Annotated in this window: 45 protein-coding genes, 3 tRNA genes and 1 pseudogene (2 of these 49 only partly in view); 9 read left to right on the top strand and 40 right to left on the bottom strand. The window is 68.7% G+C overall.

Annotated elements, in window-relative coordinates:
- Nucleotides 1-18: the end of a hypothetical protein gene (locus tag C0012_RS11685; protein WP_111466952.1), read on the top strand. Its footprint begins 567 nt before the window's first position; only the last 18 of its 585 coding nucleotides appear in the window; its start codon lies beyond the left edge, outside the window; its stop codon occupies nucleotides 16-18.
- Between the two features lie 18 nt (nucleotides 19-36).
- Here the strand turns inward: C0012_RS11685 and C0012_RS11690 are convergent, their stop codons facing one another.
- Genes C0012_RS11690 through C0012_RS11710 form a run of 5 tightly spaced genes read right to left on the bottom strand, consistent with a single transcriptional unit; the run spans nucleotide 37 to nucleotide 7170 of the window.
- Nucleotides 37-480 (bottom strand): GlcG/HbpS family heme-binding protein, encoded by a 444-nt coding sequence (locus C0012_RS11690; protein WP_110587999.1) that lies wholly within the window; start codon nucleotides 478-480, stop codon nucleotides 37-39.
- A complete protein-coding gene (locus tag C0012_RS11695; RefSeq protein ID WP_110587998.1) occupies nucleotides 477-2639 on the bottom strand; it encodes a malate synthase G in 2163 nt (720 codons plus the stop codon). The genes C0012_RS11690 and C0012_RS11695 overlap by 4 nt, the downstream gene beginning before the upstream one ends.
- 24 nt (nucleotides 2640-2663) lie before the next feature.
- A complete protein-coding gene (locus C0012_RS11700; protein WP_110587997.1) occupies nucleotides 2664-4058 on the bottom strand; it encodes an FAD-binding oxidoreductase in 1395 nt (464 codons plus the stop codon).
- 50 nt (nucleotides 4059-4108) lie between these two features.
- Complete coding sequence (locus C0012_RS11705; RefSeq protein ID WP_110587996.1) at nucleotides 4109-6196, bottom strand: beta-galactosidase; 2088 nt, start codon at nucleotides 6194-6196, stop codon at nucleotides 4109-4111.
- Nucleotides 6193-7170 carry an NAD(P)-dependent oxidoreductase gene (locus tag C0012_RS11710; RefSeq protein WP_110587995.1) on the bottom strand — a complete coding sequence of 326 codons (978 nt, stop codon included), beginning with the start codon at nucleotides 7168-7170 and terminating at the stop codon, nucleotides 6193-6195. Before C0012_RS11710 ends, C0012_RS11705 begins: the two co-directional genes overlap by 4 nt.
- A gap of 186 nt (nucleotides 7171-7356) precedes the next feature.
- Here C0012_RS11710 and C0012_RS11715 point away from each other — a divergent pair, with 186 nt between their 5' ends.
- The 3 genes from C0012_RS11715 to C0012_RS11725 are packed head-to-tail and all read left to right on the top strand — an operon-like array spanning nucleotide 7357 to nucleotide 10662.
- Nucleotides 7357-8361: a D-2-hydroxyacid dehydrogenase gene (locus C0012_RS11715; protein WP_110587994.1), complete on the top strand. Its 1005-nt coding sequence runs from the start codon at nucleotides 7357-7359 to the stop codon at nucleotides 8359-8361.
- Nucleotides 8362-8398: 37 nt separating this feature from the next.
- Nucleotides 8399-9925 (top strand): ABC transporter substrate-binding protein, encoded by a 1527-nt coding sequence (locus C0012_RS11720; RefSeq protein ID WP_110587993.1) that lies wholly within the window; start codon nucleotides 8399-8401, stop codon nucleotides 9923-9925.
- Nucleotides 9922-10662, top strand: coding sequence for an alpha/beta fold hydrolase (locus tag C0012_RS11725; RefSeq protein ID WP_162621756.1), 741 nt, complete (start codon nucleotides 9922-9924; stop codon nucleotides 10660-10662). The genes C0012_RS11720 and C0012_RS11725 overlap by 4 nt, the downstream gene beginning before the upstream one ends.
- A 72-nt stretch (nucleotides 10663-10734) precedes the next feature.
- On the opposite strand, the gene manD is transcribed toward C0012_RS11725, so the two are convergent.
- Both manD and C0012_RS15740 read right to left on the bottom strand, forming a co-directional pair.
- A complete protein-coding gene (gene manD / locus C0012_RS11730; protein ID WP_110587991.1) occupies nucleotides 10735-11970 on the bottom strand; it encodes a D-mannonate dehydratase ManD in 1236 nt (411 codons plus the stop codon).
- A 241-nt stretch (nucleotides 11971-12211) separates the two neighbouring features.
- Nucleotides 12212-12358 (bottom strand): hypothetical protein, encoded by a 147-nt coding sequence (locus C0012_RS15740; protein WP_232527906.1) that lies wholly within the window; start codon nucleotides 12356-12358, stop codon nucleotides 12212-12214.
- Here C0012_RS15740 and C0012_RS11735 point away from each other — a divergent pair.
- On the top strand, nucleotides 12357-12590 hold the full coding sequence (locus tag C0012_RS11735) for an SDR family oxidoreductase (protein WP_232527907.1): 234 nt from the start codon (nucleotides 12357-12359) through the stop codon (nucleotides 12588-12590). The two genes, C0012_RS15740 and C0012_RS11735, sit on opposite strands and share 2 nt — an antisense overlap.
- A 51-nt stretch (nucleotides 12591-12641) precedes the next feature.
- Here C0012_RS11735 and C0012_RS11740 read toward each other — a convergent pair whose 3' ends face one another.
- The 13 genes from C0012_RS11740 to C0012_RS11800 form a co-directional block, all read right to left on the bottom strand.
- Complete coding sequence (locus tag C0012_RS11740; protein ID WP_110587989.1) at nucleotides 12642-15062, bottom strand: glycoside hydrolase family 3 N-terminal domain-containing protein; 2421 nt, start codon at nucleotides 15060-15062, stop codon at nucleotides 12642-12644.
- Nucleotides 15062-18070: a glycoside hydrolase family 2 TIM barrel-domain containing protein gene (locus C0012_RS11745; protein ID WP_198411130.1), complete on the bottom strand. Its 3009-nt coding sequence runs from the start codon at nucleotides 18068-18070 to the stop codon at nucleotides 15062-15064. Before C0012_RS11745 ends, C0012_RS11740 begins: the two co-directional genes overlap by 1 nt.
- Nucleotides 18067-19056, bottom strand: a complete 990-nt coding sequence (locus tag C0012_RS11750; protein ID WP_110587988.1) for a Gfo/Idh/MocA family protein — start codon at nucleotides 19054-19056, stop codon at nucleotides 18067-18069. Before C0012_RS11750 ends, C0012_RS11745 begins: the two co-directional genes overlap by 4 nt.
- On the bottom strand, nucleotides 19056-20843 hold the full coding sequence (gene uidA, locus C0012_RS11755; RefSeq protein ID WP_110587987.1) for a beta-glucuronidase: 1788 nt from the start codon (nucleotides 20841-20843) through the stop codon (nucleotides 19056-19058). The genes C0012_RS11750 and uidA overlap by 1 nt, the downstream gene beginning before the upstream one ends.
- 85 nt (nucleotides 20844-20928) lie before the next feature.
- Nucleotides 20929-22188, bottom strand: a complete 1260-nt coding sequence (locus tag C0012_RS11760) for an MFS transporter (protein ID WP_162621755.1) — start codon at nucleotides 22186-22188, stop codon at nucleotides 20929-20931.
- Nucleotides 22189-22192: 4 nt separating this feature from the next.
- Nucleotides 22193-23419, bottom strand: a complete 1227-nt coding sequence (locus C0012_RS11765) for a glycoside hydrolase family 1 protein (protein ID WP_110587985.1) — start codon at nucleotides 23417-23419, stop codon at nucleotides 22193-22195.
- Nucleotides 23420-23443: 24 nt separating this feature from the next.
- Complete coding sequence (locus C0012_RS11770; RefSeq protein ID WP_110587984.1) at nucleotides 23444-24271, bottom strand: ATP-binding cassette domain-containing protein; 828 nt, start codon at nucleotides 24269-24271, stop codon at nucleotides 23444-23446.
- Nucleotides 24268-26088, bottom strand: coding sequence for a dipeptide/oligopeptide/nickel ABC transporter permease/ATP-binding protein (locus tag C0012_RS11775; protein WP_232527908.1), 1821 nt, complete (start codon nucleotides 26086-26088; stop codon nucleotides 24268-24270). The genes C0012_RS11770 and C0012_RS11775 overlap by 4 nt, the downstream gene beginning before the upstream one ends.
- Entirely contained in the window at nucleotides 26085-27026 is a 942-nt protein-coding gene (locus C0012_RS11780; RefSeq protein WP_110587983.1) for an ABC transporter permease, read from the bottom strand. Before C0012_RS11780 ends, C0012_RS11775 begins: the two co-directional genes overlap by 4 nt.
- 50 nt (nucleotides 27027-27076) lie before the next feature.
- On the bottom strand, nucleotides 27077-28633 hold the full coding sequence (locus C0012_RS11785) for an ABC transporter substrate-binding protein (protein WP_110587982.1): 1557 nt from the start codon (nucleotides 28631-28633) through the stop codon (nucleotides 27077-27079).
- 75 nt (nucleotides 28634-28708) lie between these two features.
- The gene (locus tag C0012_RS11790) at nucleotides 28709-30031 is read right to left on the bottom strand and encodes a mannitol dehydrogenase family protein (RefSeq protein ID WP_110587981.1); all 1323 of its coding nucleotides are present in this window, start codon (nucleotides 30029-30031) and stop codon (nucleotides 28709-28711) included.
- Nucleotides 30028-31422, bottom strand: a complete 1395-nt coding sequence (gene uxaC, locus C0012_RS11795) for a glucuronate isomerase (RefSeq protein ID WP_110587980.1) — start codon at nucleotides 31420-31422, stop codon at nucleotides 30028-30030. Before uxaC ends, C0012_RS11790 begins: the two co-directional genes overlap by 4 nt.
- Before the next feature lie 32 nt (nucleotides 31423-31454).
- Nucleotides 31455-34091, bottom strand: coding sequence for a family 78 glycoside hydrolase catalytic domain (locus C0012_RS11800; RefSeq protein WP_110587979.1), 2637 nt, complete (start codon nucleotides 34089-34091; stop codon nucleotides 31455-31457).
- An 87-nt stretch (nucleotides 34092-34178) separates the two neighbouring features.
- Between C0012_RS11800 and C0012_RS11805 the strand changes: the two genes are divergently transcribed.
- The gene (locus tag C0012_RS11805; protein ID WP_162621754.1) at nucleotides 34179-35198 is read left to right on the top strand and encodes a LacI family DNA-binding transcriptional regulator; all 1020 of its coding nucleotides are present in this window, start codon (nucleotides 34179-34181) and stop codon (nucleotides 35196-35198) included.
- Between the two features lie 212 nt (nucleotides 35199-35410).
- The gene (locus tag C0012_RS11810; protein WP_110587978.1) at nucleotides 35411-37909 is read left to right on the top strand and encodes an AAA family ATPase; all 2499 of its coding nucleotides are present in this window, start codon (nucleotides 35411-35413) and stop codon (nucleotides 37907-37909) included.
- 57 nt (nucleotides 37910-37966) lie between these two features.
- On the opposite strand, the gene C0012_RS11815 is transcribed toward C0012_RS11810, so the two are convergent.
- From C0012_RS11815 to C0012_RS11855, 10 genes are all read right to left on the bottom strand, one after another.
- Nucleotides 37967-38758 carry an ABC transporter ATP-binding protein gene (locus tag C0012_RS11815; protein WP_110588159.1) on the bottom strand — a complete coding sequence of 264 codons (792 nt, stop codon included), beginning with the start codon at nucleotides 38756-38758 and terminating at the stop codon, nucleotides 37967-37969.
- A gap of 2 nt (nucleotides 38759-38760) precedes the next feature.
- Complete coding sequence (locus tag C0012_RS11820; protein ID WP_110587977.1) at nucleotides 38761-39684, bottom strand: ABC transporter permease; 924 nt, start codon at nucleotides 39682-39684, stop codon at nucleotides 38761-38763.
- A gap of 6 nt (nucleotides 39685-39690) precedes the next feature.
- Nucleotides 39691-40701 carry an ABC transporter substrate-binding protein gene (locus C0012_RS11825; RefSeq protein WP_110587976.1) on the bottom strand — a complete coding sequence of 337 codons (1011 nt, stop codon included), beginning with the start codon at nucleotides 40699-40701 and terminating at the stop codon, nucleotides 39691-39693.
- 67 nt (nucleotides 40702-40768) lie between these two features.
- Nucleotides 40769-41242, bottom strand: a complete 474-nt coding sequence (locus C0012_RS11830; RefSeq protein ID WP_110587975.1) for a DUF6328 family protein — start codon at nucleotides 41240-41242, stop codon at nucleotides 40769-40771.
- 86 nt (nucleotides 41243-41328) lie between these two features.
- Nucleotides 41329-42441, bottom strand: a complete 1113-nt coding sequence (locus C0012_RS11835; protein ID WP_110587974.1) for a DUF1611 domain-containing protein — start codon at nucleotides 42439-42441, stop codon at nucleotides 41329-41331.
- A gap of 207 nt (nucleotides 42442-42648) precedes the next feature.
- Nucleotides 42649-44355, bottom strand: coding sequence for an alpha-amylase family glycosyl hydrolase (locus tag C0012_RS11840; protein ID WP_110587973.1), 1707 nt, complete (start codon nucleotides 44353-44355; stop codon nucleotides 42649-42651).
- Complete coding sequence (locus tag C0012_RS15475) at nucleotides 44352-44492, bottom strand: hypothetical protein (protein WP_162621753.1); 141 nt, start codon at nucleotides 44490-44492, stop codon at nucleotides 44352-44354. Before C0012_RS15475 ends, C0012_RS11840 begins: the two co-directional genes overlap by 4 nt.
- Nucleotides 44493-44544: 52 nt before the next feature.
- Complete coding sequence (locus C0012_RS11845; RefSeq protein ID WP_198411131.1) at nucleotides 44545-45453, bottom strand: carbohydrate ABC transporter permease; 909 nt, start codon at nucleotides 45451-45453, stop codon at nucleotides 44545-44547.
- On the bottom strand, nucleotides 45450-46439 hold the full coding sequence (locus C0012_RS11850) for a carbohydrate ABC transporter permease (protein ID WP_110587972.1): 990 nt from the start codon (nucleotides 46437-46439) through the stop codon (nucleotides 45450-45452). Before C0012_RS11850 ends, C0012_RS11845 begins: the two co-directional genes overlap by 4 nt.
- Complete coding sequence (locus tag C0012_RS11855; RefSeq protein WP_232527909.1) at nucleotides 46436-47824, bottom strand: ABC transporter substrate-binding protein; 1389 nt, start codon at nucleotides 47822-47824, stop codon at nucleotides 46436-46438. Before C0012_RS11855 ends, C0012_RS11850 begins: the two co-directional genes overlap by 4 nt.
- A gap of 131 nt (nucleotides 47825-47955) precedes the next feature.
- On the opposite strand from C0012_RS11855, the gene C0012_RS11860 reads away from it, so the two are divergent.
- Nucleotides 47956-49107 (top strand): ROK family transcriptional regulator, encoded by a 1152-nt coding sequence (locus tag C0012_RS11860; protein WP_110587970.1) that lies wholly within the window; start codon nucleotides 47956-47958, stop codon nucleotides 49105-49107.
- Nucleotides 49108-49243: 136 nt separating this feature from the next.
- Nucleotides 49244-49488: pseudogene (locus C0012_RS15745) on the top strand (hypothetical protein); the annotation flags it as partial.
- A 28-nt stretch (nucleotides 49489-49516) separates the two neighbouring features.
- On the opposite strand, the gene C0012_RS11870 reads toward C0012_RS15745, so the two are convergent.
- From C0012_RS11870 to gyrA, 10 genes are all read right to left on the bottom strand, one after another.
- Nucleotides 49517-50347, bottom strand: a complete 831-nt coding sequence (locus tag C0012_RS11870) for an alpha/beta fold hydrolase (protein WP_110587969.1) — start codon at nucleotides 50345-50347, stop codon at nucleotides 49517-49519.
- A gap of 191 nt (nucleotides 50348-50538) precedes the next feature.
- Nucleotides 50539-50611: transfer RNA gene (locus tag C0012_RS11875), tRNA-Ala, on the bottom strand.
- Between the two features lie 129 nt (nucleotides 50612-50740).
- Nucleotides 50741-51877: a hypothetical protein gene (locus C0012_RS11880; protein WP_110587968.1), complete on the bottom strand. Its 1137-nt coding sequence runs from the start codon at nucleotides 51875-51877 to the stop codon at nucleotides 50741-50743.
- Nucleotides 51878-52298: 421 nt separating this feature from the next.
- Nucleotides 52299-53018 carry a hypothetical protein gene (locus C0012_RS11885; RefSeq protein WP_198411132.1) on the bottom strand — a complete coding sequence of 240 codons (720 nt, stop codon included), beginning with the start codon at nucleotides 53016-53018 and terminating at the stop codon, nucleotides 52299-52301.
- Nucleotides 53019-53350: 332 nt separating this feature from the next.
- Entirely contained in the window at nucleotides 53351-53671 is a 321-nt protein-coding gene (locus C0012_RS11890; protein WP_110587967.1) for a hypothetical protein, read from the bottom strand.
- On the bottom strand, nucleotides 53671-54072 hold the full coding sequence (locus tag C0012_RS15875) for a transposase (protein WP_110587966.1): 402 nt from the start codon (nucleotides 54070-54072) through the stop codon (nucleotides 53671-53673). Before C0012_RS15875 ends, C0012_RS11890 begins: the two co-directional genes overlap by 1 nt.
- Before the next feature lie 346 nt (nucleotides 54073-54418).
- Nucleotides 54419-54491: transfer RNA gene (locus C0012_RS11900), tRNA-Ala, on the bottom strand.
- Between the two features lie 11 nt (nucleotides 54492-54502).
- Nucleotides 54503-54579 (bottom strand) — tRNA-Ile (locus C0012_RS11905).
- A gap of 260 nt (nucleotides 54580-54839) precedes the next feature.
- Nucleotides 54840-55244: a DUF3566 domain-containing protein gene (locus C0012_RS11910; protein WP_110587965.1), complete on the bottom strand. Its 405-nt coding sequence runs from the start codon at nucleotides 55242-55244 to the stop codon at nucleotides 54840-54842.
- A protein-coding gene (gene gyrA / locus C0012_RS11915; protein ID WP_110587964.1) for a DNA gyrase subunit A crosses the window boundary here: on the bottom strand, nucleotides 55241-57671 show its 3' portion. Its footprint extends 131 nt past the window's final position; 2431 of the gene's 2562 nt are visible here — the last part of the coding sequence; its start codon lies beyond the right edge, outside the window; the stop codon is at nucleotides 55241-55243. The genes C0012_RS11910 and gyrA overlap by 4 nt, the downstream gene beginning before the upstream one ends.

Below are 57671 nucleotides of genomic sequence, written 5' to 3' on the forward strand. Positions count from 1 at the left end.
GCGGTCGTCGCGTCATAGGACGCGACGACCGCCGCGTCAGGCGTCGAGCCCGAGCTCGGCGAGCACCGCGGCGGCGATCTCGGCGTCCTCGTCGGGAGTGCCGCCTGCGATGCCCAGTCCGCCCAGGTGACGTCCGTCGGCTGCGAGCGGCACGCCTCCGCGGATGTTGGTCACCAGGTGACCCGTCGCCATCGGCAGCGCGACGGCGAACTCGCCCTGCATCCATCCGCTCGGGCGCCGACTCGAAGCCGACGTGTTCGCCTTCCGTCGACTCGTCTCGGTGCTGTGCGCCATCGTGCCGTCGGCGCGGGCGAACGCCACGAGCGCGAGGCTCGGATCGACGACGGTCGCGGCGACGCGCACGCCGCGGCGCGCCCCGATCTCGAGCGCGAGGTCGATCGCGCGGAGCGCGGTCTCGTGGCTGACGACGGCGGTCTCGACGTAATGTCCCATGTTCTCTCCCTGTTCGTTCTCGGTCACCGGGTGCTCGCCGCCTTGTGCTCGCGGCGACGCCGGTGGAGGATCGGCTCGGTGTAGCCGTTCGGCTGCCGTGCGCCGTCGAAGACGAGATCGCAGGCCGCTTGGAAGGCGATGCTCGCGTCGGGGTCCTCGGACATCGGGCGGTACTCGGGATCCGCCGCGTTCTGGCCGTCGACGACCGCGGCCATGCGGCGCAGGCTCTCCCGCACCTCCTCCTCCGACACGACCCCGTGACGAAGCCAGTTCGCGACGTGCTGGCTCGAGATGCGCAGCGTCGCTCGATCCTCCATCAGGCCGATGTCGTGGATGTCGGGCACCTTGGAGCACCCGACGCCGTCGTCGATCCAGCGCACCACGTAGCCGAGCAGCGACTGCAGGTTGTTGTCGAGCTCTTCGCGACGTTCCGCGTCGCTCCACTCGGGCGTCGCGACGACGGCGACCGTGAGGAGATCATCGAGCGTGCCCCGACGCGCTCCGCGCAGCGCCTCCTGCCGCTCGCGTACATCGACACGGTGATAATGGATCGCGTGCAGCGTCGCGGCCGTCGGCGAGGGGACCCAGGCCGTCGTCGCGCCCGACCGCGGGTGGGCGATCTTCTTCTCGAGCATGTCGGCCATGAGGTCGGGCATCGCCCACATGCCCTTGCCGATCTGACCACGCCCGGCGAGCCCCGCCTCGAGGCCGATGTCGACGTTCTGGTCCTCATAGGCCGAGATCCAGGGCTGGTCGCGCATAGCGGCCTTGCGCACGAAGGGGCCCGCCTCGAAGGAGGTGTGGATCTCGTCGCCGGATCGGTCGAGGAAGCCGGTGTTGATGAAGACGATGCGATCCGAGGCCGCACCGATCGACGCCTTCAGATTGACCGTCGTCCGCCGCTCCTCGTCCATGAGCCCCAGCTTGAGAGTGCGCGGCGGGAGCCCCAGCAGATCCTCAACGCGGGAGAACAGCTCGACGGCGAAGGCGACCTCGTCGGGGCCGTGCATCTTCGGCTTCACGATGTAGATGGATCCCTCGCGACCGTTGCGCCTCGGGTTCGCTCCGTCGATCCCGGGCAGGGCCGTGAGCGCGGTGAGCGCGGCGTCCATGATGCCCTCGCCGATCTCCGCCCCGTCGGCATCGAGGATCGCATCGGTCGTCATCAGGTGGCCGACGTTGCGGACGAACAGGAGCGAGCGGCCCGGCAGCACGACCTCATCTCCCGTGGGCGCCATGTATCGGCGGTCGTCCGCGAGCTCTCGCTCGACGGTGCGTCCGTTCTTCGTGAATGTGTCGCGCAGCTCGCCCCGATTGAGCCCGAGCCAATTGCGATACGCGGCGACCTTGTCCGCCGCGTCGACCGCCGCGACGGAGTCCTCGAAGTCGACGATCGTCGTCGTCGCGGCCTCGAGGATGACGTCGGACACGCCGGCCGCGTCCGCGGCTCCGATCGGGGAGGATCGATCGATGCGAATGTCGATGTGAAGTCCGTTGTGCACGAGGAGGATCGCGGAGGGAGCGCTCGGCCCCCCCGCCCACCCGACGAGCTGCGCGGGATCCGCGAGGCCGGTCGGCCCGCCGGACAGACGCACCTCGAGCGCGTCGCCGACGATCGAGTAGGCCGTCGCGTCCGCGTGCGATCCGACCTCGAGCGGAGCCACCTCGTCGAGAAGCGATCGCACGGCCGCGACGACCTGCGCGCCGCGCGCCGCGTCGTACCCGGGCCCGACCGGGGAGCCAGGCAGCGCGTCCGTGCCGTAGAGCGCATCATAGAGGGATCCCCACCGCGCGTTAGCGGCGTTCAGCGCGTATCGCGCGTTAGAGACCGGCACCACGAGCTGGGGGCCGGGCACCCGCGCGATCTCGTCGTCGACACCGCTCGTCGTCACCGCGATGTCGTCGGGCTCGGGACGCAGGTAGCCGATGTCCTCGAGCATCGTGCGATAGGCGTCCGCATCGATCGGGAGCGGATTCTCGCGGTGCCAGCGGTCGATCTCGGCCTGCAGCCGATCGCGTTCCTCGAGCAGCGCGCGATTCCGGGGCGCGAGGTCGGCCACGATTCGCGCGAGCCCTTCCCAGAAGGCCTGCGCGTCGATTCCGGTGCCGTCCAGCGCCTCCCGCTCAACGAACGCGTGCAGTTCCTCGTCAATGAGCAGGCCAGCGGCCTTCACTCGTTCAGCCATCGGTGTTCCTCCGTGGTCGGCCGCTCACGCGGCGAAGATGGTGCCGGGGTTCAGGATCCCCGCGGGATCGAGCGCACGCTTGACACGATGCGAGACGTCGAGGAGATCGTCGCCGATCTGGTCGACGAGCCACGGGCGCTTGAGCCGACCGACGCCGTGCTCTCCCGTGATCGTGCCGCCCAGGTCGATCGCGAGATCCATGATCTGTCCATAGGAGCGCTCGGCCCGCCGGACCATGTCCCGATCCTCGAGATCGACGACCACCAGTGGGTGCGTGTTGCCGTCACCCGCGTGCGCGATGAAGGCGATCGTCACGTCGTTCTCGGCCGCGATCCGCTCGACTCCACTGATGAGACGCGGGAGCTCGGGGATCGCGACGCCGACGTCCTCGAGAAGGAGCGAACCGAGTCGCTCCACGGCGGGGATCGCGATTCGCCGCGCGTGCGCGTATCGCTCGCCGTCCTCGACATCGGCCGTCTCGAAGCACTCGGTCGCGCCGTGGCGTTCGAACGCGTCGAGCATGATGGCGACCTCCTCACCCGTGGGACTCCGATCGTCCGAGCGCGCCACCACGAGCGCCGCGGCGTCTCGGCGCAGGCCCATCGCCAGTTCGTCCTCCACCGCGCCGATACTCACGCCGTCCATGTACTCGAGCATTGAGGGACGGATGCGGCGCGCGATCTCGGCCACGGCGGCGCCTGCCGCCGCGGAGCTGTCGAACCAGCCGACGACGGTGCGCGGCGCCATCGGTGCAGGGAGGAGCCGGAGCGTGATCTCCGTGATGATCCCGAGCGTGCCCTCGCTGCCGACGAACAGCTTCAGCATCGAGAGCCCGGCCACATCCTTGAGACGCGGACCGCCGATGCGGACGGCACGCCCGTCTGCGAGGACGACCTCGATGCCCAGCACATAGTCCGTCGTGACGCCGTACTTCACACAGCACAGACCGCCCGCATTCGTCGCGACGTTCCCGCCGATCGAGCAGAACTCTGCGGATGCGGGATCCGGCGGGTACCAGAGGCCGACCTCTGCGGCCGCCGCCTTCACCTCCGCGTTCATGAGGCCGGGCTGCACCACTGCTGTGCGCGTCGTCTCGTCGATGGAGAGACCACGCATGCGCTCCGTCGAGAGCACGATGCCGCCCTGGACCGCGGAGGCACCACCCGAGAGCCCCGAGCCGGCACCGCGGGGGACGACGGGGATACCGTTCGCCGTCGCCCATCGCATCACGGCCTGGACGTGTTCGGTGCGCTCCGCGAGCACAACGGCGAGCGGGACCGCCACGTTGCGATCGTTCGCGCGGTCGCGGCGATACGGCTCCGTCGACTCGGGATCCGTGAGCACCTCGACATCGGGAAGCGCGTCGATGAGTTCGACCAGGGGTGGCTTCGCGGCTCCGGTCGCGGTTTGATCGACCATCTTTCTCCCTCAGCTCTGAGTCGGATGACGGGTCTCGAGCAGCCCGTCGGTCAGGAGTCGGACACGGTGACGGCCTCGAAGAGGCCGAGCCGCGGCAGCGGGATCACGAGATCGTCGCCCTCGACAAACGCCTCGAGCCGGACGTCGGCATGAAGCGCATGGGCGACGACCTGTTCGCCTGCGCGACCCCGCAGCCGCAGCCGGGCGCGATCGATCGGTACGTGCGGACCGTAGGATCGACGCCGCAGCCCGGAGTGGTTGATGAGGTGCGCGACGAGGTCGTCGCCGCTGCGTCCGATCACGATCTCGACGGCCTCGTGCGCCTCGAGCTCGATCGTGGGCCGCACGAGCGCGCGCACGATGTCGACGAACAGGTCGCGCGCGTCAGTCTTCGCGAACTCGCGATATGTGCGCCCGATGGTCCACGGGATGATCGCGCTTGATCCGGCGCCGACGCGACGCCGCGCCCAGACCGGGTCGCCGCCGACGACGTGCCCGAAGGCGTACTCGGGCGGACCGAAGGGCGCCTGCGGCAGGATGCCCCCGAACCGCTCGGTGTTTTCCGCCCAGCGCAGCCGTTCGAGCCGCCCCGCCACGGGCACGATCGGCCCTTCGTAGGCGAGGCGGTCGGCGCGGGGCTGCGCGTTCGTCGAAGCGTAGGACGAGCGCAGATCGGTTCCGGTGACGGGCGGTGAGACCCTTCCGCTCGCGGGGCTCGTGCGCAGTTCGACACCGTCGTCACCGATGCCGGAGCTGCCCGTGGTGAGAAGGGATCCGCCCCGTTCGACGTACGTGTCGAGCTCGGATCCGGCACCGCGCAGACCGCCGAGATCCGGCAGCACGACGAGCGCGTACCGGTCGAGGCCTCCCGCACTTGCGACAGCGCCCACACGGTCGATCGGTACGACGTCGAACGACAGGTGGCGTTCGGTCAGCGCCTGATGGACGCCGCGGTACTCCTCGACGAGATCCCAATACCCGCCCGGAGGCGCCGATCCGAAGTCGGGGCGCACGACAGCGATCTCGGCCGCGGTGCGCAGGCCGTCGTACAGTGCGCGGTGTGCCGCGCGGAAACGCATCACCTCTCGACCGACCGCGATCGATGCGCTCATCGGCAGGCGCCCGGGAGCACCGAAGTAGTAGGCCGAGGGGTTCCCGCCGCGCGCGATCGCCTGGACCAGGTGCTGTGCGAAATGCTCGGCCTCCTCGGGCGCCATCCGGTAGGTCGAATCGACGAAGGCGACGCAGTTGACGAGCACGGCGGCTTCGGGATCCGTCGCCGTCGCGGCGCTGACGGCCTCGCCCGTGGCGTAGGGCCAGAGCTCTTTGCCCGGCATCGCTCGGAACGCGTTGTTCCCCTCGAGATACTCGACCGGAGCGCCGCGTCTCAGAACGACCGCGATGTCGCGGTCGAACGATTCCACGTGATCGACGATCCGCGCCGTGAGGTCGGCGAGCACCCACGCCGTATACTGGCGCCACCTTCCGAAGGTCGGCGATCGCATGCCCTCGGGGTGCGCCGCACCGCCGGAGAACGCCGCGAAGCCGGCGAGGCACGCGGCGCAGTGGCAGGGCCCGTGCATCACCTCGCTGTAGTCGCGCTCGTTGAAGTTGAACCAGTTGAAGAAGACGCCGTCTACGTCGTACCGCTCGAGCACTTCGTCGACGACGTCGAACGTGCGCTCCTGGTAGTACGCAGCAGACGGGCACGCACTCGCCAGGCCGTTATACATCTGCGGTGCGCCGTCGACGTCGCGATAGAGCCACTCGGGATTCTCATCGGCGATGCGCGCTGGCAGCTTCGACATGTCGAATCGCGCGATCACCTTCACGCCCTTCGCGTGCGCCGCCGCGACGGCATCGCCGAACAGATCGCCCGACGGCCGCTCTCGAAGCAGGGGCTCGCGCGTCTGGAACGGAAGATCGCTGGGGTGGAACGAGAGGATCCCACCCGCGTTGAGAAGCCAGGTGTCCGCACCGCAGTCGATCGCCGCATCGACGGCGGCGCCCGCGTCCATGAGGGCGTCGACCGGCTGCAGATTCGTCTGCAGAACCTGGAACGGCGCGCGCCAGCGGCTGTCAGCGGAGAGACGACGCACCGTGTCGGGTTGCGTCCAATCGATCGAGGCCGAGGTCATCGCGAACCGTTCATCTCTTCAGCCAGCTTGAGCAGGGCCGAGTGATCCAGGCCCCCGTCGCCGCGCGCGACGAGCGCCCGCACGAGCTGGGTGACCGCCGCCGTGAGGGGGAGCGAGAGTCCGTCGGACCCGGCGGTGCGTTCCACGATCCCCAGATCCTTCGCGTGGAGCGCGAGCCGGAAACCGGGATCGAACTGATGATCCAGCATGGCGTCGCGTTTCCGCTCGAGCACCGTGCTGCCGGCGAGGCCGCCCCCGATCACCTCGAGAGCAGCCGTGAGCTGCGCCCCCTGAGATTGCAGGAGCACAATCGCCTCAGCGACGAGCTGGATGTTGCCGGCGACGATGAGCTGATTGGCCGCTTTGACGACCTGGCCGGCGCCGACCGGCCCGACGTGGACGATCGTTCGCCCCATGTCTTCGAGGAGCGACCGCACATCGGCGACGTCGTCGTCCGAGCCGCCGACCATGATCGACAGAACCGCATCGACCGCGCCCGCCTCTCCTCCGCTGACCGGCGCGTCAAGGTATCGACCACCGGCTGCGGAGACCCTCGATGCCAGCGCGCGCGTCGCCTCCGCATCGATCGTGCTCATGTCGATGACGACAGCGCCGGGCTTCAGGGCGGGAACGACCTGGTCGACGACGGACTCGACGTCGAGAGTGTCCGGGAGCATCGTGATGACGACGTCCGCGTCCGCGGTCGCCGCCGCGACGTCCCGGACGACGGCGAGCCCCGCCTGCGCGGCGCGCTCCGCGGCGGCATCCGATCGGACGATTCCGGTGACGGCGTGACCGGCCCGGGCGAGGTTGCGGGCCATGGGCAGACCCATGATACCCAGACCGATGAAGGCGATCTTCGCCATTCGACACTCCTCTCGTCGGTGAGAAATCCACTGTCGGACCACCGATCGGCAACCGATTGACGACCACCGTAACGCATCCGAAGATCCGTCGCGACCCCAGAAGCTCATCGCCTTCCTTCTTACGATGACGTCAGGGTCTTCGACAATGCAGGGCAGCCCCTGACCACGCTACGCGGAGCAGCGCCGGAACGGAATCACATTTTCGTCAACCGATTGACGCACTGCGCCATCCGTAGCACGATGAGGTCCACCGGACTGCGACGTCGACGTCGCCGAGGAGAGGACCCGCCCGTCATGACCGAACCGGACCAGCACACGATCGGCACCGTGCTGTCGACGCTCCTGTGGAGCGACGAGGAGATCGGCCGACTCCGTGACGCGATCGGCGCCGAGGAGTTCATTCACGTCCATCCCCGCGAGTTCGACCGTGTCGCCGAGGCTCTCGAGCGTGCCGAGGTGGCGATCCTCCCGATCGACCTCGACGACCGATTCCTCGAAGCCCCGAATCTGCGCTGGGTCCACTGCGACCACTCGGGGCTGACGAAGTCCGCCCGGCCCGAGGTGTTCGCGCGCGGCCTGATCGTGACCGGGTCGGCAGGCCGCTCGGCGCCGGCGCTCGCCCAGCACGCCTTTTACTTCGCCCTGGGTCTCGCGTTCGATGCACGCGGGCTGCACCGCATGCAGGAGGAGCACGTCTGGCAGGGTCTCCCCGACTACCAGAATCGCCTCGCCCTATCGGGCCAGACGCTGGGCGTCATCGGGCTGGGCCACACGGGCACGGCGATGGCCGCTCTCGGAAAGGCATTCGGCATGCGCGTGCTCGGCTACCGCCGTTCGAAGGGGGAAACCCCGCCGAGCGTCGACAGAATGTTCTCCGCCGACCACGGCGACAGTGTCGACGAACTGCTCGCCGAGTCCGATGTCGTCATGCTCGCGGTGCCCCTCAGCGACGAGACGCACCACCTGATCAGCGCGTCCCAGCTCGCCCAAATGCGCCCGAACGCCACTCTCATCAACATGGCTCGGGGGCCGGTCGTCGACCAGGACGCCCTCATCGACGCGCTGCGCAGAGGCGAGATCGCCGGCGCGGGGCTCGACGTCACGACGCCGGAGCCCCTCCCCGATGAGTCGCCGCTCTGGGATATGCCGAACGTGCTCATCACGCCGCACATCACCCCGAAGCTGGCCGATCGCACGCAGCGATCGATCGACATCATCGCCGAGAACGCCCGGCGCTACCGCCGTGGCGAGCCGATGCTCAACGCCATGACGCCGCGCGACCTCTACACCCAGGGCTGACGCCCGCACGACCGGAACACTCGTCGAAGGAGACAAGATGCTTCACCCCACCCGCGCCGCGGCGATCGCCGCCGCCACGACCATCGCCGTGACGCTCACCGCGTGCGGCTCCGGCGACACATCGGGGACGGAGGGCGAGTCGAACGGCTCCGACGCCAAGATGACCATGACCGTCCAGGCGCCCCCGAACTCGTTCGATCCCGCGCAGCTGCACGACGGGCAGCAGCGGTACCTCTGGGGCGCCCTCTACGACACCCTCCTGTACAGCGACACGACGGGCAAGGTGACGCCGAACGCGGCGGAGACCTGGGAATACTCCGACGACAGAAAGACCCTCACGCTCACCCTCCGCGAAGGGATGACCTACTCGACCGGCGACCCCGTCACGGCCGCGGACGTCGCCGGTGTGCTCGAGCGCACGCGCACCACCCCCGGCCCCCAGCAGAGCAACCTCGCGGCGGTCTCGTCCGTGAGCGCCCCCGACGAGCGCACGGTCGTCCTCGCGCTCAGCGAGCCGGATCCAAACCTGCTCGTCGCGCTGTCCTACGGCGCCGGGGCGATCGCCGAGCCCGACGCGATCGAGGCCGACGCCGACACGCTCGACCCCGTCGGATCGGGCCCCTACGCGCTCGACGAGGAGCGCACGGCCGACGGAACGACCTACGTTCTCGAGCGTCGCAACGACCACTGGAACGCCGAGACCTATCCGTTCGAGACGATCACCGTGCGGGTAATGCAGGACCGGACGGCCCAGTTCAACGCGCTCATCGCGGGTGAGATCGACGCGGGCACCATCGAGGCCCAGCTCGCCGGACAGGCCGAGTCGAACGGTCTGGAGCTCACGACCGTCGAAGGCGCGTCGCTGGGGTCGATCGTCATCGCCGACCGAGGCGGCGAGGTCGCCGAGCCGCTCGCGGATGTGCGCGTCCGCCAGGCGATCAATTATGCGCTCGACAAGCAGGGCATGATCGACGGCCTCCTCGGCGGCGCCGGGACGCCGGCGTCGCAGCTGTTCAACAGCTCATCGCCGGCGTACGTCAAAGAGCTCACGGATCGCTACGAGTACGATCCCGACGAGGCGCGGCGCCTGCTGGCCGAGGCCGGCTACGAGGACGGCTTCACCCTCGCGATGCCCGAGAGTCTCTTCGTGACCCACTTCCAGGCCAGCATCACGCAGGGGCTCAAGGACGTCGGGATCACGGTGGACTGGGAGCCCGTGCCCGCGTCCCAGTCGGGGCAGACCACGGACTGGGGCATGTACTTCAACTTCGGAGGCATGGCGGCCCCGTCGCGCATTAGCTCCCTCTACTTCGCGCCCGACGGCTCGCAGAATCCCTTCCACCATCGAGACAACGTCATGGACGGCCTGCTCGCGGACTTGCAGACCGAGGGCGATCCCGAGAAGGCGAACGAGATCTACCGCGAGATGAACGAGCACGTCGTCGAACAGGGGTGGTACGTACCGATGTTCCTGCAGTCGTCGACCTGGGCCATGAGCGATGCCGTCGCATACGTCGGCGGATCCACATCCCTCCAGGACATCCGCGAGTTCGGGGCACCGTGATCCCCGCCGGAGACGAACGCACGAGTATCGTGCTGCTCAACTCGCTCGCGACGCGCGCGGCCTTGTGGGACGGGGTGCGCCACTCGCTCCCCGACGACGTCGACGCCGTAACGTTCGACCAGCGCGATCAGCGTCACAGCGACGATGCGGCGCCATTCGCACTCGACGACATGGTGGACGACGCGGTCGCCGCGCTCGACGAACGCGGGATCGCTCGCGCGCACGTCGCCGGCGTGTCGCTCGGGGGGATCGTGGCCCTGCACGCCGCGGCCACGCGGCCCGACCGATTCGTCACCGTCACGGCGATGTGCTGCGCTGCCCGCTTCCCGCGCGACGTCTGGATCGAACGCGCGGCGGCGGTTCGGGAGGTGGGCCTCGCTCCGCTCGTCCCCGCCGTACTCAATCGATGGTTCACCCCTGTGTTCCAGGACGCGCACCCCGCCCTCGTCGGCCGCTTCGCGTCGATGCTGGCGGCGACACCCGATGACGGCTACGCGCGGGCGTGCGATCTTCTCGCCGAGGCCGACGTGTCGGGCGAGCTCTCCCGCATCGAGCAGCCGGCGCTCATCGTCTCCGGGGAGCTCGACAACGCGAATCCCGTCGAGCACCAGCGCCGCATCGTCGACGGGATCCCGCATGCCTCCCACACAATCGTTCCGGACGCGGGGCACCTCGTCCCGGCGTCCCACCCGGAGACCGTCGCCCGCCTGCTGATCGAGCAGCTGCGCGCGTCGTGATCGGTCGCCTCCGAGCGAGGCGCATGACGAGGGGGCACCGGCGTCGCCGGTGCCCCCTCGTCACGATCGCGCCTACCAGTCGTGCACGGTACCGTCGGCGAGGCGGTTGTACGGCAGGTACGCTCTCTCGTACGGGTACTTCCCCGCCTCGTCGACGTCGAGCTCGACGCCGAGCCCTGGCTTCGTGCCCGGGTGCAGCAGACCGTTCCGCCACGTGTACGACTGCTGGAATACCTCGTTGGTTTTGTCGCCGTGCTGCATGTACTCCTGGATCCCGAAGTTGTGGATCGCGAGCCCCAGGTGCGCCTGCGCCGCCATCCCGACGGGCGAGATGTCGGTGGGCCCGTGGAACCCGGACCTGATCTGATACATCGCCGCGTAGTCCATCGTCTTCTTCAGCGGCGTGATGCCGCCCATGTGCGTGACCGCACCGCGCACGTAGTCGATAAGCTGCTCGCTGATCAGGTCCTGAAAGTCCCAGATCGTGTTGAAGATCTCGCCGATCGCCAGCGGCGTCGTCGTATGCTGCCGCACCAGGCGCAGCGCCTCTTGATTCTCGGCCGGGGTGCAGTCCTCCAGCCAGAACAGGTCATACGGCTCGAGCGATCTCCCGAGTTTCGCCGCCTGGATCGGCGTCATCCGGTGGTGCCCGTCATGCAGCAGCGGGATCTCCGGACCGAATTCGTTCCGCACCGCTTCGAAGACGCCGGGCAGGTGCCGCAGATACGCGCGGGTATCCCAGTCCTCCTGCACCGGCAGCGCACCGCGGCGGGCGGGCTCGTGATCGTAGCGCGCCCCGCCGCCTGTGTCGGCCGACTGCGAAGCGATCCCATAGATCGCCTTCAGCCCGGGAATCCCCGACTGGACCCGGATCGCGCGATATCCCTCATCGAGGTGCTCACGCACTGAGTCGAAGAGCTCGGGCAGTTCCTTGCCCGACGCGTGCCCGTAGGCGAGCAGACCGTCGCGCGAGGCGCCGCCAAGCAGCTCATGCACGGGCATCCCGGCGATCTTGCCCTTGATGTCCCACAGCGCCATGTCGACGGCGGCGATCGACGCCATCGTCACGGGACCCCGACGCCAGTACGCGCCGCGATACAGAAACTGCCACGTGTCCTCGATGCGCGACGAATCCCGACCGATCAGCAGTGGGACGACATGCTCCTGCAGATAGGCCACGACGGCGAGCTCGCGGCCGTTGAGGGTCGCGTCGCCAAGCCCTGTGACGCCGTCGGACGTCGTGAGCTTCAGCGTCACGAAATTCCGGTCCGGACTCGTGACGATGACCTCTGCCCTGTCGATGATCATGGCATCTCCTTCGATTGCGTGACGCCTCCATTGAAGCGTGCGGCGACCCATGTTGTCAATCGGTTGCCACATGCATCGCAACGTGAGGGAGGCGAAGACGAACGAATCACGACAGAAAGGCGCACCATGCCCCCCCATCGCTACCTCCACGATCGGCGAATGGCTCGACAGTCCCGAGGGTGACCCCCTCATCTGGGAGCTGCTCGAAGCCGCCGACGTCTCCGCCGAGCCCCTCGACCCCTTACGTGGCGTCCATCACCGGCGACATCACGCAGTAGGAGTCGATCGACGAGATCCTCACCGCCTCTGGCGACCGCTTCGACGGCCCCGCGAACATCGCGAGCATCAACGACGATTTCTCGCCGCTCCACGACACGAGCAACGCCATGCAGAACCACCGCGTCAACGCAATGGCGGCGGGCGGCGTCGCCACCTGGATTCCTCTTCCCCCGAGCGTGTCGGAGGCGGGCTCGGTGCATCTGAATCCGTTCCAGAGCCAGATCCCGACGGTCGCCACGGCCGAGGAGCTCGCCGCGTCGATCATCTTCCTGCTGTCCGACGACGCCGTCAACCTCAACGGCGTCGTCTTGCCCTCCGACTGCGGCTGGTCAGTGCAGTAGCGCCCCCTCAACGAGCGCCCCCGGCCGTCGGCCGGGGGCGCTCGTCGTCGATCAGGAGACCGTTACCCGCGGCAACGACGCGTGAGGCTCGGCGACGAGAGTGCGCTCCCCCGCCACTGAGAACGCCCCCTCGAGCGGGAGGTCCTCGGAGGACGACCCGCACCGCACCCCGTACTCGCCGGGATCGACGACGAACCGCCCGTCTTCGCAGGTGTAGCCGAGCTGGGCCAGATCGATCTCGATCGTGACGCGGCGCGACTCGCCGGGCGCGAGCGGCACGCGCGCAAATCCAGCGAGCTGGCGCTCGGGGCGCGTGATCGCGTACGCCGGCGCCGAGACGTACACCTGCACGACCTGGGCGCCGTCGCGATGGCCGTCGTTGGTCACGGTGACCGCGATCGACGCGGTGCCCGCGGTGTCGGTGGGGTCGGTGATCGCCAGCTCGGACAGCGAGAACGTCGTATAGCCGAGGCCGTGACCGAAGGGGTACAGAGGCGTGTTCTCGAGGTCGATGTATCCCGTGAACTGATCGGCCACCGTGCGGCGCTGCCCGCTACCGGTCTTCTGCGCGTGATGGATCGGCGCCTGACCGACGTGGCGCGGGATCGTGAACGGCAGCTTCCCCGATGGCGCGACGGATCCCGTGAGGACCGCGGCGAGCGCCGCGCCGCCCTCCGGGCCCGGGACATACCCCGTGAGGATCGCGTCGACGAGCCCCTCGATGCGCGAGAGGTCGTACGGCTTGCCCATGTACAGCACGGCGACGACGGGCTTTCCAAGCGCGGCGAGCGCCTCGACGAGCTCGACCTGCCTGGCGGGGATCTCGATCGTCGCCGAATCGGATCCCTCACCCTCGGTCGCGCGTCCGGCGAACGCGGCCGATCGACCGCCGATCGCCGCGACGATGACGTCGGCGTCGCGCGCGGCGTCGACGGCCGCCGCGATGTCGGCGGGTTCGTCGTCGAGCACGCCCGTCCCGGGTGCCGTGACGACGCTCGCCCCGGGGAGCTCGACGCGGAGCGCCTCGGCGAGGGTCGGCGTCCCGTGCGTCTCGCGGGCCCGGCGCTCGGGGTCGAGCCCCGCCATCGCCGCGGCCTTCGCCTTCTTCTTCTCGGCGGCGGCCGGATCCTCATCCGACAGCGCTGCCTCCATCCCGGCCATGCGCGACTTCCCCAGGAGCATTCCACGCAGTGTCTCGAGGAAGGCCGGGTGGGTGTAGTTCGCGAAGCCCGACATCAGCGTGTCGGCGTGGGGGCCGATGACGGCGACGGACGACACGTCAGGCGCGATCGGCAGCGCGCCGTCGTTCTTGAGCAGCGTGACCGACTCGTCGGTGATGCGCCGGGACAGGTCCTTCCCACTCGTGGCGAGGGCTGTCAGGCGTGCGGCGTCGTCGTCGACAAAGGGATCGTCGAACAGGCCGAGCGCGAACTTGTGGGTCAGCGTGCGGTGCACGGCGGCGTCGACGTCGGCTCCGCTCGCCTCCCCGCGCTCGAGGCGCGCGACGAGCTCGGGGCCGTACGCGTACGGCGACGGCAACTCGACGTCGAGCCCAGCCGATAGACCCGCGTCGGCGATGCGGTCGCGGTCGCCGACGCCCTGGCGCTCGACGACGTAGAACAGGCTGCGGTAGTCGGACACGACGGTGCCGTCGAAGCCGAGCTCCCCGCGCAGGAGATCGGTGAGGATCTCGCGCGAGGTGGCGACGGGAGCGCCGTCGATCTCGGAGTAGCTGTTCATGACGCTCTGCAGGCCGGCGATGCGGATCGCGGCCTCGAACGGCGCGGCGTGCACGTCGCGCAACTCGCGCGCACCGAGGTGCGTCGCGGCCATGTTCTGACCGCCCTCGCTCCACGCGTAGCCGAGGAAGTGCTTCGCGGTCGCGATGACGCCCTCGCGCAAGTCGTCGCCCTGCAGACCGTCGACGTAGGCGACGCCGAAGGCCGAGGCGAGCAGCACGTCCTCGCCGTACGTCTCGTGCACGCGGCCCCAGCGGGCGTCGCGCGCCACGTCGAGCACAGGCGCGAGCGCCTGGCGCACGCCGGTCGCGCGCATCTGGCGGCGGATGAGGTCGGCCATCTCCCGGATCGCAGACGGGTCCCAGGTCGCGGCGAGGCCAATCGCCGTGGGGAAGGACGTGAACGCCTCGCCCTGCACGCCATTGAGCGCCTCATTATGGAGGAGCGCGGGGATCCCGAGACGCGTGCGGTCGCGCAGGTGCGCCTGCAGCTCGTTGTTGAGGCGGGCGAACTCGGCGGCGCCTCCGACGGCTGTGCCCACGCCGCAGATGTGGCCGATGCCGTGGGAGAGGTGCGCCTGGAGGACCTCGGGCGTCATATTGTCGGGCGCGCCGAGCGTGTGCGGCAGGACGCCGGTGAGCTGCGCGACCTTCTCGGCCGGCTCCATGCGCGCGAGCAGCTGCGACGCGCGCTCGGCGGGCGAGAGCAGTCGGTCGGGTGAGGTGTCGGTCATCATGATCCTTCGAGCGAGAGCCGCCAGCTCCACGCGTAGTGGGTGCCGACGAGGCGATGGGGTGGACGTGTGTCGGGGCCGAGCAACCCCGTTCCGACGCCGCGGTGGGCGACGTCGAGGTGGATCCGCGTCACGGCGCGCGCGGGAAGCTCCCACCAGTGGTCGGCGGCCTCGAGCTCGTCGGCGCTGTGCCGCGAGACGGTGGCGTGCAGACCATGCGGGGCCTCCACGCGGATCCTGCCGGCGGAGCCCGAGACGTCGAGGCATGTGACCCCGCCGCGCGTACCGTTGGCCTGAGGCCTCACGTAGGGGACGGCCCAGTCGTCGACGCGCTGCGTCCAGCGGCCGAGCAGCGCGGCGGCGCGGCGATCGGGGTAGTTCTCCCAGGGTCCGAGCCCGACCCAGGAGGTGTCGTCGAATCCATCGCGCAGCACGAACTCGACGCCGACGCGGAGGCCGTCACGGGTACCCTCGGGCAGGATCACCTCCTCGTCGAAGACGAGGTCACGCGACTCGACTTCCCCGACGCGGCGCCGGTGGACAACGCGGTCGCCGAACGCAGTCCGATACGCGATCTCGACCGTCGCCGCGTCCTCGGCCTGCGCGACGCGGACGTCCTCGGGGGTGAGCTGGAAGAAGCCCGATCGGACGAAACGCTGGTCGAGCGCGAAGGCCATGTCGTTGTCGGTCAGCGCACGCCACAGCGACAGCCGCGGTGGACTCGCGAGCAGCTCGTCGACGACGTCGCCGCCGCTATCGAGCGCGGGCGCGCGTGTCGGAACGGGAAGGGGCGCTGCGGCGACGAGCAGCCGCACCTGGTCCGCGACCAGTTCGGTGCCGGCGGGCGCCCAGGGCGCGTCGGCCGCGGTGCGCCCGACGAGAGTCAACGCGATCGCACCCGGCGCGCGCACGGCCCGCACGATGTCCGGCGGCAGCTCGACGACGGCCGTCGCACCGGCGACGACGCGCGGGAGCGCGAGATCAGCGGTCGCGATCGGACCGTCCGCCGACTCCACGCGCGCCTCGAACCGCAGCCACGACAGATCAGCGAACGCCTGACGGCTGCGGATCGCGACGCGACCCGCCGCGGCGAGGACGGCGTCCGAGACGATCCGCGCGGGCGCGAAGACGCCGCGAACCTCGAGGAGGGCGGGCTGAGGGCGCAGATCGGAGAACACGATGCCGTTGAGCATCGTGGCGACAGGTTGCGGGTGGTCTCCGAAGTCGCCCCCATACCGGAAGCTCCCGTCGCGGTCGGGGTCGAGGGCGTGATCGGCGAACTGCCAGATGAACCCGCCCTGCAACCTCGGAAAGGTCTCGAACATCCGCCAGTACTCGGCGAGCCCTCCCGTCGAGTTCCCTTGCGAGTACGCGTACTCGCACGCGATGAGGGGACGGTCGGATCGGGAGTCCCGCGCGTACGACTCGAGGGCCGCGAACGACGGGTACATGGGACACACGACATCCGACGCCGCGCGCCCGCCGTGCCAGTCATCGGCGATCGCGCCCTCGTAGTGGACCGGGCGCGTGGGGTCGGCGCGGCGGATCCACGCGGCCGCCGCGTCGTGCGCGGCCCCGTGGCCCGTCTCGTTCCCGAGCGACCACAGGATGACCGACGGATGGTTGCGGTCGCGGCGCACCATCCGCGCGACCCGATCGACGATCTCGGTCAGGTAGCGCGGGTCGTCCGCGATCGTCGACGCGAACGCGTGCCCCTCGACGTCCGCCTCGTCGACGACGTAGAGGCCGTACTGGTCGCACAGATCGAGGAGCACGGGGTCGTTCGGATAGTGCGCCGTACGGATGGCGTTGACGTTGTGGCGCTTGAGGAGCGACAGCTCGGCGGCCATCCGCTCGCGGCTCATCACACGACCCGTCGTGGGGTCGACGTCGTGGCGCGCGACGCCCTGGACGAGGATCCTCTCGCCGTTGACGAGCAGATCGGGTCCAACGATCTGCACCCGACGGAAGCCGACGCGCAGGGAGGTGCGATCGACGACCGCCCCGTCGCGATCGCGGAGCTCGACGGCGAGGTCGTAGAGCACCGGCGTCTCGGCCGACCACGGCGCGACGTCGAGGCCCTCGAGGTCGATGCGCGCGGTTCCGGCCGGCGAGGTGGCGCGGTGGGCGACGATACCGCCCGCGTCGGGGATGGCCCGCAGCTCGGGTGGGACGGCGCCGCCGGCCGCGTTGACGGACAGCATGTCCATCGCGTCCTCGGGGATCCGCGGCGCGGGGCGCACCGAACGGTCCCGCGACGGGGGCGGCATCGTGGGCGCCAACACGCGGCCCGCGACGGGCGCCGCGTGCTCCGCGCCGAGGATCGTCGCGACGATCTCATGCCCCGGATCCGTGTCGGCGGCCAGCGCGTCGACCCACGCCGTGAGCGTGAGCCGGCCCACCCCCGCGTCCGGGTCGAAATCGGCATCGACGTGCAGGTCGCTCAGGTGCACGGCGGGGACGACGATCAGTCCGACGGACCGCGAAAGGCCCGACTGCCACCACTGGTCCTGATCCTCGAGGTAGGAGGCGGCCGACCACTTCGCGACGTGCAGTTCGATGTCATTGTCGCCAGGACGGATCCGATCTGTCACGTCGAACTCGGCGGCGAGGTGCGCGTCGCCGCTCGTGCCCACGAGTTCGCCGTTGACGTACGCCCGGAGGTGGCCCTCAGCCGCGCCGACGTGGAGCAGCACGCGGTCGTCTCCGGCCTCGACCCGCGCCGTGCGGCGGTACACGCCGATCGGATTGCGCGACGGGACGGTGGGCGGCACGTCGTCGAACGGCATGGGGACGTTGGTATAGATCGGGCGGGCCTCCTCCGACGACATCGTCCAAAGGCCAGGCACCTGCGCCGACCCCCACGCGGCGCCGTCGAGCGCGTCGGTCGATGCGACGAGAGCGAACTCCCATTCGCCGTCGAGGTCGACGTCGAACCCTCGACGCACCGTCGTCATCGGCAGGCGCCCGAGGTGGACGAGCCCCGTCGTGTCGACCGCGGCGGTCACACCGACGCTCCGTTCCCGTGGATCCGAGCCCGGATGGCGTCCAGCGTGCGGTGGATCTCGATCGTCTCGTCGTGTGCATGCCAGGGGTGCTCGCGCACCCCGTCGGCGACGGCGCGCGCGACCTCGCCGATCATCGGGACGTATCCGTTGCCGTCCGTCGGCCGGGAGATCTCGTCAGGGGTGTGGAACACGGCCTCGCGGGAACCGGCGTGCACGAGGGCGCGGTCGCCGGCCCAGAACATCGCTGGGATCTCGATCCACCCCTCGGTGCCACTGATCGACGCCGAGGGGTCGACGAACTCCGTCATGGCGCAGGACGAGTGCGAGAGGCCGCCCGAGGCGTGGCGCAACGTGACGTCGGCGCGGGTGTCGACGCCGTCGGAGACGCCGCCCGACGCCGAGACATCGGCCACCGCCCCGAGCGCCCAGCTCGCGAGCGTGACCGGGTAGATCCCCTGGTCGAGCACGGTGCTGCCGCCGAGCTCGGCGCGCCACCGCGATCCGGAGCGAGGGAAGGGCATCCCGAATCCGCCGCGCACGTAGTGCGGATCGCCGATCAGGCCTTCGCCGATGCGGCGCATCACCTCGCGATGGAGCGGATTGAACTTCATCCACATCGCCTCCATCGCGAACAGGCCGCGCTCGGCGGCCCGCGCGAGGATCCTATCGGCGTCGCCGGCCGCGGTTGCGAGCGGCTTCTCGACGAGCACATGCTTGCCGGAGTCGAGAGCGCGGAGGGAGATCTCGAGGTGCGTGGCGGGCGGGGTCGCCACGTAGACCACGTCTACGTCGTCGCGCGCGAGGATCCGATCGAGGTCGACATCGTGCACGTCGATCGCGTGCCGCGCCGCGACGTCGCGCGCGGCGTCCGACCGGCGGCCCCAGACGGCGGCGACGCGCTCGCCGGCGGTGTGGATGTCGGGAACGAATCGCTCGACGATCCCGCCCGTGCCGATGACGGCCCAGCCGAGCCCCGGAGCGTTCATCAGTCCGTGCCGGGCTTGCGGTCGCCGAACGACGTCCAGCGGCGCCGGAGCGCGTGAGCGCCTGCCTTCGGTTTGCGGTCGCGCGTGAAGGCGCCCTTCTTGTTTCCTTCGACGCGGTGCGTGCCGTTCGACGTCTGGAAGTCGGCGAAGTTCCACACCTGCTCCCCGACGAAGTACGGCACCTCGTCGAACACTCGGTGATACATGTCGAGCAAACTCGCCTGATACTCCTCGGTCCACGGGCCGTCCCAGATGGAGTGCGCTCCCGGCTGCGTGTCGGCGCCGTACTCGGTCATCATCACCGGCTTGCCGAACGCCTCCCAGCTCGCGAGATCCATCCGGAGGTAACTCTCGGCGGTGCGCAGGTCCCCCGGCGTGACGTACCAGCCGTAGTACCGATTCAGGCTGATCACGTCGAACAGGTCGACGATCTGATCGTTCTTCGCGTTCGCGAACATCACGAGGGAGAAGGTGATCGGGCGGGAGGGGTCGAGCTCGCGCGCCAGACGCACGATCGGCTCGAAGTACTCGCGCGAGCCGTCCTCGTTCGAGGCCGGCTCGTTGATAAGCGACCACATGACGACACTCGGGTGATTCTTGTCGCGCGCGATGAGCTCGCGCACGTGCTGCGCCAGGGCCGCTTGCGATTCGTCGCCGATGACCTCGGGGCCGAAGGTGCGCTTCTCCCCACCCTTCGAGATCCCGGCATCGATCAGCATGTTGAGCCCCACCGCCGCCGTCTCGTCGATGATCACCATGCCGTGACGGTCGGCGAAGTCGAGCACGTCCTCGGCATACGGGTAGTGCGAAGTGCGGAATGAGTTCGCGCCGATCCACTCGAGCAGCTGGAAGTCGTGCACGAGGAATGCGTCGTCGTGGCCCTTGCCGCGAATCGGAGTATCCTCGTGCTTGCCGAAGCCCTTGAAGTAGAACGGCTCGCCGTTGATGAGGAACTCGGTGCCGCGCACCTCCACCGTGCGCACTCCGACGGTCTGCGTGTACTGATCGACGAGCTCCCCGCCAGCGCGCAGCTCGACGACGAGGTCGTACAGATACGCCGCGCCCGGCTGCCACAGCCGCACGTCGGCGACCTCCAGCTCGCCGACCGGCCCCGTACCGCACGCCACGTCGGCGCCCGATTCGTCGCGCAGCGTCACCGCGATGTCGCCGGCTCCCTCGACGTCGACGGCGTATCCGACGCGCCCGGTCGTCCCGGAATAGCCGGTCGTCACGGCGATGTCGGTCACGTGGGCCCGCGGCACGCTGTGCAGCCGAACCGAGCGGGCGAGCCCGGCGTAGTTGTAGAAGTCGTGCAGATATCTCTGCGACAGGGATCCGTCAGACGTCGTCGTCACCGTGCCGGGAGGAATCGTCTCCCTGGTGAGCCGGTTGTCGACGGCCACGGTGAGGCGGAACGACCCGCTCGCCTCGACGTGATCGGTGATATCGACATCGAAGGGCGTGTACCCGCCGACGTGTTCGCCGACGAGCGCGTCGCCGGCGTACACCCGTGCGGCGTGCGTCGCGGCGTCGAAGCGGATCAGGATCCGCTCACCCGCCCAGCCCCGCGGCACGCGCACGTCGCGTTGGTAATACACCCACCCGACGTGGTCGCGGATCTCGGGGTCGGCAAACTGGTCGTTGTAGCTCGCGGGGACCGCGACCTCGAGAGGCGTGTCGAGGCGTGCCGCCCACGGTTCGTCGCCGACCCGCGAGTCGATCGCGAATCGCCAGACGCCGTCGAGAATGACCTGCTCGCGGGTCGGAGTGGGGACGGGCTTCAGCATGGCGGGGCCTCCTGTGCGTCGTTGCCGATAGGACGAGTGAACCAGATTCCGTATCGAATGGCAACCGATTGCCTAAATGTCGAGCCTACCGTGTCCCGCGGACGCCCGCGCAGACGACAACGCCGCCCGCGACGGCGCAGCACGCGGCGACGGCATACAGCAGCGCGAAGTTCGACGCCCCCGCCGCGGCGCCAACCCCGAGGATCATGGGCGCGACGAGTGGCGCGATCGCGCCCGGTATCTTCTGCGAGAACATCGTGATCGCCATGTAGCGACCGGCCTCCGTCTCGCGGTTCGGCAGCACGTCGAGCGTCAGCGCCTGCGCGGGGGCGGAGAACAGGGCGACGCCGAGCGAGGTCACGAGTGTTCCCGTGATCAGCGACGGCACGTCGTGCGCGAACGCGAGCAGCGCCGACCCCGTCGCGAAGACGAGCGCCCCCGCGAGCACGACCGGGCGCCGCCGCCCGACGCGATCGCTGAGCCACCCGCCGCCGAGGGATCCGATCGACGCCGTGACGATGCTGAGTCCCGACGATAGGGCGAGCAGTCCGGCGACCGCCGACACGGCGAGCTCGAGACGCTGCGCGTAGAAGACGACGGTGAAGCTCGAGGTGAGCATGACTCCCATGAAGAAGAGGAAGCGTCCGCACCAGTTCCAGGTGAAGTCCGGGAAGGCGCGCGGAGAGAAGGCGTAGCTGCGCAGCACACGTCCCACGGTCAGCCGTTCCTCCCGCGGATGCGCCCTCGTGTCGGAATCGTCGACGACGACCGCGAACGGTGCGAGGCAGAGCAGACCGCCGATCGCGGGAATGCCGAACACGAATAGCGCGCTGTGCGGCACGATGCCGACGAGTGCGATACCGACCACCGGGGCGACCTGCATGACGAGGCCCGTGATCCCAGCGACCCTGCCGCGCTGTCGCGGGGCGAGATGATCGGCCTGCCAGTTCGCGACCGAGCCCGCGGCGGTGTTCCAGGCCGCGGTGCCGAGCATCCACGCCATCGCGAGCACCGCAACGTTCGGCGCGAGGGCGAGGAGGGGCACGGAAGCGACCCCGACGAGCGCACCCCCCACCGTGTAAGGGCGGCGGCGGCCCCAGCGCGAGCGTGTGCGGTCGCTGAGGAGGCCGGTCACGGGGGCGACGACCAGCGTCGCCGCGGCCCCGAGCCCGAGCGTCACGCCGAGCAGATCGGGGCGCCCCGGCGCGAGCTGCTCGATGCGCACGGCAAGGGAGTACGACATCGGCACGATGGCCGCCATCGCCGTCCCGAACGTCGCGACGACGAGTAGCAGGATCACCCGCGGCGGTACGGGCTCCGATGAAGGAGACGCCGGCGGCGTCACGCGTTTACGCGAGCCCGTTCCGCCGGGCGACATCGCCTAGCCACGCGAGGCTGGGCTTTGGGTCGCGCGCAAAGGTCTCCCGATCGACCGCGACGAGCCCGAACGTCGGCTCCCAATGCCCCCACTCGAAGTTGTCGAGGAGGGACCAGTGCAGGTACCCGCGCACATCCACCCCGTCGTCCATCGCCGCGCGGAGCCCAGCGAGCGCCTCGCGCGTGTATCGGATCCGCTGAGGATCGTCGCCCGTCGCAATCCCGTTCTCCGTGACGAGGATCGGGACGCCGCCCGTGACCTCCGCCGCGTGGCGCACGGCCATCCCAAGCGAGTCCGGACGGTATGCGGTGCCGACGAGTGTGTTCTCGGGGTGCGGGGGGTGGGGCACCGGACCGTGCTCGTCGACCTCCTGGCTCGAGTACGCCTGCACGCCGACCCAGTCGTCGCCGCGGCTACCCTCCCAGAACACGTCCTCCTTGCCGTAGCGCACCTCGCGGAGTTTCTCCTCGCCGCCCGGCGCGGCCGTGAGCGCACCCGCCGCGACGGTCCAGCCAACCTTGGCGTCAGTTCGCTCGCGTAGGACCTCGCGCGCCGCGTGGTGGATTCCCGCGAACATGCGCCCGATCTCGGGATCCGCGTACGCGAGCATGTTGCGCGCCGCGCGCTGGCGATCCTCGCCGGACTGCTCCCGCTCGACGGTTGGGCTCGTCCACTCTCCGTCGGCGGCGGCCGACACGCGCTGCATCGCCGTCATGATCGCCGCCTGCATGTTGGGCTCGTTCATCGTCGCGACCCACTCGACGCCCTCGAGGATCCGAGTCGTCTCGGCTACGTAGCGGACGAAGCGGTCGGATGCGTCAGGCGACGTCCATCCGCCCGCCTCCGCGAACCACTGCGGCGTCGTGAAGTGCTGCAGGGTGACGACGGGAGTCACGCCGCGCGCGAGGCACGCATCGACGACCCGCCGGTAGTGGTCGAGAGCCGCGCGCGAGAAGTGGCCGGGGATCGGCTCGATGCGCGACCACTCGAAGCTAAATCGATAGCTGTCGAGACCCGCCTCGGCGAGGAGCGCGATGTCCTCGTCGAAGCGGTGATAGCTGTCGCAGGCGTCGAGTGACAGCTCCATCCCTGGTGTCGACTGCTCGCGCGCCCACCAGTCGCTGTTGACGTTGCCGCCCTCGATCTGGTGACCGGCAGTCGAGGCGCCCCAGAGGAACTTGTCCGGGAATGCGTTCATGCGTCAATCTCCTTCATTAGTAGGTCAGGGTTTCGCCGCCAGGAGCCGCCGGCGCTTCTCACGCTTCTCGCGCTGGGCTGAGGGATCGGCGACCGGCGCTGCGAGCAGGAGGCGCTCGGTGTACGGATGCTCGGGCGTCGACGTCACGGTCGCGGCGTCGCCCGTCTCGACGAGGTCGCCGCGGTAGAGCACGGCGACCCGGTGGCTGATGTGCCGCACGACGGCCAGATCGTGCGAAATAAAGAGGTAGGCGACCCCGGTCTCGCGCTGGATGTCGACGAGGAGATCCATAACCAGGGCCTGCGTCGAGAGGTCGAGCGCCGAAACCGGCTCGTCGCAGACGATGAGCTTCGGCCCCGGAGCGAGCGCGCGCGCGATGGCGACGCGCTGGCGCTGCCCTCCGGAAAACTCACGGGGAAGGCGATCGATCGCGTCGGCCGGCAGGCCGACCTGGTCGAGCAGGGACCGTACCCGGGAGCGCGCGTCCCGCCCGGAGGCGCCGTGGATGATGAGGGGTTCAGCAAGGATGTCGCCAATCGTCATCGACGGATTGAGCGAGGTGTACGGGTCCTGGAACACGACCTGGATCTCACTGGCGAGCCCGCGCCGCGCGCGGCCCTGCAGACCGCCGATCTCCTGATTCGCGTACCGGATGGATCCGTCCGACGGGCGAACAAGGCCGAGCACCGCGCGACCGATCGTCGTCTTGCCCGACCCGGATTCACCGACGAGACCGACGGTCTCGCCGTGGCCGACGTCGAGCGAGACCCCGTGCAGGATCTCCACCGGCTTCGCGCGGAAGCCACGTCCGGGATAGCTCACGCGGAGCTCGTCGATCTCGAGAAGACTCATGACGCGCCCTCCTCGGCCGTCGCGGGGGGATCGGTGCGCACGGTGTCCTCGTCGAGGATCGAGCCGAGCAGCATGCGGGTGTAGTCGTGCCGGGGGTCGCCGAAGATGGCCTCGGCGGATCCCTTCTCGACGATCTCGCCGGTCTTCATGACCGCGATGCGATCGCAGATGTCGGCGACGACGCCGAAGTCGTGCGTGACGAGGAGGATGGCCATACCGAGCTCGTCCTGCAGGTCGCGCAGCAGGTCGAGGATCTCGGCCTGCACCGTCACGTCGAGGGCGGTCGTCGGCTCGTCGGCGATGAGCAGCCGGGGTCGGCTTGCGACGGCGCCCGCGATGAGCACGCGCTGCGCCATGCCGCCGGAGATCTCGTGCGGGTACGAGGAGAAGGTGCGCTGGGGATCCGGGATGCCGCACCGATCGAGCAACGCGATGACCCTGCTTTTCGCCTCCTTCCGCGACACGTTCGTCGCGGCCCGCACGCCCTCGACGAGCTGCGCGCCGACGCGGAACGTCGGGTCGAGGTTCGACATCGGCTCCTGCGGGATGTAGGCGATGTCGCTGCCGCGGAGCGCCGACATCTGCCGGTCGTCCAGGCCGAGGAGCTCGCGCCCGTCGAAGCGGATGGACCCGCTCGTGATGACCGCCTCGGGCGGCAACACTCCGAGCGTCGAGAAGGCCGTCTGGGATTTACCCGAGCCGGACTCGCCGACGAGACCCAGCACGTCTCCGGGCTTGAGGGTCAGATCCACGCCGCGGACGACCTCATTGAGCTCGCCGTCGACCCCGGGGTAGGCGATGCCGAGATCGCTGATCGCCAGGATCACGTCCTCCTCCGCGGCCGTGTCAGCCGTCGCCGCCGGTTCGGCGACCACCCGCTGTCCGACTCCGCCCTTCGCGGCCTTCGGCTTGGATCCCTCAAGCGTGTCGCGCAGCGCGTTCCCGAGCAGCACGAACGAGGCGGTGATGACGCCGAGCAGCAGGCTCGGCCACAGGAACTGCGTCGGCGCGATGTAGAGGTTCCGGAAGCCCGAGGAGATCATCGCGCCGAAGCTCGGGATCTCCTTCGACCCGACGCCGAGGAACGCGAGGCCCGACTGCACGTTGATCGCGGTGCCGGCCATGAAGGCAGTCGCGATGATGATCGGGCCGCGGACGATCGAAAGGACGTGCCGCGCGAGGATCCGCACGTTACCCAGACCCGAGACGCGGGCGGCGTCGACGTACAGCTCGTTCTTCACGCCGAGCACAAGATTGCGGACGATGCGGTAGATGCCGGGCGCGAGGAGCACGCCGAAGATCAGCATCGTCCAGCGATAGTCGCCCCCCGTGATCGGCATGAGGATGATGAGCAGCAGCACGCCGGGGAGCGTCATGATCAGCGCGAAGAGCCACTCGGTGATCGACTGCGTCGCCCGGCCGAAGTATCCGCCGACGAGGCCGGCGGCGACGCCGACGATGAGCGCGACGGTCGTGCCGAGGAGGGCCGAGATTCCGGCCGTGTTGATCGAGTGCAGCATCCGGCTGAGGATGTCGCGGCCCGATTCGTCGGCGCCGAGCAGATATCCCGGTGTGCCGACGGGCGCGTTGACCATGCCGAGATCGGCCTCGTTCGGCCCGTGCGGGGCGATCAGCGGCGTGAGCGCACCGAGGATGAAGATTGCCGCGAGGATGGAGAGGGTGATCGCCGCCTGCGGGTCACGCAGGATCTTCTTCCACATCGGTGTGCGCGTCGATGCTGTGCCCTTCGCCGTGACGATCGTCTCGGTGCTGGGCGTCCTGATGGTCTTCGTCGTGTGGTCGTCGGAGCCGCTCATCGGATCCTCGCTTTCGGGTTCAGCCAGCCGTTGGCGATGTCCGTGACGAGGTTCACGATCGTGACGAGAACCACGCCGAATGCGGAGATGCCGAGGATGACGGGGATGTCGCCCTGCAGGGACGCATTGAATGCGTAGCTGCCGAAGCCGGGGAGGGCGAACACGTTCTCGATGATGAGCGCCGCGCCGAACATCTGGATGAACTCGAGCGACATCACCGTCAGGGCGGGGCTCCCCGCGTTGCGGAGGGCGTGCTTCATCACGATCCGGCGGTAGGGGATGCCGCGCGTGCGCAGGGTGCGCACGTAGTCGCGGCGGAGCTCGTCGATCATCCGCCCGCGCACCTGTGCCGACATATTCGCGACCCCTGCCGTCACGAGCACGATCACCGGGATCGTGATGCTGCGCACCCATCCGGCGGGATCGTCGCCGAACGGGACGTAGCCGGTCGCGGGCAGCCACCCGAGCTGCACGCCGAAGATGACCACGAGGCCGATCGCGAGGAGCAGGCCCGGCAGGATGAACCCGAGGATCGCGATGATCTGCGCGAAGCGGTCGACGAAGCCCCCGCGCGACGCGGCCCACACGCCGAGGAGCACCGAGAGGATCGACGTGATCAGCAGCGCCGGCACGATGACCGACAGCGTCACGGCGAGCCGCTGGATCACGGACGCCAGCACCGGCAGCGACGTGAACACCGACTGTCCGAAGTCGCCCCGCACGGCGCCGCCGAGCCAGTCGACGTACTGCACGATCACCGGACGCGTCCAGCCCCGCGCCTCCATAAGGGCCGCCGTCGCCTCGTCCGTCGCTCCCTGTCCGAGGATCGTGCGCGCCACGTCCTCGAACGATGTGCTGAGAAGGAGGTAGACGAGCAGGGTGATGATCAGCGCGAGCACCGCTCCGGCGGCGAGTCGTCTGACGATGTAGAAAGCCATCTCAATGCTCCTGTCGCGCGGCGCGCCGCGTCGGACGCGCCGCGCGTCGGTCAGCCCTCGAAGTCGAAGGCGCGGATCGTCGTCGGGAGGCCGCCGACGGTCGAGTAGGTGATGCCGTCACGACCCGCCCACGTCGATCCGATGTAGGCGATGGGCACCTCGAGCGCTTGCTCGACCGCGTGCTCGTTGACGGCACGGTAGGCGTCGAGTGCGCCGTCGAACTCGACCGTCGAGTTGATCGTCGCGAACTGCTCCTCGAGCACGTCATCGGAGTAGTTCGCCGGGTTGCCGAAACCGCCAAGCGCATAGTGGTAGAAGGCGTCCGCGGGGTCGGAGTTGAATCCAACAATCTGGAACGAGATGCCGTAGTCACCCGATAGGTGCGCGGACTGCGCCTGCTGCGGCGGCACGGACACCCATTCGACCTTCAGCCCCGCGTCCTCGAACGCCTGCGAGATCGCGGGCTCGAAGCTCGTCGAGAGGAAGGTGCTGGGGATTTCGAAGGTCTCGCCGACGTAGCCGGCGTCCTCGACCAGCTCACGCGCGCGCTCCGGGTCATACTCGTAGGCGCCCTCGAGCGCCGGGTCGTACACCTCGCCCTGCGGGTTGAAGACCTGCTCCGTCGCCTGCCCCTGCCCGCCGAGGAGCCCCGTGACGAAGTCGTCGCGGTTCACCGCGAGATTGAGGGCCTGGCGCACGCGCTCGTCGCCGAGAGCTGGCCACGTCTCACCCGCGCGGTCGAGGATGTCCAGCACGACCACGGCCGTGGCCTCGATCTCGCTGAACGTGAACTGGCTCTCGTCGAGCTGCGCGAGCATCTCGGCCCGCACGCCGGCGGCGTCGATCTCGCCCGCCTGCAGCGCATTGAACGCCGCCGTCGGGTCGGGCAGCACGCGCACCGTGAAGGTGTCGACCTCGATCGCGTCGGCGTTCCAGTGATCGTCCCGCTTCTCGAGCACGTACGTCGTACCCGCCACGGTGTTCTCGACATCGAGCGTGTACGGACCGGAGCCGATCGGATCGGTCTCGGTACGTTGATCGTCGAGCGTGTCGGGATGGCCGATCGCCCCTGCGCCGAGAGCGAGGTTGTAGATGAACTGCGGGTCGTGCGCATCGAAGCGCACCTCGACGATGAGGTCGTCGACCGCGACAACCTCGGACACCTTCTCGAACTTCGACTGCACCGCCCCCGGCGTCTTGCGCGTGCGCTCCATCGTGGCGGCGACGGCGGCCGCATCTACCGACGACTCGTCGCTGAAGGTCATGCCCTCGCGGAGCTGGAGCGTGAGCACGGTGCCGTCCTCGTTGTACTCCCAACTCTCGGCGGCGTGCGGGATCAGCTCGCCCGTCTCGCTATCTCGCGCCAGGAGCGTGTCGAGCACGGACGTCCAGACGAACATCTGCTGGCCGTCGACCACCTGCGCGGGATCGAGTGAGTTCGGGCCGGACTGCACGGCGATCGCGAGGTCGCGTTCCGTCTCCCCCGCACCCCCCTCGGCCTCCGGTTCGGCACCGGCGCTGCAGCCCGCGAACACGAGCGCTGAAGTTGCGGCGACGGCCGCGACGGCCGACGCACGCCGGCCCTTCGGTCGGATGGTCCAAGACATGTCATTCCCCTTCGAATGGTTCGGGTACGGGCAGCCGCGGGTTTCACGGGTGATGCGTCTGCTCGATGTGAGAAGTCAATCAGCGGTCGGATTGATTGTCAATCGATTGCCATTACTCTCCGATCCCGTATCCGGATCGTGATCAGCGAGTCGCTCACGGGCGGCCGCGACGAAGCCGCCATCCGCCGCCAGCTCGGGCGACACGCGCGAGATCGCAGCGATCGCGTCGTCTGGCGCGACGCCCTCGACCGCCAGCCAGGCGGCGAACGCCAACGCGCACGCGGCGGCGGAGCGCCCCTCCTCGAGCTCGCGGAGCGCGACAGGCGCGACGCGCACCCCGAGCTTGAGGGGGGTGTCGCGCGCGATCTGCCGCAGCTCGTGGACGATGCGCGGGTTGGCGAACCTCCGCAGCAGGGACGCGCGGTAGTTCGCGATGTCGAGGTCCGGTGAGAGGTTGCGCTCCGCCTCGTCCCACAGGGCGTCGACGGCCTCCCGGCACACCGGATCCGCGATCGCCTCGGCAACGGTCTCGTGTCCGCGCAGCGACCCAAGATTCGCGAGAAGGGTATGCGCGCCGTTCAGGAGCCAGAGCTTCCGTGCCTCCCAGGGCGCGAGATCGTCGACGATTCGCGCTCCCGCCGACTCCCACCGGGGCCTGCCCGCGGGGAACTCTCCGCTGATCACCCAGTCGCGGAAGGGCTCCGCCACGACGGGGACGCGGTCGTCGTACCGACTCGAGAGGGCGGACAGCTCTTCCTCGCCGATGCTCGGCGTGATCCGATCGACGGAGCTCGAGGCGAAGGCGATGTTCTCGGCGATCCATTCCGCGAGACCGTCCGGCAGCTCGCGTGCCCAGCCGATCAGGGTGCCCTCGAGGCGGTGCCCGTTGTCGGGCAGATTGTCGCATGAGAGGAGCGTCAGCGGTCCGGATCCCGCGCGGCGGCGGGCTTCGAGGCCCGCCAGGAGGCGGCCCGGGCCGGTCACCGGCGCACCGGGGCCGCCCGCGAGCGCCGCCATGTCGGCAGCGCGGCGCGGATCGTCGAGGTCGAGGTCGTACGCCGCCTCGGTCATTGTCAGCGTCACGACGGCGGTCTCGGGCGCCGCGATGTCGTCCAACATCGCCTCGACGTCGCCGCCGGCGTGCGCGCGCACGACGCTCTCGATGAGCTCGGCTCGGTCGCCGTCGGCGTCGCGCTCGACGAGGGTATAGACGCCATCCTGCGCGGCGAGCGCGCGCGGAAGTCGGGTGCTCGACCCGGTGTACGCGGCAATTCCCCAGTCGTCGGCATCGTCGGCCGCGTGGGTGTACCAGGCGGTGTGCGACCGGCTGAAGGCGCCGAGCCCGAGGTGGACGATGCGGACGGGCGGCGCGGGTCGGGTGCGGTCGAGGCCGGTCACAGCTTGAACACTCGCTTCGGCTGGGGCCCAACGATGTCGCGGATGATCCGCTCGGCCACGGACTCGGTCATCCGGCCCTCGACGACGTACCGCGCGAGGAAGGCCGCGTCGGAGCGTCGCGCCATGTCGTGTCGTGCGGGGATGGAAAGGAACGCACGGGTGTCATCGATGAACCCGGATCCCCGCGAGAAGCCGGCCGTCTCGGTCACCGCCGACCGGAACCGGCCAACCGCATCGGGTGCGTCGAGGAACCACCAGGGCGCGCCTATGAACACTGACGGATAAAAGCCCGCCAGCGGCGCGATCTCGCGAGAGTACGCGGTCTCGTCGACCGTGAAGAGGACGAGGTGGAAGTCCTTCGCGAGCCCGAACCTCTCGAGCAGCGGCCGCAGGTTGCGCACGTAGTCGGTGGGGACGGGGATGTCGTGGCCGGAGTCCGGCCCGTGCGAATCGAACGTCGCGGTGCTGTGGTTGCGCAGCACGCCCGCATGGAGGGTCATCACGAGCCCGTCATCCACGCTCATGCGCGCCATCTGCAGCAGCATGTGCCCGCGGAAGGCGCGCCGTTCGGAGGCCGAGGCCCTTCCGTTGCGCACGGTCTGGAACAGCCGCTCGGCGTCCCCCTCGTCGAGGTCCACCGTGTACGGATCCTCGACCCCGTGATCGGCCGACACCGCACCGTGGGCGATGAAATGCGCGCGACGCTGCTCGAGGGCCGACAGGTATCCGCGGAAGGTCGCGGGTGACGCGGTTGCCGCCAGGAGGCGCTCGACGCGCTCGGCGAACCCGCGCGCGTCGGGATCGAGATAGGCGTCCGGCCGGAACGTCGGGGCCACACGTCCCGGCAGTCGGCCGGCGATCTCGTCGTGCCACGCGAGGTCGTCGAGCGGGTCGTCGGTCGTCGCGAGGAACTCGATCCCGAACCGCTCGAAGAGGGCGCGCGGACGGAAGTCCGGCTCGGCGATTCGGCGGGCGATCGCGTCGTAGATCCGATCGGCGGTCGCGGCCGACAGCTCCTCATCGATGCCGAAAACTCCGGCGAGCTCCTCGTCGAGCCAGTAGCCCGACGCCGTCCCGGCGAAGAGGCTCCAGTTCTCGGCGAGTCGCCGCCACGCGGCGCGCGGCTCGACCTCGGCGCCCCCGACGCCCAGCGCCGCGAGATCGACGCCCGCCGCGTGCAGGAGTCGGGTCACGTAGTGGTCGTGCGAGACGAGCAGCGATGTGGGGTCGGAGAAGGGCGCGTCGTCGGCGAGCCAGTCGACGGGCACGTGTCCGTGCGGCGAAATGATCGGCGCGTCGGCGACTGCGCCGTAGAGAGCGCGTGCGATGCCCCGGGCCCGCGGATCTGCGGGGAGGAGGCGATCGGGGTCACGTCGTCGTGGTGCGAACATGCGTTCCAGTCTGCGTGACCTGATTCGGATTGTCAATCGATTGCCAGAATGGATTCCTCGGCGTAGAACACACCCGCTTCGACACGGCGCTCCGTACCTCCGGGCAGAACGATCCACGCCGTCGCCCCGGGTGGGACCTCGCCGCGCACGCGGAGCACGCCGCCCTCGATGCACCACGCGGCCTCGACGCGTCCGAGCGGCGTCTCGTGCGCGGCGTGCGCCGTCGAGAGGCCTCCTCCTGGCGTCGGCGCGATGACGATCTCGCGCCACCCGGCGGAACCCGGCGCCTGGCGGATTCCGACGACATGGGTGTGGAGGAAGAGGGCGACATTGCCCTTGCTGTAGTGGTTCAGGGACTCGTGCGCGACGCCGTGCTCGTCGATACCCTCCCAGTCCTCCCACACGGTCGTCGCGCCGCGATCTATCATGGCGAGCCACGAGGGCGCGGACCGCTGCAAGAGCACGTCGAAGGCAACGTCGGCCCGACCGGCCTCGGCGAGCACGGGCAGGAGGTCGCCCGTCGAGAGGAAGCCGGTCGCGAGGTGGTTGCCCGCCGCGCGGATGAGCGCGACGAGGCGATCAACCGCCGCCGTCCGCAGCTCGTCGGGCATCAGCCCGAAGGCGAGGGCGCGCACGTATGCGGCCTGCGTGTCCGTCGCCGTCCGCCCGCCCGCACCGAGATAGGCCAATCGCCAGGCGTCACGGATGCGATCCGCCAGAGCGGCGTACCGCTCGCCGTCTCGCGACCGTCCCAGGATCCGCGCAATGCGGGCGAGGGTGCCGACAGAGCGGAAGAGGTACGCGGTGCCCACCTCGCCCTTGTCGGACATGAACCACCCCCGCGGGTCGTCCTTCACCGGGTCGACGGTGCAGCCCTGCGCGTCGCGGACGCGCGGCTCGAGCCACTCGCCCCAGTGGAACGTCCCGTCCCAGAGGAAGCGCTCGAACGGCTCCGGCTCGGGGGAACGCGCCTCGCGCTCGTGGTGACGGCGGGTCGCGGCCATCTCGAGCGCCCACTCGACCCAGCGGACCATGGCTTCCCAGTTCTCGTCGAGCACGCGTGCGTCGCCGTACTCCGTGTACAGCTCCCACGGCACGGCGACGATCGCGTCGCCCCAGCCTGCGGATCCAGTCATCTGCGCGAACTGCGCGTCGGGATTCCTTCGGATCCGGCGCCCGTCCGGCGAGAAGTTGGCGATCCGGCCGTCATCCAGCTGGTCGTCCCGCACGGACGCGAGCCACTTCCGACTGAAGCCGAGCACATCGAACAGCCGCGTCGCCGTCGAAACGAAGCACTGGTAGTCGCCCGTCCAAGCGAGCCGCTCGCGCGTCGGACAGTCCGTCGGCACGTCGACGGCGTTGCCGCGGAAGCTCCACGCCGCGATGTCGTGCAGGCGCTCCAGGTCGGCGTCGCCGCAGGCGAACTCCCCCGTCTCGCGCATGTCCGTCTGGACGATCCGCATCTCGGTCGATGACGGATCGAACGGCGCCCCGGAGCGCGTGACGCGCGCGTACCGGAAACCGTGGACGGTGTGCCGTGGCTCGAAGACGTCCGCGCCTCCCCCGGCGATGACCTCGTCGCGCTGGACGAACGCCCGCGGCTGCTCGCCCGGCCGCTCCGCGTCGAGGTGGACGGTCGTCAGGTCGCCGTCCGGCCCGACGTGCTCGCCGTACTCGATGACTGTGCGCGCACCGCGGGGACCGAGGTCGCGCATCCGAATCCATCCGGACGCGTTCTGCCCGAAGTCGAGGATCCACTTCCCTGAGCGGGGACGCAGCACCCGGACCGGATCGAGCGCCTCCACGACACGCACGGGCGGCGCCGGCGACCAGCTGATAGGCGGCGCCACGACGACGCCGACCCTCACCGGGCGCGGGGGTCCGGCCGTCGCCGTGAGGTCGGTCGTTTGGCCGTCCATGAGGTCGGCCCGCACGACCGGCGACCGCGACGACGTCCACGACGCATCGGTCGGGACGACGACCGTGCGACCGTCGACAAGATCGACGTGCAGCTCCGCGCGGACGGCCGTCGTGTCTCCCCATTGGGCGGGCTCGCGGAATGCCCCCACCTGTCCGCGATGCCAACCGTCAGACAGCTCCATCTCGTGGCGGTTCTCGCCGGCGCGCACCAGATCCGTCACGTCGTAGGCCTGTGCGTGCAAGGTTCGGTGGTAGGAGGTCGAACCCGGCGCGAGCTCCGTCGTACCGACGCGATGGCCGTTGATCGTTGCCACGTAGACGCCGAGCGCGGTCGCGTACAGCCGCGCGGAGCGCGCCGCCGCGGGCAGTTCGACGTTCGCCGCCAACAGGAATGCGGGACGGGCGCCGTAGCCGGGGTCGTCATCCTCGACGGGCGAGATCCATTCGGCACGCCAATCGGGGTCGAACAGCCCAGCCTCGAACTCGGCCATCGATGACCACGTCGCCCCCGGGTCCGTGTCCCGAACCCTCCACGACACGCGCTCGCGCCCCGAGAGCGGCGGCCACGGCCACGTCAGCGAGGTTCCGCTCGTCGTCGCGTGACGCGGACGGTCGCCGTCGATGCTCACCTCCACCTCGCACTCAGTCGCGGCGATGCGGGAGGGCTTCCACGTCATCGTCGGAGACGGTCCGCTGACGGGGAACGAATCGCCCCCAGCGTCGATGCGGAGATCATGCGGCGCGTCCATCGGATTCCTCTCTCGTGTGCTCGGGATTCGACAACCGGTGGCAATGTGTCACGATGGTTGCCATGCGGACGACGACTGTGGGCGAAGATGACTGATCAGCGGCGCAACGGCGCGAACGGCAATCGAAGGCCATCGGCGACCATCTACGACATCGCCCGCGCGCTCGATCTCAGCCCGTCCACGGTCTCGCGTGCTCTCAACAAGCCCGGGCGCATCAGCGCGAAGACCGAGAAGCGAATCCGCGAGACGGCGGCCGAGCTGGGCTACCGCAGCAACCCCATGGCGCGTGCGCTTCCGACCGGGCGCACGCGGATGATCGGCCTCGTCGTCTCCGATGTGACGAACCCCGTATTCTTCCGCCTCGTGCGCGGCGCGGAACAAGTCTGCGGCGAGCTCGGCTACACGCTCGTGTTCGCGGAGTCGCAGGAGTCCGGAGAGATCGAGTCGGGCACGCTCGACCGACTCCTGCCCGCCGTCGACGGGGTCGTGCTCGCCGCCGCGCGCCTCGACGACGAGCAGATCGCATCGATCGCCGCCGGCAAGGACGTCGTCCTCGTCAATCGCCGCGTCGGCGACCTCACGGCCGTCGTCCCTGACATCGACTCGGGCGTCACTCAGGCGATCGATCACCTCGCGAGCCTCGGGCATCGATCGGTCGCATACGTCGCGGGGCCATCCTCGTCGTGGATGTCGCGCGAGCGCGGCGAGCGACTCTTCGACCAGGCCGTCTCGCGCGGGATGACCTTCGTCGAGATCGGACCGAACCAGCCGAGCGTCGAGGGTGGCGAGGCGGCCCTCCGCCGCGTCCGCGCCTCCGGCGCCACGGCCGTGCTCGCGTACAACGACCTCATGGCGATCGGCCTGCTGCGCGCGTGCCGCCGCGACGGGGTCGACGTGCCCCGCGACCTGAGCGTCGTTGGCTTCGACGACATCTTCGGAGCCGACCTCACGACGCCATCCGTCACGACGGTACGCAGCCCCCTCGACCGCGCGGGCGCCGCCGCCGTCCGGGAGCTGGTCTCGACGCTCGAATCGCGCGACCAGGAGGCGACGGATCCCCTCGTCACGGAGCTCGTTGTCCGAGAGTCCACCGCCGCGCCCGCCTGACCCGCGGGGCGGAGGGCTGATCTGAGGCACGTGTCGAACTCCCGTGGTCGTTTCGCCGGCCGTCCGGCTCCGCCCATTGAATCCGGCCGAGTTCCAACCGTCAACCGGTTGCATCAATGCGACCCCGTTGAACACCTCGGGTCGCCACAAGATCGCGCGGATAGGGCAACCTGAGGCATTCGAAGCGCCGGAGAGGCGATACTGTGGCGAGGATGGATCCGAAGCGCTCTGCCACCGAGATCTCCGTCGTCGGGGCGCGCGAACACAACCTCGACGGCATCTACGTCTCGATTCCCCACGGCCACCTCGTCGCGATCTGCGGCGTCTCCGGATCCGGCAAGTCGTCGCTCGCGTTCGACACGATCTACGCCGAGGCGCAGCGCCGCTATCTCGAATCGGTATCGCCGTTCACGCGCCACCTGCTCGGATCCATCGCCACACCGCAGGTCGACCGGATCACGGGCCTGCCGGCCGCGATCGCCGTCAAGCAGCTCGTCTCGACCCCGCCTGACAGTTCAAGCGTCGGCACGCTGTCGCAGGTGTCCGATCTGCTGCGCGTGCTGTTCTCGCGCATGGGTGAGTACCCCGCAGGGCAGGAGCGCCTGCTCGCGTCGGCCTTCTCGCCCAACACCGTCGAGGGCGCGTGCCCCAGCTGTGCCGCGACGGGCCGGATCCACGAGATCGATCTGCGCGTCGCCGTGGCCGACGACGCCCTCACGATCCGCGACGGCGCGATCGCGGCGTGGCCCGGCGGCTGGCTGGGCCGCAACTTCACGCACATCACCGAGACGCTGGGCATCGATGTCGACGTGCCGTGGCGCGAGCTTCCCGCCGACACCCGCGAATGGTTGCTCACGACCGACGAGACGCCCGAGGTGACGGTCGACCCCGACACGCTGCGCGAGCGGATCCCCCGCGGGTACAAGGGAAAGTTCCGCAGCGCCCGCCGCTACCTGCTCGACACGCTCGTCACCACGAACAGCGCCACGGTGCGCGAGCGGACCGAGAGCTTCCTCACCGACGAGCCGTGCCCCGAGTGCGGCGGATCCCGCATCGCCCGCGCGGCGCTCGACGTGCGGATCGGCGGCGAGAACATCGCCCAGGCGCAGGCGCGCAGCCTCTCCGATCTCGCGCGCTTCCTGCGTGACGCCCTGACGCAGCGGGGAGGCGAGGATCCGGGATCCGCCGCCGACGAGGCCGCGCACGTCCTGCTCGACGAGCTCGACAAGCGCACCTCGGTCATCGACGCCCTCGGCGTCGGATATCTCGCCCCGCGCCGATCCGCGGCGACACTGTCCCCCGGTGAGCTGCAGCGCCTGCGCCTCGCCGCCCACCTGCACAGCGGCCTGCACGGCATGGTCTACGTTTTCGACGAGCTCTCGACCGGTCTGCACCCCGACGACACCGATCACCTGTTCGAGTTCATCGTGCAGCTGCGCGACGCGGGCAACACCGTGGTCCTCGTCGAGCACGACATGGAGCTCGTGCGCCGGTGCGACTGGGTCATCGAGCTCGGGCCCGGAGGCGGGGCCGACGGCGGCCAGGTCATGTACGTCGGCCCCGTCGACGCCGCCCTCTCGGGCGACGGATCCACGGGGGCGCGGCTGCGCAACGAGCCCAGCGGATCCCCGTGGCGGGAGCCGCGCGCGTTCGATGCGTGGGCGCGCTGCGCCGGCCTGACCGCGAACACGCTCGATGACGTGACGGCCGCGTTCCCCGTGGGCGCCCTGACGACCGTGACGGGCGTCTCGGGGTCCGGAAAGAGCTCGCTGCTGCGATCGGTCGCCTCGCTCGTGCGCGGATCCGGCGCGTCCACCCTGCTCGACGACGACGCGCCGCACGCCCTCGCGAGCGGAGACGAACGAGAGGGCCTCGCGCATGCCGCGACGAGCGGCCTCGACGCGTTCGCGCGCGTCGTGAGCTTCGATCAGAGCATGATCGGGCGGTCGCCACGATCCGTGATCGGCACGTATCTCGGCATCTTCGATCGCGTCCGCGCCCTCTTCGCGAAGACGCCCGAGGCTCGCGAGCGCGGATACACCGCATCGCGGTTCTCGTTCAACACCGCCGCGGGGCGCTGCCCGCGATGCGAGGGCCTCGGCGTCATCACGATCGACCTCGTGCACCTGCCCGCCTCGCACGGCACGTGCCCCGAATGCGACGGCCGCCGCTTCACCGCCGACACCCTCGAGATCACGGTCGACGGGCTGACGATCGCCGATGTGCTCGATCTGTCGATCGACGCCGCCGCCGAGAGGTTCGCCGAGCCTCTCCGGGCCGCCGGCCACTTCGAGGCGCTGCAGCGAGTCGGCCTCGGCGGCCTGCTGCTGGGTCAGTCGTCGTCCACGCTCTCGGGCGGCGAGGCCCAGCGGCTCCGGCTCGCCGCCGCCCTCAAGGCGCGGAAGCGACACGAACGTTCGCTCTTCGTGCTCGACGAGCCCGCGAACGGCCTCCACCCGACCGATGCCCGCGTTCTCGGCGCCCTCTTCCGGCAGATCGTCGACGAGGGCGACACGATCCTCATGGCCGACCACAACATGGAGCTCGCCGCGGCGTCCGACTGGCTCATCGACCTCGGCCCGGGCGCAGGACCCGACGGAGGCCGCATCGTGGCGGAAGGGCGCCCGCGTGACGTTGCCGCCGCAGGCGAGGGCGCGACGGCCCGCGTGCTCGCGGAGCGGTTCGAGGCGGATCCCACCCCGACCGCATGACCGATACCGACCGCTCCATCCGAGGGAGCGGTCGGTCCGGGGACAGGAACGGGCCCCTCAGCCGAGCATGGCCCGGTCGTCGAAGCTCGCGCCCTTGATCTTCCCGAACTCTGCCAGGAGCGCCTCGACTGAAAGCTTCTTCTTCGTCTCGGCATCGGCGGAGAACACGATCCGCCCCTCGTGCATCATGATGAGCCGGTTGCCGAGCGCGAGCGCCTGCTCCATGTTGTGCGTGACCATGAGCGTCGTGAGACCGCCCTGCTCGACGATGCGGCCCGTGAGCGAGGTCACGAGCGCCGCGCGTTGCGGATCCAGCGCCGCCGTGTGCTCGTCGAGGAGCAGGATCCGCGGATGCGTGAAGCCCGCCATGAGCAGCGACAGCGCCTGCCGCTGACCACCCGAGAGCAGCCCGACCTTCGCCTTCAGCCGGTTCTCGAGCCCGAGCTCGAGCGACTTCAGTTCCTCGACGAAACGCTCGCGGCGGGCCTTCGTCACGCCGCGCCGCAGCCCGCGCGGCTTGCCGCGCAGCAGCGCGAGCGAGAGGTTCTGCTCGATCGTGAGATCGGGCGCGGTGCCGGCCATCGGATCCTGGAAGACGCGCCCCACGAACCGCGCGCGGCGGTGCTCCTTCAGCTTGTTGACGGTCGTGCCGTCAATGTCGACGCGGCCCGCGTCCACCGGGATCCGGCCCGCGACCGCGTTGAGCAGCGTCGACTTCCCGGCGCCGTTCGAACCGATCACCGTCACGAAGTCGCCCTCGTCGAGGCGCAGATCCACGCCGGTGAGCGCTCGGCGCTCGTTCACGGATCCGGGGAAGAACGTCTTGCTGACGCCATCGATCGTGAGCATCGTCACGTTCCCTTCGTCTCGGCCGCCGCGCGGGCGGGCGCCCGCCCTCCCCGAAGATCGCGCCACGACGGGGTCCGTTTCAGCACACCCCAGCGCGGCAGCAGCAGCGCGACGACGACGAGCGCCGCCGTGATCGCCTTCATATCGTTCGGGTTCAGCCCCACCTGCAGGGCCGCGAAGATGATCACCCGGTAGATGACCGCGCCGACGACGACGGCGAGGCTCGCGAGGAAGATGAATCGCTGGCCGAGCACCGCCTGACCGAGGATGACCGACGCGAGCCCGACGAGGATCAGGCCGATGCCCATGCTGATGTCGGCGAATCCCTGGTACTGCGCGACGAGCGCGCCGCACAGGCCGACGAAACCATTCGACAGCGCGAGCGTGAGGATCGTCGTGCGATCGGTATCGGCGCCGAGGCTGCCGATCATCTGCTTGTTGTTGCCCGTCGCCTGGATCGCGAGGCCCAGATCGGTCGAGAGGAACCAATCGACGAGGAGCTTGAGCACGAAGACGCCCGCGAGGAACACGAGCACGCCGATCCAGGTGCGACCGAGCAGCTGCGCGTCGCGCAGCGGGGTCATGAGCGTCTCCTCGCGCAGCAGGGGCACGTTCGCACCGCCCATGATGCGCAGATTCACCGACCAGAGGGCGATCATCGTGAGGATGCCCGCGAGCAGCCCGTCGATCTTCCCCTTCGTGTGCAGGAGTCCCGTCACGATTCCGGCGATGAGCCCCGCGCCACCGCCCGCGAGGGTCGCCAGCACCGGGTTCTGGCCGGCCGTGATCATCGCGGCGGCGACCGCTGCGCCCGTCGTGAAGCTGCCGTCGACCGTGAGATCGGGGAACTTCAGCACGCGGAAGGTCAGGTAGACGCCCAGCGCCATGACCCCGTAGAGGAGGCCCAGCTCGATCGCGCCGATCATGCGCCGCTACTCGATGACGCGGTCGGCGCGATCCGTCACCGACGCAGGAAGCTCCACGCCCATGCGATCGGCCGCCGCCGGGTTGATGATGAGTTCGACGTCGTTCGACGTCTCGACCGGCATCTCTGCGGGGTCCGCACCATCCTGCAGAATCGCCGCCGCCATCTCGCCGGTCTGGTAACCGAGCTTGCCGTAGTCGATGCCGACCGTCGCGATCGCACCGTTCTCGACGGGACCGGCGTCGCCGGTGACGACGGGGATCCCGTTCTGCTCGGCGACCTGGATCAGGGCCGCGATCCCCGAGACGACGGTGTTGTCGGTCGGCACGTAGATCGCGTCGACGTCGCCCAGCGACTGGGTCGCCTGCTGCACCTCGGCCGAGTTCGAGACCGTGGCCTCCTCGATCGTGAGGCCGAGCTCGGCCGCGGCCTCCTTCGCCAGATCGACCTGCACCTCGGAGTTGACCTCGCCCGAGCTGTAGACGATGCCGACCGACTCGGCGTCGGGCGCGATCTCGGCGAGCAGAGCCAGCTGATCCGCGACGGGGTTGAGGTCGCTCGTACCCGTCACATTCGCGCCGGGCGCGTCGTTCGAGTCGACGAGCCCCGCCGCCTCGGCATCGGTGACGGCGGTGAACAGGACGGGGGTGTCGACGATTGCCTGGGCCGCGGCCTGCGCGGCGGGCGTCGCGACCGTGAGCACGAGGTCGAGGTCTTCGTTCGAGAACGTCGTCGCGATCGTGTTCGTGTTGGGCACCTCGCCCTGTGCGTTCTGGTCGTCGTACTCGGCCTCGATGCCTGCGTCGGCGAGCGCCTCCTTGAAGCCCTCGGTCGCCGCGTCGAGCGCGGGGTGCTGCACGAACTGAAGCACGCCGATCTGCACGGTGTCGGCGGCGGCGCCGTCGGATCCTCCGCCCTCGGATCCGCCGTCATCGGAGGCCGAGCAGGCAGAGACGGCGAACAGCGCGGCGGCGGCAAGACCAGCGGCGGCGAGACGGCGGAAACGGGGCTGTGACATGAGACGTCCTTGTGGCATGAGACGAGCGGGAATGATCTGTCGAATGGTACCCGCTCCCGCCCGTTCTTCACCGCCTCCTGGCGCGGATCATCAACGGCGCGACCACCCATCCCGCCGCTGCCGCGAGCGCGAGCGATCCGCCGGCGATCCATCCCGCCGTCGTCCCGATGACGACGTCGAACACGAACCCGACGACGCCCGCGAGCAGGAACGAGACGATGGCGAGAGCCGCAAGCAGGCACACGTGCCCGGCCGAGACGACCGCGGCCTTCGCCCCGGCACGGAAGAGCATGCGGTGCGCGGCGACGGGGGCGAGGGCGAGAACCGCGCTCAGAGCGCTCAGCGCGATGAGCACCAGGTACAGGCCCTTCTGGCCGGGCGCGAGATCGGCGAACGCGGGCTGGAAGGCGAGAGCGAGGAGGAAGCCGGTGAGGATCTGCGTGCCCGTCTGCAGCACGCGGAGCTCCTGCAGCACCTCGATCCAGTTGCGATCGGCGCGCTCATCCGGGGTCTCACGCCGGCGCGGGACCTGATCCGTCATGATCCGACGGTACTGCGGCCGTTCGTCGTCTGTCTCGGCCGCGGCTCACGCCTCTGCGATCCGCGGCCTTCGGTCGACGCGCCCGCCTACCGCACCGGGGAGGGGCGCAGCGCGGCACGATCCGCGAGGGCCGGGAACGCCTGCAGCACCATATCGACGAGTCGCTCTGCCGGACGCGTCAGCGGATCGGTCGCCGGCACGCCGTGAGCGAGCTCGATGTCGTCGATCGCGTCGTCGATCTCGACGTCCGTCATGCCCTCATGGTTGACGGTGACGCCGATGACCCGAGTGGTCGCGAACGCCTCGATGAGAGCGATTTCGCTCTCCAACGTCGGCATCGGCACCATCGGGAAGTCGCCGAGGACCCGCCGCCGCGGCGCGTGCTGCACGATGACACCGGCCGGTTGGCTGCCACGCAGGATGTGCGCCGACGTCAGATACGCCGGATGGCTCAGAGCGCCCTGCCCCTCCACGATGATGATGTCGGGATCCTCGCCCTCGAACGCCGCGACGACCTGGTTCTCGACCTCGCCCGAGCAGAACTGGGGAACCAGCGCGTCGAGGGCGACACCGTACCGCCCGCCCTGAATGATCGTCGTCTGTCCCGTGCCGACCATGACGGCGCGGATCCCACGATCGACGAGCGCCCGCACGACGAGCGTCGCCGTCGTGCGCTTTCCGATCGCGCCGTCCGTGCCGAGGACCGCGATGCGCGGGCAGGTGACGCCCGCGATCCGCCCCGAGAAGAGGTGCAGATCCTTCTTCTCGCGCGGGCGCCGGATGTCGGTGATCGTGACGCCGGCGACGAGGCTCGCGGCGGCGAACTCGACGTCGTCCGCGAGGAACTCGTGCAGGCCGTTGATGATGTGCATGCCGCGGGCGATGCCGTCGAGCAGCACGACGCGCTGGGCCGGCGACAGCAGCCCGTCTGCGGGCGCCACCCCGCAGATCAGGTAGTCGGGAACGCGCCCCGCGTGTGCGATCGCTTCCGCGAGATCGGCGAGCACGGGGATCCCATTTCGCACGCCGTCGAGGAACTCGCCGGCGTCGACGCCCGCGCGGCTGCCATCGATCACGCTGAGGATCTCGTACTTCTCGGAGTGCCGGACGAGGCCGTTGGCGGTCTTGCCGTCCTGTGCGCCGAACTGGCCCTCACAGTAGACGATGGCCGTGGATCGGGTCAGAAGATGGGCGTTCATCGAACTCCTTGCGGTCACACAGAGGAGGCGACGGATCGCGGAGAGCCCGAGGGGCGGATCGACAGACAAGAAGTCTTCTCTGAACGCCGGCAAGATGCCGACCAACTCAACGTATCAGGGGGAGATGTGCGGGGGCCGGGCGGGGTGAGCAGTCCTCCCCGCCCACGGACCACCGAGAGTCGCGCCAATCTGAGCATGCTCAGCCCTTCAGGATGCGAGTCGCCGCAGCCACACGTACTCGTAGGGCCCGAGTGCCAGCACGTCGTGCCGTCGGCCCGCGAGCACATCGATTCCCGACAGGCTCGGCGCCTCCACGCGGTCGCCGCTGACGTTGATCACGGCGACGATCTCGTCCGGCGTCCCACCGGCTCGACGGATGACGACGAGGCGCTCGTCGTGACGCTCGATCTCCTGGTCCGCGAAGGGCGAGAAGCCCGGCAGGCCGCGACGTGTCTCGAAGAGCCTCCGGAGTCCCTCGAAAACGCCCCTGCGTCTCGGCGACGTCTCCAGTTCCTCGGCCAGCACGTCGGCGTCGAGGCGCTCACGGTTGATCCGGCGCGCGATCCCCGACTCCTGTACGCCCTCAAGGTCCTGCGCAGAGCCGAGCAACGAGTGGTAGTAGATCGCGGGCACGCCGACGACCGAAAGAAGGATCGCGTGCGCCGCGAGCCCGCGCTGGACGACGGCCGCCGTGGGATCCGGGTGGTCGGCTTCCACGAGCGCGTCAAGGTAGTTGGTGTTGAGCTCGTACACCGTCTCGGAACCGTCGGGCTGGGTCGCCATCGAGATCCGGCCGCCGCGCGCGAGCGTGCGCTCGACCATCAGGCGGCGATCGTCGTCGGTCAGCAGTCCGGTCGTCGGTCGGAGTCCGATGCCGTCGTGGCTGCTCAGGAAGTTGAACCATGTCGCGGTGTCACTCACGGGCCGGATCCCGGATGCCCAGTCGGCGAAGGCCGTCGCGCGCCCCGTGATGAAGGCGTGGAGGACGAGCGGCGGAAGGGCGAATTGGTAGACCATATTCGCCTCATCGTCACCGTCTCCGAAATACGAGATGTTGTCGACGTGCGGGACGTTCGTCTCCGTGAGCAGCAGCACACCTGGGGCGACGGCGTCGATCAGCGCACGCCAGACCTTCACCACAGCATGTGTCTGTGGCAAGTGGATCGAGCTCGTACCCGACTCCTTCCAGAGGAATCCGATCGCATCGAGGCGGATGGTCCGCGCACCGCGCGCGATGTAGCCCAGGAGGACGTCGGTCAACTCGAGCAGGACGCTCGGCGTTCGCGGATCGACATCGATCTGGTCGGGGCCGAATGTCGTCCATGCCTTCGCCGTCGTGCCGTCGGCGCGCTCGAACGGATGCAGGAGCGGCGTCGCCCTCGGGCGGACAACCTGCGCCGTGTCAAAGTCCGCAGCCGGCTCGAGGAAGTACCCGTCATACCGTTTATCGCCATCGAGCCACCCGCGGAACCAGGGGTTCGACGCGGACACGTGGTTCGCGACGAAGTCGAGCGCCACCTGGTACCCGGCCGATTCGGTCTCCTCGACGTCAGCCCAGGTGCCGAGCGCCGGATCCACCTCGCGATGATCGACGACCGCGAAGCCGTCGTCGGACGTCCACGGGTAGATCGGCAACAGATGCACGTCGGTGAGGATGTCACCGACGTGCTCGCGGAGCACCCCCGCGAGCGTGTGCAGCGGCACCTCGCCGTCGCGCGTGAACGAGTCACCGTAGGCGATGAGGTACGCCGTCTCGTGGCTGAGGGGGAAGGATCGTTCCTGGGACAGCTGGGGCTCCCATCGATCCGCCAGGGCGAGGAGCTGGTCCCGCACCTCGGGGGCACCGTCACCGTAGAGCGGAGCCAGGAGCGTCCCGAGCAGATCGCGAAGCGCGCGAGATCGATCGGCGTTCATCGTGCACGGCCCCGCAGCTGGCGTACGAACTGCCGACCATGCTCGTCGAACTGCGAGAGCTGGTCCGAGGATCCCCGGATGCTCGGCTCGGGTAGCACGACGTCGCGGGGAGAGGGGAACTGAACGATCTGAGGCACGACCCCGAGTCCTCCTTTCGATACAGGTGAAATGAGTGAGAGGAGAAGAGCGTCAGCCCTTCTCGGCGCCGGCGGTGAGCCCGCCGACGAGAAGCTTCTCGGACGCGAAGAACAGGATGATGATGGGAAGCGTGAGGATCACGGATCCCGCCATGAGGACCGTGGTGGGCACCTCGATGCTCCCGGAGAGCTGCGACAGCCCCAGCGAGACGGTCCAGTTCTCGCGCTTCTCGACGAGGAACAGCAGCGCGAAGAGGAACTCGTTCCACGCGATCATGAAGACGAACAGCCCGTTCGAGATGATCGACGGCATCGCGAGCGGCAGGCTGATCCGCCACATGGTCTGCACGCGCGTGCACCCGTCGATCGCCGCGGCCTCCTCGAGGGAGACGGGGATCGTGGCGAAGTAGTTGCGCAGCGTGTAGATCGAGACGGCCACGACCTGTGACACGTAGACGATCAGCAGCCCGACCAGCGAGCCGCGCAGACCGACGCGTGTGAAGAACACGAACAGCGGGATGGCGAGCAGGATCACCGGGAAGAAGTACACGGCGAGGAAGAGCGCGGATACGTGGCGGCGACCGAAGAAGCGGAGACGGCTGACGGCGTATGCGCCCGGGATCGACACGATCAGCGTCACGACGACCGTCGCGAGCGCCACGATGAGCGAGTTCCACATGAACCCCGTGAAGCCCTGGCCGCCCTCCGAGGTGGGCGCCAGCACGTCGAGGTACGTCGTGAGATCGAGCTCCTCGATCGAGATCCACAGCGCACCCGGATTCTGAATCAGGGAGTCGAGCGAGCGGAAGCTCAGCAGGAGCATGTAGTAGAACGGCACGATCGCGGCGAATAGCAGCGCGACGATCACGATCGGCCGCAGCACGCGCAGAATCGCATTCTCCGCTCGGTCGCGGAGCATTCCGGTCGGACGCTGTCGCTCAACGGAGCGCTCAAGGGTCATGCCTGGTCTTCCTCTCGTCCGAAGAGTTTGAGGTACGCCCACACAAGGATCCCGAGGATCGCGGCGAGGATCAGGGCCTGAGCCGCCGCCGCGCCGATGTCTCCGCGTGCCGTGAGGTAGTTGAAGACGCGGACGGACACGACCTCGGTTCCCGCGCCGCCGCCGGTGAGCAGATAGATGTCGTCGAAGTTGTTGAAGGTCCAGATGAACCGCAGCACGCTCAGCACGGCGATCGTCGGGACGAGCTGAGGCAGCAGAATATGGAAGAACCTCTGCGTGGGCGTCGCGCCGTCGACGCGCGCCGCCTCGTCCAGCGTGTCGGGGACAGCCTGCAGGCGCGCGGTGAGGAAGAGGAAGGCGAATGGGAACGACCGCCACCCCTCGAAGACGATGACCGTCATGAGCGCGATCGGGAGCTGGATCTCCCACCCGAGGACGTCGACCGGAAGCCACCGGGCCGAGAGGAACGCCACCGGATCCTCCCAGCCAAAGACGTTCACCCCGACCCAGTTGACGATCCCGTACTGGGGATTCAGCATCGTCGACCAGACGAAGGTCGCGGCGACGACGGGCGCGACGTACGGCAGGAGAAGCGCCGCTCGGATCGCACCGCGTCCGCGGAACGGTTTCCGCAACGCGAGAGCTGCGATCAGCCCGACGCCGATCGCGAGTCCGGTTCCGAGAACCGAGTAGAGCAACGTCGTCCACAGGGAGGACAGGAAGCCCGGCGCGGTGACGACCTCGATGAAGTTGTTGAACGTGTACTCGCCGAAGAAGCCCGCCGTCCCGATGGTGATCAGCCGGACGTCCTGAAACGCGAGAGCCACAGCCCACAGGATGGGCAGCACGACCGCGACGAGCACGATGATGAGCGTCGGCGAGAGGAGAAGGAGACCCGACCGGTTCTCCTCTCGCCGCGTGCGCGACGCTCCGGTTCGGCGGGGCCGAGCCGCGGATCGGCTCGGTCCCGCCGCGAGCTGCGTCACTGAACGGACTCCGCGATGGAGCGCACCACCTCGGTCGTCTGTTCGACGACCGCCTCTGCATCAGCACCCTGCGTCGCCTCGCTCACGCCTGCCGCGATGGGCTGTTCGCCCTGGAGGGCGCCGAGGAGGTCTCCCTGCCCCTGCGTGAGTCCCCAACGGGCGAGGTTCTCGGGGCCGGCAGCGACCGCCGAGAGCACCTCGTCGCCATAGAAGTCAGAGAGGGGGGCCTTCGTGTCCACTCCCACGGGGAGCGTTCCCCAGGCGTCCGTGAACAGCGTCGGCTCCTCCGGCGTCCCCGTTCGCACCGGAACCTTGCCCTCGGGCGCGATCGCGATCCACGGCTCGTAGCCGTCGGACATCATGTACTCGATGAGCGCCGTCGCGCTCTCGGCGTCGGCCGTCACGGTCGTGGTCCACGACGTGATCTCGCCGAACTGGGCCGGTTCCGGCCCATCGGGCCCGGCGATCGAGGTGACGACGCCGGTGTTCTCGGCGAGGAACCCAGGGTCCTCCTGGCACTCGGTGCAGGACGGCTTGGCGTCGTCACGGAGCCCCGCCATCTCGTCGAGGACGAAACTCGACCAGACGAACATCGCCGCGTCACCCGCGAAGTAGCTCGCGCGCGTCGTCTCGACGTCCTGTGCGCCCGGAACGGACGACTCCGTGATGAGTTCGCCGTAGAACTCGAAGGCGCCGACGCACGCATCCGAGTCGAGCTGGACCTCGCCCGCGCTGTCGACGAGCTCGCATCCGTTGCCGAGGGCGATGTGCTCGAACGTCTGCTCCGTGAAGGCATCGCCCGGGGCCGTCGCGCCGACGAACCCGGCGATGTCGCCGTCGTCGAGCAACTCGGCCGCACCGAGGATCTTCTCGTAGCTGTCGGGTGCGTCCAGCCCCGCCGCCTCGAAGAGGTCGGTGCGGTAGTAGAGCATCTGGGTCCAGGACTCGCTGGGGACCGCGAGAGACGTGTCGCCGTCGGACGTGAGCTCGAGCGCCTTCTCGGAGAAGGTCGACCGGTCGAGGGTGTCGAGAACGGATCCGACGGCGTCTGTGTCGATGAGGTCGTTCGACGACAGCGTGCGCACCTGCGGCAGGGAGAGCCCACCGATGACGTCGGGGAGGTCGCTCGCGGCCGCCGCCGAGGTGATGAGCTGGCTGAACTGGTCCTCGGCCACGGGGACGAGCTCCACCTCGACGCCGCTCTGCTCGGCGAAGGCGTCGACGATCTCCTGTGTCGCCGCGACGCGATCCGGCAGGTCCTCTTGCACCCACATGGTGAGCTCGCTGTCGCCGCCCTCTTCATCGGCCGTGCCACTGCTGCACCCAGCCGCCGCCATCACGACGACACCTGCAGCCGCAGCTGCCGTCAACATTCGGTTCTTCACCGTGCGCCTCCTTGCGCTGATCCTGCAATGACGAGAAAGGTCCGCGGCTGACCGCGAATTAATAATGTCTAGACGATAGACATAACGTGTCTAGCTGTCAAGCATTAAGGTGGAGACAGAAGGAGGTGACCATGCCGGGACCAGGGGACGTGTTGGAGCTCGTACGCGTACACGGTTCGCTCACGCGCGGTGAAGTGAGGGAGCTGACAGGCCTGTCGCGGATGACGGTTTCCACACGCATCGACGCGCTCCTCGACAGCGGCCTGCTCGTCGAAGGGGAGGCGAATCGGAACAGCACCGGTCGGCCGTCGCGCCAGCTGCACTTCCACACGGACCACGCACGGATCCTCGTCGCCTCCGTCGACACGACCCACACCACGGTCGGTGTGACCGATCTCGCGGGTCACATCCTCGCCGAGGAACGCATCGCTCCCGCCGTCTCCGACGGGCCAGAAACGACTCTCGACGCGATCGCGCAAACGGCGACGCGTCTGATCGATCGCGAGGGATCCACGCTTGCCGAGGTGTCCGCCTGCGGCGTCAGCGTGCCGGGGCCGATCGACCCGGATACACGGCGCCCGAACGAACCACCGATCATGCCGGGCTGGGACGGATTTCCGATCGCCGAACGACTGCAGGACCGACTCGGCGTCGCGATCCACGTGTCGAACGACGCCGATGCCGCGGCGCTAGGTGAACAGCGCCGGGTGTACCCGCAGTCCCGATCGTTGTGCTTCGTGAAGATCGACACGGGCATCGGATCGGGCATCGTCTTGGACGGCGACATCTACCGGGGGACCGACGGCGGATCCGGCGACATCGGGCACATCAAGCTACCCGGGAACAACAGCGAGATGTGCCTGTGCGGTGCGACAGGCTGCCTCGCCTCCGTCGCGTCGGGACGCGCCCTCGCCCGGCAGCTCACGGAGATCGGGAAGACCGCCGACTCGGTGACGGACGTGCGCCACGCCCTGAACGCCGGCGACCCGGACGCCGCACGGCTGACGCAGGATGCCGGACGCGTGATCGGCGAAGTGCTCGCGACGGTCGTGTCGGTGCTGAATCCGGCGCAGCTGGTCCTCGGCGGCACGCTCGCTGTCGCCCCGATGATCGCCGGTGTGCGCGAGGCGCTCTACCCGCGGTCGCTCCCACGCGCGACGCGCAATCTCCAGATCGTGCCGTCGCAGCTCGACGCCGACGCCGCTCTGATCGGCCTCTCGCTCCTCGCAGTTGACGAGGAGTACTCCGCAGGCGCCGTGAACAAGTCGCTGACGGGATCCTGACGGCCGCTCCACTGCCGCAGATCGCTCCAGAACTCAGGGCCGATTCTGCTCGCTCGTGCAACGCCGGTAATCAGTTCGGTCTGCTTCTCACGTGGTGTCCGGAACTCCGTCGTCTTGCTGGGCGTCGCACGGCGATGCCGCCGCCGATCGAGACGGGAAGATCCGCTGGTCGATGCCGGTGGACTCCACGATCGTCCGCGTGCATCCGTACGCGACGAACGTCACGCGCCCCGCAGGGGGCTGGATCGAATGACACGGATCCGGCCGTCGAGCCACCTGATCACGCGATCAGACGCGGTCCGTGGCGACAAGGCGTACTCGTCGCGAGCGATCCGTACCCACCTGCGTGATCGCGGCATTCGGAGCCTGATCCCGCAACCACGCTCAACGCGGTGATCGCCTAGTCCTATCAAGGCTGATGAGGGATGCCCTCACTGCCACCGCGGTTCTGTTCGAGGAACTCGATGATGGCGCAGGCCGCCGGTTCGGGTTCCTGCTCGACGGGATAATGGCCGGAACGTTCCATCACGAGTTCAGTGACATCCGCTGCCAGCGGTCGCAGACCTTCCGCGACGGCGGACCCCATCGCGTAGCGACCTCCGATCGCGAGGACGGGAGTGCTGATCGGGCTCTCCCGAAGTCGACCGATATCGATGATGTCGTCCGTCCACGTTCGGTAGTAGCCAAGCGCCGTTTCGAGCATGCCGTCCGACGCGTAGACGTCGACGTAGGAGCGTAGGACGGCGGGATCGAGCCCCGTCGGTCCGGCGCTCTGTCGGAGGAAGGTGCCGTAGTAGGCGTCCTCTCGTCCCGGCACGAGGCGCTCGGCAAGACCCGGCGCACGGTTGAACGGCCCGTGCCAAGACGGGTAATGATCTGCGCCTGGTGTCGGGATCTCCACGTCGATGCCGGGCAGGATCTCCTCCTCGACCACAAGCGCCGTCACGGCATCAGGCATCGCCGCAGCCAGAAGCGTCCCGACGGTCCCTCCCCAGTCATGACCGATGACCGCGAACCGCGTGATCCCCTGTTCGATCAGCCGCTCCCCCAGGCGCGCGGCAAGTTCCCTCTTCCGGAGACTCTGAGTGCCCCCGGGTACGCTTCCGAGCCCGGGCAAGGTCAGGGGAATCGGCGCGAAGCCGGCGTTCTCCAGACGCGGCAACAGATCCCGCCAGTGCGCCTGAGCAACGGGCCATCCGTGCAGGAGCACGACCGAGAGTTCGCGTGGGGAAGCGTTCACTGTTCCATGATCCCCTCTGCCGTGAAGGGCAAGCCGATCATCTGAGACGGCTGACGCGCGCGAAGATTGACATGCACGAGCTCGATTGATCACGAAAGCGTTACACCACTCCACGGGACTCCACTTCGCCAGGGCGGTCGAGGACCGACCGACCCGCCGTTGACGTCAGACGCTCTCTACGTCTTCAACCGTGGAGCCTAGGAGATTCGAACGCCTGACATCCTGCTGGCAAAGCAGGCGCTCTGCCAACTGAGCCAAGGCCCCGCGAGGACAGTCTGAGACGCCCGACGCGCGCGAAGCTCACATCCTGATGCGCGTGCACCAGCAGCCGCTGGCCGGCGTCCATGACGCTTCACCAGGTACTTGTTGCCGACTCCGCGGCGAGGCGCGGTCTCATCTGCCGTCGGCGATCGACATGAATCCCGCGAAAGCGAAGACTGCGGGCACGACGTAGAGAAACACGAGCGCTGCTCCCCATCCGATCGCACCGAGCATCCACCAGAACCCGGTGCGCCGATCTTCCAGACGAAGCCGAGTCCCGTCGTCTGCGATCCGCGGCGATGACTCAGCCCATCTCCCCCCGGGTGTTGCGAGGGCTGCTCGTATCGTCTCTCTGATCGGTGACACGTTGCCTTCCGGAACGCGATCGTCGCGGTAACGCGACGCATTGCGAAGGAACGGGCCCATGACTCCTCCGGCGATCTCCGCCACATCGTTCCACGGATCAGGATCCGAGAAGTCGGCCGCTCCTGGCCGGAAGAACACCACTCGGTCCCCGACGACCTCCATGCTGAACGCATGCGCGTGATCGATCATGGCCGCCATGACGTCCGGGGTCAGCAAGAACAGCGCATCCCGCCCGTAGCCGGCGGGCGCGTACATCTGGAACCAGCGATCGAAATCGCCTTCAAGCGAGAGCGTCTGGTGCCTGGCCACATGCACCGGCAGCATCCGCGCGAGGCCCCCGTTCTCCGTGGAATCAAGAACCATGTGCGGGAGCGGCACGGGCATTCGGAACGCGATGTACTGCCAGGATCCTGAACGCGATCCCCTTCGATATCCGATATTGCCGAACTCGATGCGCTCCGCAACGAAGCGCGGGTAGCAGTGAGCGTGCCGCTCCGCGGTGATGAGCGAGGAGAACGCGGCTCCGCGCCGGGGCTGATACGCAAGCCCATTGGCGAATGCTGTGAGCATCTGTCGCCACTGTCGAATCCGTGCGCGAGATGACGGCGGCCTCGCCGCCCACCGACGCAGCCAGACGGCAGCGACGACCCAGACCGCGAAGACGGCAGCACACACCACGATGTCCCTGATGTCTCGCGCTTCGATGCGGTTGTCCTGCAAGGTGTCGATGCGAACGCCGAGCACCATCAGCACGATGCAGAGATACCAGAGCATCAGACAGTGATTGACATGCACGAGCACCTGACGCTTCGTCGGTACCCAGTGCGGCCGCGAGCTGAGCCGGTACTGCTGCATCGCTTCCGCGATCTCGTGCTCAGGGGCTGAAAGCCAACGCAGATCCACCCGAGGCCTCCCGCCTTCTCGAAGATCGTAGAGCACCTCGTGCGACGGACTCTGCTCGTGCGACGCCTCCCCCGTGGCGCGCACATCGTGTCGAGCGTCGCATCACGTGACGAGTAGCCGAGGGCTGGTCGCCAGACGGAAGCTGAGGCGGATGCGCCGTACGAACCGGCATGCCGCACTGACGTGCTGCGGCGCCAGAATCGCCGTGCCGCCGACGATGTCGGGCTGCCGGTTCCAGTCCCCGAGTCTCGGGGATGCACCAGGTCTGAGCCTGGTCGAGCGCATCGGGGAGGTGAAGATGTGGAGCCTAGGAGATTCGAACTCCTGACATCCTGCTTGCAAAGCATGTTGCGAACATGCATTATGCCTGGTCATAGGCAGCTTTTGGTTCGCGCGAGGCGCATTTGCGGCGCACCGGCTTTCACGGCCGGCTCCCGAGCAGCACCGGCACCTGCGATCGGGTGACCAGGAACGCGTGGAGATCCCGGTCGAGCATGGCCGCTAGCCGCAGCGTGTCCTCGTGCGCTTCCTGCGCGCTGAGACGCGTCCGCTGGCCTGGCAGGGGCATCCCATTGACAAGCGGCTCGTGGTGGGCGACGCGGTTGCGCAGTTCATGGACGCGGCTCACCACAGCCAGTGCGTATTCGCGATTCCACCGCTGATGGTCGGCCCGGGCCTGGGCGCGCCCACCGAGGAAGGCTTTGTCGAGCACGCCTCTCCACAGCACCTCATAGTCGCAGCGGATGCGGCGCGGGGGCTTACCGGCATGGTCACCCTTGTCGAGAAGCCCTCGCCAGAACCCAAACATACACTGGGCGACGAGCTTGCCCGGCGTCTTGGGCTCCTTGACGCGACCCCAGGCCGTGCTCAGTGTGTTCATGGAGCGGTCGTCGAGCGGCATGGCCGTGTTCTCGTACCAGTCGACGCCCCACTTGGCCTCGAGCTGCGCACTCATCGCGTTACGCAGCGCCACCTCGAGGATCGCGAGGTCGCCGAGGAAGGCAACCGCCAGGTCGCGGTCCCAGAGGTAGAGCTCGCGCGCCCGAACCGGATCCCCTGCAGCGGCGGAGAGATACGTGCCCATCCGCGTCGGAGTGACCGACCGATCCAATGCTGCGATGTGGTGGGCAGGCATCGACACTGGACGAAGCCTCCTCTCCGATGTAGTCTGGTGGGGAAGTCCCCGGCATAAGCCTCTGTCGAACATGAGTCGGCATGCAGCCGGGGTTTTTCTTTGCCTCCGAGCCTAAGCGACCCGCGAGGGTTACCGGCCAGAAAGTGTGGATGGGGTCTGGCGTGTCACCCGCGTCCTGCCCATCCCGCTCGGGACCAGAGCCCTTCGCCCGCGTCGAGCCCGGTGTCATAGAGCGCCGGGCCGATCGGTTCCTCGACCGGTGCCGGAGCGGTGATGGGTTCGACGGTCTTGGCGAGATCGAGAGCGTGTTCGAGCGGGAGCTCGTGCGGGGTGAGAAATCACTCGACCGCGCGACGGCGGTGTTCCTCGCTCATCCCGCGGTGTCGGCGCAGGATATCCCTGATCCGCGCGTTCACTCCCTCGAGCGGGCTGGTGGTGCGCGGGTTGCCGTAGGTGATGTGGGTGAAGATGAGGTTCTTCCGAACGCCCAGGCGGACCAGCAGCCAGGCTTTCCGGAGCCGGTCATGGGTGAATCCGAACTGGCCATTGCGGAGCAGTGTCCGCTCGGTCGTGAGGTGACCGAATGACTGCCACCATTGCTCCAGGCGCAGTTGCCATTCGATCGCGGCATCCGCGTCGTGGACGGAACTGAGGTCCATCACCAGGTGCCACTGCGCGCGCCCTGCCGGGGTTCGCGGTTTGAGGGTGAGATGACGGGTGATGTCATCTGCGGGCGGAACAGGCAGCGTTGGTGCTTCGTCTCGGGCCAGGCCTGTCGCAGCGCGGACGGGAGACCGCTGCCGCCGTCGGAGACGACGATGCCGGGAGCGGGGATCTGCTCGAACAGTGCTTTCCAGGCCGCGGTGTTCTCTCTCGCGCAGCATTGCCAGGCGAGGACTCTGCCGGTGTCGCTGAGAGCGATGAGCAGGCACCAGGAGCCGATGTGGATGCCATCGATGAGGACCGCGTGATAGGGGGCCCAGTCGCGGGGAAATGCCCCAGCACCACGCGGTCCGGCGGCGGAACGAGCGCCCGGTGGCCGTCCCGTCGATCTCGGCATGGGTGAGTTTCCCGGTGAGCCAGCACGCGAAAGCGCGGAGCCGTTCGCGGGCGGTCACGTCAGGTCGGCGGCGCACGCTCGAGGATCCGCAGGGCGGGCAGCGCGAGCGTTGGGTTCCGGAGCGGTGTTTCCGGCTCTTGACCAGTTTGCTGCCGCATACCAGACAGTTCGCCGGAAGGTCCACGAGTAAGCCTCGCAGACCATGACTGTTCTCTTTCTACCGCGCGATCACGCGGCTAGATCACGGAGTCATCCACTCCTTTTGGCCGATAACCCCCTGCCTTCAGCTACGCCGCAACGCGAAACGGCCGGATCCGCTTAGTGCGGATCCGGCCGTTCGAAGATGTGGAGCCTAGGAGATTCGAACTCCTGACATCCTGCTTGCAAAGCAGGCGCTCTACCAACTGAGCTAAGGCCCCGTGAGGAGGGATGGTGGGGCTACCAGGACTTGAACCTGGGACCTCTTCATTATCAGTGAAGCGCTCTAACCGCCTGAGCTATAGCCCCGTATCACCAGCAGGCTCACCTGCCAACCTGCAAGAGCATACATCACCGCGACGACGCTCTCCAATTCGCCCCTGCGCCCCGGGCGTGGCGCGCTCCGTCGCTGCCGCCTTCGACGCCACAGAACTCGGAGATCTCACGAAACGAGGGCCGGATTCACCGAACCGCCCTCGTTTCGTGAGATCTCCGCAATCCGTGACGTCCGCGACACCCCGACACGCGAAAGTGCCCCGGGGCCGCAACCCCGGGGCACCTCAGCGAACTCAGTTCGAGGTGAAGCCGACGAGCAGACCGCCCGTGATCTTCACGCACATGTTGTAGATGCCGGCGGCGACCGCACCCATCACCGTCACGACGATGAGGTTGAGGATCGCGACGACGGAGCCGAACGCGAACACCTGCGGCAGGCCGACCGCGGCTTCGATGGAGAAGCGGCCGTCGCTGAAGCTGCCGATGAACTCATCGACCTGGCTGATGAGTCCCGTCGACTGGATCACGAGGAACATGAGCACGAACGACACGAGCGTGACGATCGCGATGGCGATCGCGACGAGGAAGGACAGCTTCACGGCCGACCAGAAGTCGATGTAGACGAGGCGCAGGCGCACCTGCTTCGACGAGGTCTTCTGCGCGGACTTCTTCGCGAGCTTGTCGGCTACCGTGCTCATGCGTCACCTTCAGGGGTCTCGGGAGCAGATTCTTCTGCCGATTCTTCGGCCTCGTCCTCACCCAATCCGCGCTCGCTGTTGCGGGCGATCGTCAGGATGTGGTCTCCCTTATCGGGGCGAGCGAACACGACTCCCATCGTGTCTCGGCCCTTCGAGGGCACCTCGGCAACGGCTGAGCGTACCACCTTGCCCTTGGCGAGCACGACGAGGACCTCGTCCTCCTCCTGCACGACGAGTCCGCCCGCGAGCTCTCCGCGTTCGTCGTGCAGACGCGCGACCTTGATACCGAGACCGCCACGGCCCTGCTGTCGGTATTCGCCGATCGCGGTGCGCTTCGCCCAGCCACCGTCGGTCACCGTGAACACGTAGGTGTCCGCGCGCGCCACCGAGGCGCTGAGCAGTTCGTCGCCCTCTCGGAACGACATGCCCTTCACACCCGACGTCGAACGTCCCATCGGACGCAGCGATTCGTCGGACGCCGGGAACTGCAGCGACATGCCCTTGCGGCTGATGAGCATGAGGTGGTCATCGCCGTCCACGATCATCGCGTCGACGAGCTCGTCGCCGTCGCGGAGGTTGATCGCGATGATCCCGCCCTGCCGGTTCGAGTCGTACTCGGTCAGGCGCGTCTTCTTCACGAGCCCGTTGCGGGTGGCGAGCACGAGATACTCGGCGTCGTCGTAGCCCTTCAGCTCGATCACTTCGGCGATCTGCTCGTCCGGCTGCATCGCGAGGAGGTTCGCGACATGCAGACCCTTGGCGTCGCGCCCTGCCTCCGGCAGCTCGTATGCCTTCACGCGGTATACGCGGCCGGCGTTCGTGAAGAACAGGATCCAGTGGTGGGTCGTCGTGACGAAGAAGTGCTCGACGACGTCGTCGGCGCGCAGCTGCGCGCCGCGGATTCCCTTGCCGCCGCGGTGCTGGCTGCGGTACAGATCGCTGCGCGTGCGCTTGACGTAGCCCTCGCGCGTGATCGTGACGACGACCTCCTCTTCCGCGATGAGGTCCTCGATCGACACATCGCCGTCGAAACCGGGGAGGATCTCGGTACGGCGATCGTCGCCGAACTTGTCGGCGATCGCCGTGAGCTCGGTCTTCACGATCGCGCGCTGACGCTCGTCGCTCGCGATGATGTCCCGGAAGTCGGCGATCTTCGCCTCGAGCTCTTCGGCCTCGTCGACGATCTTCTGCCGTTCGAGGGCCGCGAGGCGGCGCAGCTGCATCGTGAGGATCGCGTCGGCCTGCAGATCGTCGATGTCGAGGAGCGACCGCAGGCCCGAGCGGGCGTCGTCGACGGTCGGCGAACGCCGGATGAGCGCGATGACCTCATCGAGCGCGTCGAGCGCCTTGAGGTAGCCGCGGAGGATGTGCATCCGCTCCTCCGCCTTCCGGAGGCGGAACTGCGTGCGCCGCACGATGACTTCGAGCTGATGCTCGATCCACAGGGAGATGAAGCGGTCGAGCGGCAGCGTGCGCGGCACGCCGTCGACGATCGCGAGCATGTTCGCACCGAAGTTCGTCTGCAGATCGGTGTGCTTGTAGAGGTTGTTCAGCACGACCTTCGCGACGGCGTCGCGCTTGAGCACGACCACCAGGCGCTGTCCCGTGCGTCCCGAGGTCTCGTCGCGGATGTCGGCGATCCCCGTCACGCGCCCCTCGCGCGCGAGCTCACCGATCTTGACGGCGAGATTGTCGGGATTGACCTGGTACGGAAGTTCCGTGACGACGAGGCAGGTGCGGCCCTGGATCTCCTCGACGTTCACGACGGCGCGCATCGTGATGGATCCACGACCGGTGCGGTACGCCTCGTGGATTCCCTTGTTGCCGAGGACCTGCGCGCCCGTCGGGAAGTCGGGTCCGGGGATCCGCTGCATCAGTCCGCCGAGGACCTCCTCGCGCGGCAGATCCGGGTTCTCGAGCGCCCACAGGGCACCGTCCGCGACCTCGCGGAGGTTGTGCGGTGGGATGTTGGTCGCCATGCCGACCGCGATGCCGACGGATCCGTTGACGAGGAGGTTCGGGAACCGCGCCGGGAGCACCGTGGGCTCCTGCGTGCGACCGTCGTAGTTGTCCTCGAAGTCGACGGTCTCTTCTTCGATGTCGCGCACCATCTCGAGCGCGAGGGCGGCCATCTTCGTCTCGGTGTAACGGGGAGCTGCCGCGCCCTGGTTGCCCGGAGTTCCGAAGTTGCCCTGCCCCTGCGCGAGCGGGTAGCGCATCGACCACGGCTGCACGAGGCGCACGAGGGTGTCATAGATCGCCGAGTCGCCGTGCGGGTGGTACTGACCCATCACCTCGCCGACAACGCGGGTGCACTTCGAGAACGACTTGTCGGGGCGGTATCCGCCGTCGTACATGCCGAAGATGACGCGGCGGTGCACGGGCTTGAGCCCGTCGCGCACATCCGGCAGCGCGCGACCGATGATC

Origin of the sequence: Microbacterium suaedae (genome assembly GCF_003254645.1) — a bacterium.
Lineage (GTDB): Bacteria > Actinomycetota > Actinomycetes > Actinomycetales > Microbacteriaceae > Microbacterium > Microbacterium suaedae.

Coding starts and splice junctions, on each gene's coding strand:
- C0012_RS11715 (WP_110587994.1), top strand. CDS start 7,357: ATGACCGAACCGGACCAGCACACGATCGGCACCGTGCTGTCGACGCTC.
- uidA (WP_110587987.1), bottom strand. CDS start 20,843: ATGCTGAAGCCCGTCCCCACTCCGACCCGCGAGCAGGTCATTCTCGAC.
- manD (WP_110587991.1), bottom strand. CDS start 11,970: ATGATCATCGACAGGGCAGAGGTCATCGTCACGAGTCCGGACCGGAAT.
- C0012_RS11805 (WP_162621754.1), top strand. CDS start 34,179: ATGACTGATCAGCGGCGCAACGGCGCGAACGGCAATCGAAGGCCATCG.
- C0012_RS11750 (WP_110587988.1), bottom strand. CDS start 19,056: ATGAACGCTCCGGGGCTCGGCTGGGCCGTCATCGGCACGGGCGGGATC.
- C0012_RS15740 (WP_232527906.1), bottom strand. CDS start 12,358: ATGGCGTTGCTCGTGTCGTGGAGCGGCGAGAAATCGTCGTTGATGCTC.
- C0012_RS11780 (WP_110587983.1), bottom strand. CDS start 27,026: ATGGCTTTCTACATCGTCAGACGACTCGCCGCCGGAGCGGTGCTCGCG.
- C0012_RS15875 (WP_110587966.1), bottom strand. CDS start 54,072: ATGCCGAGATCGACGGGACGGCCACCGGGCGCTCGTTCCGCCGCCGGA.
- C0012_RS11830 (WP_110587975.1), bottom strand. CDS start 41,242: ATGACGGATCAGGTCCCGCGCCGGCGTGAGACCCCGGATGAGCGCGCC.
- C0012_RS11720 (WP_110587993.1), top strand. CDS start 8,399: ATGCTTCACCCCACCCGCGCCGCGGCGATCGCCGCCGCCACGACCATC.
- C0012_RS11695 (WP_110587998.1), bottom strand. CDS start 2,639: ATGGCTGAACGAGTGAAGGCCGCTGGCCTGCTCATTGACGAGGAACTG.
- C0012_RS11820 (WP_110587977.1), bottom strand. CDS start 39,684: ATGATCGGCGCGATCGAGCTGGGCCTCCTCTACGGGGTCATGGCGCTG.
- C0012_RS11785 (WP_110587982.1), bottom strand. CDS start 28,633: ATGTCTTGGACCATCCGACCGAAGGGCCGGCGTGCGTCGGCCGTCGCG.
- C0012_RS11735 (WP_232527907.1), top strand. CDS start 12,357: ATGCAGAACCACCGCGTCAACGCAATGGCGGCGGGCGGCGTCGCCACC.
- C0012_RS11835 (WP_110587974.1), bottom strand. CDS start 42,441: ATGAACGCCCATCTTCTGACCCGATCCACGGCCATCGTCTACTGTGAG.
- C0012_RS11765 (WP_110587985.1), bottom strand. CDS start 23,419: ATGAACGCATTCCCGGACAAGTTCCTCTGGGGCGCCTCGACTGCCGGT.
- C0012_RS11825 (WP_110587976.1), bottom strand. CDS start 40,701: ATGTCACAGCCCCGTTTCCGCCGTCTCGCCGCCGCTGGTCTTGCCGCC.
- C0012_RS11845 (WP_198411131.1), bottom strand. CDS start 45,453: ATGACCCTTGAGCGCTCCGTTGAGCGACAGCGTCCGACCGGAATGCTC.
- C0012_RS11705 (WP_110587996.1), bottom strand. CDS start 6,196: ATGACCTCGGCCTCGATCGATTGGACGCAACCCGACACGGTGCGTCGT.
- C0012_RS11740 (WP_110587989.1), bottom strand. CDS start 15,062: ATGACCGACACCTCACCCGACCGACTGCTCTCGCCCGCCGAGCGCGCG.
- C0012_RS11710 (WP_110587995.1), bottom strand. CDS start 7,170: ATGAGCTTCTGGGGTCGCGACGGATCTTCGGATGCGTTACGGTGGTCG.
- C0012_RS11775 (WP_232527908.1), bottom strand. CDS start 26,088: ATGAGCGGCTCCGACGACCACACGACGAAGACCATCAGGACGCCCAGC.
- C0012_RS11810 (WP_110587978.1), top strand. CDS start 35,411: ATGGATCCGAAGCGCTCTGCCACCGAGATCTCCGTCGTCGGGGCGCGC.
- C0012_RS11800 (WP_110587979.1), bottom strand. CDS start 34,091: ATGGACGCGCCGCATGATCTCCGCATCGACGCTGGGGGCGATTCGTTC.
- C0012_RS11700 (WP_110587997.1), bottom strand. CDS start 4,058: ATGGTCGATCAAACCGCGACCGGAGCCGCGAAGCCACCCCTGGTCGAA.
- C0012_RS11770 (WP_110587984.1), bottom strand. CDS start 24,271: ATGAGTCTTCTCGAGATCGACGAGCTCCGCGTGAGCTATCCCGGACGT.
- uxaC (WP_110587980.1), bottom strand. CDS start 31,422: ATGTTCGCACCACGACGACGTGACCCCGATCGCCTCCTCCCCGCAGAT.
- C0012_RS11890 (WP_110587967.1), bottom strand. CDS start 53,671: ATGGACCTCAGTTCCGTCCACGACGCGGATGCCGCGATCGAATGGCAA.
- C0012_RS11910 (WP_110587965.1), bottom strand. CDS start 55,244: ATGAGCACGGTAGCCGACAAGCTCGCGAAGAAGTCCGCGCAGAAGACC.
- C0012_RS11860 (WP_110587970.1), top strand. CDS start 47,956: ATGCCGGGACCAGGGGACGTGTTGGAGCTCGTACGCGTACACGGTTCG.
- C0012_RS11815 (WP_110588159.1), bottom strand. CDS start 38,758: ATGCTCACGATCGATGGCGTCAGCAAGACGTTCTTCCCCGGATCCGTG.
- C0012_RS11840 (WP_110587973.1), bottom strand. CDS start 44,355: ATGAACGCCGATCGATCTCGCGCGCTTCGCGATCTGCTCGGGACGCTC.